This window comes from Paenibacillus shenyangensis, assembly GCF_000346635.1.
Taxonomy (GTDB): Bacteria; Bacillota; Bacilli; order Paenibacillales; family Paenibacillaceae; genus Saccharibacillus; species Saccharibacillus dauci.
Window position 1 is genome coordinate 57,672 of sequence record NZ_AOIG01000027.1, and the last position, 44,564, is coordinate 102,235.

At 44.5% G+C, this 44,564-nt stretch carries 44 protein-coding genes; 34 read left to right on the forward strand and 10 right to left on the reverse strand.

The genetic code is table 11. The features are described 5' to 3' along the window. Positions 1 to 261 precede the first annotated feature (261 nt). The 13 genes from H065_RS0120665 (at position 262) to H065_RS0120725 (ending at position 15,216) form a co-directional block, all read left to right on the forward strand. On the forward strand, positions 262 to 825 hold the full coding sequence (locus H065_RS0120665; RefSeq protein ID WP_017814994.1) for a nitroreductase family protein: 564 nt from the start codon (positions 262 to 264) through the stop codon (positions 823 to 825). Between the two features lie 279 nt (positions 826 to 1,104). Further along, complete coding sequence (locus tag H065_RS28600; RefSeq protein WP_017814995.1) at positions 1,105 to 1,401, forward strand: TIGR04104 family putative zinc finger protein; 297 nt, start codon at positions 1,105 to 1,107, stop codon at positions 1,399 to 1,401. A gap of 194 nt (positions 1,402 to 1,595) precedes the next feature. Continuing rightward, the gene (locus H065_RS0120675) at positions 1,596 to 1,910 is read left to right on the forward strand and encodes a TIGR04104 family putative zinc finger protein (protein ID WP_017814996.1); all 315 of its coding nucleotides are present in this window, start codon (positions 1,596 to 1,598) and stop codon (positions 1,908 to 1,910) included. A gap of 154 nt (positions 1,911 to 2,064) precedes the next feature. Beyond that, a complete protein-coding gene (gene rlmD, locus H065_RS0120680; RefSeq protein WP_017814997.1) occupies positions 2,065 to 3,765 on the forward strand; it encodes a 23S rRNA (uracil(1939)-C(5))-methyltransferase RlmD in 1,701 nt (566 codons plus the stop codon). A gap of 499 nt (positions 3,766 to 4,264) precedes the next feature. Then, a complete protein-coding gene (locus tag H065_RS0120685) occupies positions 4,265 to 4,936 on the forward strand; it encodes a hypothetical protein (protein WP_017814998.1) in 672 nt (223 codons plus the stop codon). Continuing rightward, positions 4,936 to 6,360, forward strand: coding sequence for a contractile injection system protein, VgrG/Pvc8 family (locus H065_RS0120690; protein WP_017814999.1), 1,425 nt, complete (start codon positions 4,936 to 4,938; stop codon positions 6,358 to 6,360). Before H065_RS0120685 ends, H065_RS0120690 begins: the two co-directional genes overlap by 1 nt. Before the next feature lie 32 nt (positions 6,361 to 6,392). After that, a complete protein-coding gene (locus H065_RS27185; RefSeq protein ID WP_081604183.1) occupies positions 6,393 to 7,655 on the forward strand; it encodes a pentapeptide repeat-containing protein in 1,263 nt (420 codons plus the stop codon). Beyond that, positions 7,637 to 8,164, forward strand: coding sequence for a hypothetical protein (locus tag H065_RS0120700; RefSeq protein WP_017815001.1), 528 nt, complete (start codon positions 7,637 to 7,639; stop codon positions 8,162 to 8,164). Before H065_RS27185 ends, H065_RS0120700 begins: the two co-directional genes overlap by 19 nt. A gap of 55 nt (positions 8,165 to 8,219) precedes the next feature. Further along, entirely contained in the window at positions 8,220 to 8,675 is a 456-nt protein-coding gene (locus H065_RS0120705; RefSeq protein ID WP_017815002.1) for a DUF4280 domain-containing protein, read from the forward strand. 58 nt (positions 8,676 to 8,733) lie between these two features. Next, entirely contained in the window at positions 8,734 to 11,496 is a 2,763-nt protein-coding gene (locus H065_RS26505) for a contractile injection system protein, VgrG/Pvc8 family (RefSeq protein WP_017815003.1), read from the forward strand. Between the two features lie 12 nt (positions 11,497 to 11,508). Further along, positions 11,509 to 12,435 carry a WG repeat-containing protein gene (locus H065_RS0120715; RefSeq protein ID WP_017815004.1) on the forward strand — a complete coding sequence of 309 codons (927 nt, stop codon included), beginning with the start codon at positions 11,509 to 11,511 and terminating at the stop codon, positions 12,433 to 12,435. An 18-nt stretch (positions 12,436 to 12,453) separates the two neighbouring features. After that, complete coding sequence (locus tag H065_RS0120720) at positions 12,454 to 13,407, forward strand: suppressor of fused domain protein (RefSeq protein ID WP_017815005.1); 954 nt, start codon at positions 12,454 to 12,456, stop codon at positions 13,405 to 13,407. 291 nt (positions 13,408 to 13,698) lie between these two features. Continuing rightward, positions 13,699 to 15,216, forward strand: a complete 1,518-nt coding sequence (locus H065_RS0120725; protein ID WP_017815006.1) for a DEAD/DEAH box helicase — start codon at positions 13,699 to 13,701, stop codon at positions 15,214 to 15,216. A gap of 291 nt (positions 15,217 to 15,507) precedes the next feature. Here H065_RS0120725 and H065_RS27965 read toward each other — a convergent pair whose 3' ends face one another. Continuing rightward, the gene (locus H065_RS27965) at positions 15,508 to 15,672 is read right to left on the reverse strand and encodes a hypothetical protein (protein WP_193746794.1); all 165 of its coding nucleotides are present in this window, start codon (positions 15,670 to 15,672) and stop codon (positions 15,508 to 15,510) included. Between the two features lie 179 nt (positions 15,673 to 15,851). On the opposite strand from H065_RS27965, the gene H065_RS0120735 reads away from it, so the two are divergent. Continuing rightward, on the forward strand, positions 15,852 to 16,865 hold the full coding sequence (locus H065_RS0120735) for a hypothetical protein (RefSeq protein WP_017815008.1): 1,014 nt from the start codon (positions 15,852 to 15,854) through the stop codon (positions 16,863 to 16,865). A gap of 248 nt (positions 16,866 to 17,113) precedes the next feature. Here H065_RS0120735 and H065_RS0120745 read toward each other — a convergent pair whose 3' ends face one another. The 3 genes from H065_RS0120745 to H065_RS0120755 all read right to left on the reverse strand — a co-directional run bounded on the left by H065_RS0120745 (position 17,114) and on the right by H065_RS0120755 (position 20,095). Next, on the reverse strand, positions 17,114 to 18,037 hold the full coding sequence (locus H065_RS0120745) for a GNAT family N-acetyltransferase (RefSeq protein ID WP_017815010.1): 924 nt from the start codon (positions 18,035 to 18,037) through the stop codon (positions 17,114 to 17,116). Positions 18,038 to 18,064: 27 nt separating this feature from the next. Continuing rightward, positions 18,065 to 18,913, reverse strand: a complete 849-nt coding sequence (locus H065_RS0120750) for a copper amine oxidase N-terminal domain-containing protein (RefSeq protein ID WP_017815011.1) — start codon at positions 18,911 to 18,913, stop codon at positions 18,065 to 18,067. Between the two features lie 243 nt (positions 18,914 to 19,156). After that, the gene (locus tag H065_RS0120755; RefSeq protein ID WP_017815012.1) at positions 19,157 to 20,095 is read right to left on the reverse strand and encodes a helix-turn-helix transcriptional regulator; all 939 of its coding nucleotides are present in this window, start codon (positions 20,093 to 20,095) and stop codon (positions 19,157 to 19,159) included. A gap of 115 nt (positions 20,096 to 20,210) precedes the next feature. Here H065_RS0120755 and H065_RS0120760 point away from each other — a divergent pair, with 115 nt between their 5' ends. The 4 genes from H065_RS0120760 to H065_RS27190 all read left to right on the forward strand — a co-directional run bounded on the left by H065_RS0120760 (position 20,211) and on the right by H065_RS27190 (position 22,733). Continuing rightward, positions 20,211 to 20,654: a VOC family protein gene (locus H065_RS0120760; RefSeq protein WP_026136369.1), complete on the forward strand. Its 444-nt coding sequence runs from the start codon at positions 20,211 to 20,213 to the stop codon at positions 20,652 to 20,654. Positions 20,655 to 20,758: 104 nt separating this feature from the next. After that, positions 20,759 to 20,926, forward strand: a complete 168-nt coding sequence (locus H065_RS27970) for a hypothetical protein (RefSeq protein WP_017815014.1) — start codon at positions 20,759 to 20,761, stop codon at positions 20,924 to 20,926. A gap of 259 nt (positions 20,927 to 21,185) precedes the next feature. Continuing rightward, entirely contained in the window at positions 21,186 to 21,785 is a 600-nt protein-coding gene (locus H065_RS0120770; protein ID WP_017815015.1) for a DUF2087 domain-containing protein, read from the forward strand. Positions 21,786 to 21,992: 207 nt separating this feature from the next. Then, the gene (locus H065_RS27190; protein ID WP_017815016.1) at positions 21,993 to 22,733 is read left to right on the forward strand and encodes a hypothetical protein; all 741 of its coding nucleotides are present in this window, start codon (positions 21,993 to 21,995) and stop codon (positions 22,731 to 22,733) included. A gap of 251 nt (positions 22,734 to 22,984) precedes the next feature. Here H065_RS27190 and H065_RS0120780 read toward each other — a convergent pair whose 3' ends face one another. Continuing rightward, positions 22,985 to 23,500, reverse strand: coding sequence for a pyridoxamine 5'-phosphate oxidase family protein (locus tag H065_RS0120780; RefSeq protein WP_017815017.1), 516 nt, complete (start codon positions 23,498 to 23,500; stop codon positions 22,985 to 22,987). 266 nt (positions 23,501 to 23,766) lie between these two features. Here H065_RS0120780 and H065_RS0120785 point away from each other — a divergent pair, with 266 nt between their 5' ends. Together H065_RS0120785 and H065_RS0120790 are read left to right on the forward strand one after the other, a co-directional pair. After that, positions 23,767 to 25,329 (forward strand): ArnT family glycosyltransferase, encoded by a 1,563-nt coding sequence (locus H065_RS0120785; RefSeq protein ID WP_017815018.1) that lies wholly within the window; start codon positions 23,767 to 23,769, stop codon positions 25,327 to 25,329. Between the two features lie 3 nt (positions 25,330 to 25,332). Then, positions 25,333 to 26,031 carry a hypothetical protein gene (locus tag H065_RS0120790; protein WP_017815019.1) on the forward strand — a complete coding sequence of 233 codons (699 nt, stop codon included), beginning with the start codon at positions 25,333 to 25,335 and terminating at the stop codon, positions 26,029 to 26,031. Positions 26,032 to 26,222: 191 nt separating this feature from the next. Here the strand turns inward: H065_RS0120790 and H065_RS0120795 are convergent, their stop codons facing one another. Continuing rightward, positions 26,223 to 27,212 (reverse strand): DUF4003 family protein, encoded by a 990-nt coding sequence (locus tag H065_RS0120795; protein WP_017815020.1) that lies wholly within the window; start codon positions 27,210 to 27,212, stop codon positions 26,223 to 26,225. 191 nt (positions 27,213 to 27,403) lie between these two features. On the opposite strand from H065_RS0120795, the gene H065_RS0120800 reads away from it, so the two are divergent. The 3 genes from H065_RS0120800 (at position 27,404) to truA (ending at position 30,284) form a co-directional block, all read left to right on the forward strand. After that, positions 27,404 to 27,628 carry a hypothetical protein gene (locus H065_RS0120800; protein WP_017815021.1) on the forward strand — a complete coding sequence of 75 codons (225 nt, stop codon included), beginning with the start codon at positions 27,404 to 27,406 and terminating at the stop codon, positions 27,626 to 27,628. Between the two features lie 445 nt (positions 27,629 to 28,073). Beyond that, a complete protein-coding gene (locus H065_RS0120805) occupies positions 28,074 to 29,435 on the forward strand; it encodes an amino acid permease (RefSeq protein ID WP_017815022.1) in 1,362 nt (453 codons plus the stop codon). A 99-nt stretch (positions 29,436 to 29,534) separates the two neighbouring features. Then, positions 29,535 to 30,284, forward strand: coding sequence for a tRNA pseudouridine(38-40) synthase TruA (gene truA / locus H065_RS0120810; protein WP_017815023.1), 750 nt, complete (start codon positions 29,535 to 29,537; stop codon positions 30,282 to 30,284). Between the two features lie 61 nt (positions 30,285 to 30,345). On the opposite strand, the gene H065_RS0120815 is transcribed toward truA, so the two are convergent. Continuing rightward, entirely contained in the window at positions 30,346 to 31,077 is a 732-nt protein-coding gene (locus H065_RS0120815; RefSeq protein WP_017815024.1) for an aminoglycoside 3'-phosphotransferase, read from the reverse strand. A 71-nt stretch (positions 31,078 to 31,148) separates the two neighbouring features. Between H065_RS0120815 and H065_RS27975 the strand changes: the two genes are divergently transcribed. After that, complete coding sequence (locus H065_RS27975; protein ID WP_017815025.1) at positions 31,149 to 31,295, forward strand: hypothetical protein; 147 nt, start codon at positions 31,149 to 31,151, stop codon at positions 31,293 to 31,295. 5 nt (positions 31,296 to 31,300) lie between these two features. Here H065_RS27975 and H065_RS0120825 read toward each other — a convergent pair whose 3' ends face one another. After that, positions 31,301 to 31,846, reverse strand: a complete 546-nt coding sequence (locus tag H065_RS0120825) for a TetR/AcrR family transcriptional regulator (RefSeq protein ID WP_017815026.1) — start codon at positions 31,844 to 31,846, stop codon at positions 31,301 to 31,303. Positions 31,847 to 32,034: 188 nt separating this feature from the next. On the opposite strand from H065_RS0120825, the gene H065_RS0120830 reads away from it, so the two are divergent. The 3 genes from H065_RS0120830 to H065_RS0120840 all read left to right on the forward strand — a co-directional run bounded on the left by H065_RS0120830 (position 32,035) and on the right by H065_RS0120840 (position 34,640). Then, entirely contained in the window at positions 32,035 to 33,075 is a 1,041-nt protein-coding gene (locus tag H065_RS0120830; protein ID WP_017815027.1) for an NAD(P)-dependent alcohol dehydrogenase, read from the forward strand. A 396-nt stretch (positions 33,076 to 33,471) separates the two neighbouring features. Continuing rightward, positions 33,472 to 33,636, forward strand: coding sequence for a hypothetical protein (locus tag H065_RS27980; RefSeq protein WP_017815028.1), 165 nt, complete (start codon positions 33,472 to 33,474; stop codon positions 33,634 to 33,636). Between the two features lie 176 nt (positions 33,637 to 33,812). Further along, positions 33,813 to 34,640: a hypothetical protein gene (locus H065_RS0120840; RefSeq protein ID WP_017815029.1), complete on the forward strand. Its 828-nt coding sequence runs from the start codon at positions 33,813 to 33,815 to the stop codon at positions 34,638 to 34,640. Between the two features lie 153 nt (positions 34,641 to 34,793). Here the strand turns inward: H065_RS0120840 and H065_RS0120845 are convergent, their stop codons facing one another. After that, positions 34,794 to 35,075: a hypothetical protein gene (locus tag H065_RS0120845; protein ID WP_017815030.1), complete on the reverse strand. Its 282-nt coding sequence runs from the start codon at positions 35,073 to 35,075 to the stop codon at positions 34,794 to 34,796. Positions 35,076 to 35,459: 384 nt separating this feature from the next. Between H065_RS0120845 and H065_RS0120850 the strand changes: the two genes are divergently transcribed. After that, complete coding sequence (locus H065_RS0120850) at positions 35,460 to 36,356, forward strand: SDR family oxidoreductase (protein ID WP_017815031.1); 897 nt, start codon at positions 35,460 to 35,462, stop codon at positions 36,354 to 36,356. Positions 36,357 to 36,501: 145 nt separating this feature from the next. Here the strand turns inward: H065_RS0120850 and H065_RS0120855 are convergent, their stop codons facing one another. After that, positions 36,502 to 37,485 carry a helix-turn-helix transcriptional regulator gene (locus tag H065_RS0120855; RefSeq protein ID WP_017815032.1) on the reverse strand — a complete coding sequence of 328 codons (984 nt, stop codon included), beginning with the start codon at positions 37,483 to 37,485 and terminating at the stop codon, positions 36,502 to 36,504. A 128-nt stretch (positions 37,486 to 37,613) separates the two neighbouring features. Between H065_RS0120855 and H065_RS0120860 the strand changes: the two genes are divergently transcribed. The 6 genes from H065_RS0120860 to H065_RS0120885 all read left to right on the forward strand — a co-directional run bounded on the left by H065_RS0120860 (position 37,614) and on the right by H065_RS0120885 (position 44,481). Continuing rightward, positions 37,614 to 38,516: an SDR family oxidoreductase gene (locus H065_RS0120860; protein ID WP_017815033.1), complete on the forward strand. Its 903-nt coding sequence runs from the start codon at positions 37,614 to 37,616 to the stop codon at positions 38,514 to 38,516. Between the two features lie 26 nt (positions 38,517 to 38,542). Next, the gene (locus tag H065_RS0120865; protein ID WP_017815034.1) at positions 38,543 to 39,082 is read left to right on the forward strand and encodes a histidine phosphatase family protein; all 540 of its coding nucleotides are present in this window, start codon (positions 38,543 to 38,545) and stop codon (positions 39,080 to 39,082) included. 80 nt (positions 39,083 to 39,162) lie between these two features. Beyond that, positions 39,163 to 40,266: an NADH:flavin oxidoreductase gene (locus tag H065_RS0120870; RefSeq protein ID WP_017815035.1), complete on the forward strand. Its 1,104-nt coding sequence runs from the start codon at positions 39,163 to 39,165 to the stop codon at positions 40,264 to 40,266. A 369-nt stretch (positions 40,267 to 40,635) separates the two neighbouring features. Further along, positions 40,636 to 41,442, forward strand: coding sequence for an alpha/beta hydrolase (locus H065_RS0120875; RefSeq protein ID WP_017815036.1), 807 nt, complete (start codon positions 40,636 to 40,638; stop codon positions 41,440 to 41,442). A gap of 154 nt (positions 41,443 to 41,596) precedes the next feature. Further along, positions 41,597 to 43,561 (forward strand): GTP-binding protein, encoded by a 1,965-nt coding sequence (locus H065_RS0120880; RefSeq protein WP_017815037.1) that lies wholly within the window; start codon positions 41,597 to 41,599, stop codon positions 43,559 to 43,561. A gap of 155 nt (positions 43,562 to 43,716) precedes the next feature. Then, positions 43,717 to 44,481, forward strand: a complete 765-nt coding sequence (locus H065_RS0120885) for an SDR family NAD(P)-dependent oxidoreductase (RefSeq protein WP_017815038.1) — start codon at positions 43,717 to 43,719, stop codon at positions 44,479 to 44,481. Positions 44,482 to 44,564: the final 83 nt, after the last annotated feature.

The window sequence follows — 44,564 nt, forward strand, 5'->3', positions numbered from 1 at the left end:
AGCCGCCAACTGGTTAAGTTGGAAGTGGTAGGGGTGAGGGGCCACCCTGTGAGGTTCGAATCCTCATATCACCAATATGCCTTGTACCGTTACATGTGTACACCTTACACATACACTTTACTACCACGTGCTGGTTATCCGGTTGATGAGGGCGGGTCAGGGGATTTGCAGGATTCTGTTAGTTAAAATTAGAGATTTCCCACAGATTAGTGTACAATAAACAAGCAGTCTATTGAGAACGATTATCAGGGAGGAACACTCATGTCTATATCTGAAAGTATCCGCAACCGCCGTTCAGTCGGTAAAGTCAAACCTGATCCTATCGCACGTGAACAGATCGAACAAATTCTGGAAGCAGGCATCTGGGCACCCAATCACCGTCTGACCGAGCCATGGAAGTTCTTTGTGCTTGAAGGGGATGGCCGTTACAAACTGGGCGATGCGCTCGTTAATGTAGCACGTGCTGAAGGAGCAGACGAAGCCAAAGCAGCTTCTGCCCGTGACAAAGTAGAACGTGCTCCGGTAATTATCGCTGTAGCGGTAGAGCCGGTTGATAATTCCAAAGTGATCGAGCTGGAAGAATACGGAGCTGTTTTTGCAGCGATTCAGAACATGCTGCTGGAGATTCACGAGCTAGGACTGGGTGCAGTATGGAGAAGCGGCGAGCCGTGTTACCATGCCGAGATGAACAAAGCATTCGGCTTGAGCGAGAAGGGCAAAATGCTGGGCTTTATCTATCTGGGAGTGCCTGAACGCACCGATCTGACAAGCAAACGTACACCATTCGCCGAGAAAACCGAATGGATCAGTGAATATACCAAATAATCAGATCGTGCATTTCAAGAGCTATAATAATTGCGGTACAGTCTAGTCGCAAATACAGGCATTAATAAACAGTCCTGTACCATGATAACGTCTGCCGAGATCGGCAGACGTTATCATGGTACAGGACTGTTTTTGATTACTTGCTACTATTATTATATGAGATGGGTTACTTTGATTGGTCAATAAGGCCAAAGATAAAGTTCCACAGAAAGATCCAATAAATCCAGGATATATTACATATACATAGAGGAATAAAAAGATATAAAGGAGGTTATTTCCTTGCTGCGTCTACCGGTATGTCCGAAATGTGGTCATTCCTGCTCATGGAAAGAAGCATTTAAAATGACATTTACAGGGTCTAATGCATTCTGCCCCCGTTGTAAAAGCGAAATATACTTTACATGGGCTACAATTATTGTAAATGCAATTCTGGGTTCGACTCTTCCACTGCTTATTATGTTTGGGATGAGCGGGGCAGGACAGCCGCTGGGAAGGATCATATGGTTTGCAGGTGTTTATTTTACTGTCTATCTACTGCTTATGCCTTATATCAGCACGTATAAGCCGGACAAATAACTGTAATCCCAAAATGGAAAAAAACCGGAGCTTCTTACTAGTAATGAAAATAAGGTAATATAAATAAACTCATAAAAAAGACGGAGCTTGGTTCCTTATAGTTTTACACAGCTACATAGTTTTACAGAATGTAGACGTTCTATTTGTTACCCTTCATCCTGCCTAATATTTTACCAACAGGAGATGATCTCAATATGAAACTACCGACTTGCCCTAACTGCCAGCATCGATTCACGTGGAGAGAGGCTTATCATGCTGCAGCCAAGACCAAGCGTTTTACCTATTGTCCGAACTGTCAGACCACCTTATATCCGACAGCCAATTCGCTTACCAAATCAGCGCTTGTCCTTGCCATTTTGCAGCTTGTGCTCATTATCCTTTTACCCAGTATGGATGTATCGATTGGTATAGCCATACTGGTACTGGCGATCTATCTGGTTGTATTTATATTATATTTGCCATTTGGTTACCGGTATAAAGAGTACGAAGATTCGTTGTTCAAACTATAAACTTTAAAACAGCTGAATTCTGGGAATTATGTCTATCCATAGAGGGTGAAATGGAGATAACCTGCATAATTCCCCGAATAATAGTTAACCGGAGCTCTGGTTTGTGGTAAGATGGGACACGACCATAAATCAATGAAACGGAGAAATTCACAACATGACTGAAAAACCGCGTTCCCAGAAGGGGAACTTTTCTTCCCAAAAGCCATCCAGGTCTTCACGCCCGGAGGCACCAAAACATCGTTCGGACCGTCCATCCTCCCCGGCAAACTCTGCCAATACCCGTTCATCCAGACCAAGCTCGCCATCCTTGCCAATCGACAGCAAGCCCAATTCCCGTCAGAACGGCAAACAAGGCGGATTTGGCTCGTCGACTGCATCGCGTACAGGTAGCACATCATCCAGCTTCAAAGGTAATAACAGCTCAAAGCCGCCGTATGTTAAAAAGCAGAATAATGCACCTGTCAAAACGACAAGTCGGGATAATGCAGAAGAATTGCGTAATGGGGACAGCATTATCGTAACGATCAAACGACTCGGAATCAACGGTGAAGGTGTAGGCTATTATCGCCGTAAAGCAGTCTTTGTTGATGGAGCACTGCCTAATGAAGTAGTTAAGGCACAGGTAACCGAGACCCAGCCCAAATTCATCAAAGCAACTATTACCGAGATTGAGAAAAGATCTCCGCAGCGTGTAGAGCCACCATGTCCGGTGTTCCATATTTGCGGCGGCTGCCAGATCCAGCATATCTCCTACGAAGGACAGCTGCAGGCCAAAACAGATATTGTCCATGAAGCTTTCAGCCGCTATGCCGGTCTGGAAAAGGTGAAAATCAAGTCTATGCTCGGTATGGAGCATCCATGGGCTTACCGTAACAAAGCCCAGCCGCAGCTGGGACGCGATCAGGATCAGAATGTAATCGCTGGTCTGTATGAGATTAACAGTCATGATATCGTCGATATTAGTGGCTGTCCGATTCAGCATCCAGCTATTAATAATGCAATCGAGATCGTTAAATCTGCATTGGAAGATTTGCAGATTCCGCTTCACAAGGATAATGGTTCACGGGATGGCGTACGTACAATTGTCGTTCGTTATGGATTCCAATCCAATCATCTGCAGATTACGCTGGTAACGACCAGCCGTCAGCTGCCTCGCCAGGACGAGCTGATTCAGGCACTGCGCCTGTCGGTACCGGATGTAACCAGTATCGCGATTAATGTGAATCCAAAGAAAACGTCGCTTGTCTTTGGTGAGCATACGGTAACCCTGTGGGGGCAGGATACCATGCTTGAATCACTGGGTGATCTGGAATTCGCCCTGTCACCAAGAGCGTTCTTCCAGCTGAATCCACAGCAGACCGTCAAGCTGTATGAATCGGTTCGTGCTGCTGCTGGGCTAACCGGCAAGGAACTGGTAGTCGATGCTTACTGCGGTACCGGTACGATAGGACTGTGGCTCGCACCGTATGCCAGAGAAGTGCGTGGCATCGAGATGATCGCCGAAGCCGTTGATGATGCGAACAAAAATGCTTATCACAACAACCGCGATAATGCCAGCTTCTACGTCGGCAAAGCCGAAGAACTACTGCCGCGCTGGGTGAAAAAGGGTATGAGCCCTGATGTAATCATCGCCGATCCACCGCGTACCGGTCTGGAACAGCAGTTCCTGGAGACAGTGTTGAAGACCAAGCCGAAGCGGTTTGTCTATGTATCGTGTAATCCGTCTACACTGGCCAAAGACTGCAAAGTACTGCTGGATGGTGGATACGAAATTCAGTGGGTACAGCCTATCGATATGTTCCCACAGACGAGCCATGTCGAAGCAGTGACGCTGCTCGTACGTAAAGACGCTTAATTTCAATTCGATAGATCGTGAAATGAAATGCAACACTTATACAAGAAGAAGCTGACCATGGACTATATTATTGAAATAGAAGAAATGGAGCTGCTCTTTTTGTTAAGGATCTTATAAAATAGGTTCTTATCCAGCGTTCTCTTCTTTTAATTTCTAATTATTAAAGATAATAGTATTTAAAATTCTATAAGAATCTATAGATATAAAGTTAAAAGAGAGCCTTTTATATTAAAGGCTCTCTTTTTGTATTTATGAATGTTGTTTTAATCATACTAAAATGTAAGTGCAGATCAATCTAGTTCTAATATAGATGTTACACACATGCAGAAAAGTGCAAATTCAAGCATTGTAAATAGTACCAATTATTCAAAAAAATAGTATTTTATTTTCTAAATAGTGACTTCTTATAGATTTTATGAGGACTTTAAAAAGATATAATTAAGTAACATATGGCTAACTTTAAAGCTAACAAAGTTTTAATTAAAAGGAGAGATTAGAAATGAGTAATATGGATGAAAAGATCATTTCCATGATCCATGCTTCCAGGCAAAAAAAAGAAGGTCTTTCCTATGACTCACCAATCTTAGCAGAGGGAGAAGATCAACATATTGAAAGTGAAAATGAGTCTTTAAAGAAGATAGATATACGCCACTTATTTGTATCGATTGGCGAAGGCAGTGTTCCTTTTCATGAAACAAGTTTGCTTAATCGTCAGATCACTATACATATGCCAAGATTATTTCGTCTTATGACTCCGCAAGAGGCATCGCTTAAATATCCATCTGAGCGTCGTCCCACACTGATTTATACGAATAATAATGCGACTATTAATCTGACATTCAACCATACAAGCAGTCTACTTGATTATGAAGAAATCGAAGAATTTACGCAGGCCATGTCTACGATTTTGCAAGCAAATCAACCCGTTCGCCAGTGGATTGGTCATGGTCTTTATGTAGCAGGGGAGCAACAGTATGGATACTGTGAATTTATTTCTCCTGCGCTGAATACAGATATTTATAATCTAATGTTTTTCGCTTCCTTACAAGGAAAAGCACTTATTGGAGGTTTTAATTGTATAGAGTTTGATCAGACAGACTGGCAACCGATTGCTTGGGCAATCCTGGAATCACTGGTCGTACATGAACATGTGCAAGGAGGCAAAGTTTGATGAGTACAATATCTGCTACTTACAGCAATTTACGAGTACATCCGTATGATTTGGTCAGTCTGGAAGAGTTGACGATCACGAAGGAAATGAATAATCATGCTCGTTTGCGCTTTACAGGAATCATTCCTGAAGAGAAGCAGGAAAGCTATGTGGAAATGACAGAAGCGGATACGGCTATTGAGATCCGTCAGCTGGATGATCAAGGCGGTACCAATACACTATTTCACGGCATTGTCTTACATGTCGGTATTAAGACAGTACGTGGTGTTTACTATCTAGAAGTAGAGGCTGTATCGCATACCTATTTGCTGGATGTAAAAAAGAAAAAACGTTCCTTTCAAAATCATGCTATGACGTATGGAGAGCTACTAAATCAGGTAGCTTCCGATTACGACAAATTTGATGTGATGGATGCAGCGACAGATGGAGCGGCCATTGGCAACTTTACTTTGCAATATCTCGAGACAGACTGGGAGTTCCTTAAACGGATGGCTTCCCGCTTTCATACTTCATTAATGCCGGTAGCTACAGCAACTCATCCCAAATTCTACCTAGGCGTGTTTGAGAGTTCTTCCAAAGGGAAACTGGATAATTATCATTATCAAGTAGAGAAGCGTATGGACGATTATCATTATTATTCTGCTAATGACACTGGTGGTTTTGACGAAAATGATTTTATCGATTACGAAGTAGAGACCGAAACAGTACTTGATCTCGGCAGCATGGTTGAATTTAAGGGACGCCAAATGTATGTCCGCACTGTACATACGCAAATGAAACAGGGTATAGCCTTACATCGCTACTGGCTATGCAGTCGTAAAGGACTACGCCAAAGACAAATATACAATGAAAAAATTATTGGAGCATCGATTCAAGGTAAAGTCATCGGGATTGTGAATGATACAGTCAAAATTCATTTGTATATTGACGAGATACAAGATGTTGGTACAGCACACTGCTTCCCGTATTCTTCGATGTATACAGCAGAAGGCAGTAGCGGATGGTACTGCATGCCAGAGACAGGTGACCATGTACGTATTTATTTTCCAGGAAGCCGCGAAGAGGAAGCTGTCGCGAGCAGCTCGGTCCGTCAGGACAAATCGGAAGGTACTAGCAACAAGGTAAGCGATCCGGACAAAAAAATTCTACGTACTGCAGCCGGGAAAGAGATCATGCTGGCGCCAGATGAAATTGTGATTACAGGTAAGGATGGAGCTGTCTTTATCCGGCTGAATGAAGGCGGAGGAATCGAAATTATCAGCAATCAGCAGATTACGCTGAAAGCCGCTAAAGATATTATGATTAACTCTGACAAGAATGTTACCATCTCGGCTAAAGAAGAAATTAGTCTGGCTTGTAAAGAAAGTAGCATTCTGATGGATGGAAGTACTAAAATTATCGGCAAAAACCTGAATACGAACTGATTCAGGAATATGGTGGACAAGCAAGGAGGCGAATGATGAATCATACAGAAGTCCTCAGTCATTTTAAACAGCATGAGGTAAGCTCCTGGCGTCAGCGCACACTGTTAGAGGTAGATGCTACGTTTCGGCAAGAACGAGAAGAATGGATAGCCGCTTTTTTGAACCATTTTGAGAGATGGTGTTCTCAACTGCTCGAAAAACAGCGACGAGGGGAAAAAGGGGAGATTGGCTATATCAGCTATCATCTTTTGCGGACTCGTTTACAAGAGAAGGAGGCCGTTTATCTGGTTGAAGGAATGGATCATACCTGGTGGTTAGATAAACAGCCATATCAGGGATATTATGCAGTAGATTGGGCCTTTTCTTCCTGGATGAACTGTATACAGGAGCTGCGTTCTGCTGCTCAGTCTTATGGCGGTAAAATACGCGATCCACAGCTTGAAAAAATAGCTCGTAATGAGTGTGAGTATTTTCATCGCTATGTTATCGAATTGATTCGTCTGGCGATGCCAAAAGCAGCAAAACTGGATGCTTACCAACAATTGCAGCGGGAGGAGATCTTTGAAGTACGTGTAGGTGAATATATGGATCATAGTGTCTTAGTCTATAAAGAAGATCGACGTCAGCGCGAATCAGAAGTTGTTCGTGAATGGATTCGTGAGAGACAAGACAATGATTATGCTTATGAAGCTTATGAACGTTTGGATTTGTCTGACGAGCATGTCATAGGATTGGATTTCCGTTACTCGACTTTTCGTAAATGTCATTTCAAGCAGATAGATATGCGACTGAGCATGCTGGTTGGAACACGCTGGGAAGATTGTGTTCTCCATCAGGCGGATTTGTCAGAGAGTCTTCTGCATGGGGCATGCTTTGATGGATCCGATATGAGAGGAGCAAACTTACAAAAAGTTGTAGGTGGTCGATCTCTTGAAGCTTCTACTCATTGGGGAATGCCTTCCTTAGATGCAGTAAGCTTTGCTCATGTTGATTTAAGAAAAGCAAATCTGTCTTACGCAGATCTTCCTCAAGCCAACTTGTCTTCCGCTGATCTAAGCGGGGGGATTTTGCATGAAGTGAATCTAGAGAGGGCGATTCTGTGCGGTGCTAATCTAAGCGATACGCAAATGCAGGGGGTAAACCTTAGATATGCGGACCTACGTGGTGCGGATCTAACCCGTGCAAATTTAGAAGGAGCCGATTTGACCGGAGCACTTGTAGAGCGTGTAGTCTTGCCATCCGTTGAATGGAAGCGGCTGCAGGAAGGAACAAAAAAATGGAATACTTTATATTAAAACAGGATCAGCGACTGATGAATACGGCGCAGCCCCAGCGAGTATCTCAGCTATTACCTCAAGAGTTGTTGCTTCCTGAGCGGCATAATGCTCTAGTTGGGATGAATTTGTATTTTACTGTACAAAAAGGAGGTTTAATGGAGCCTGCCGATTATATTCAGCATCCTCTCCCTCTGATGTCAGACGCTATGAAGAAGCTTCTTACTATTTGGGAGCCAGCTATACGTAGCTATCCCGTTACGCTAAATGATACAGAGCGAATTGAGCATAAGCTATATTGGCTCATGCTACCTCCAAGCGTACACGCACTGACGGAAGAGACGTCCTTTTATCCTGATGGCAGTCTAAAACGGCTTATACTGAATGCTCAACAGCTAGAAGAATACTCAGTTTGTCAGTTGGCAGGTATAAGGGAGCGAATCATTCTCGTCAACCTAGGCCTCGCCGAGAGTATCTTACGCCGAGATTATGACGGGATCTGTCTAGAACGTATCGAAACATCAGTTTAAGTATACAAATATCGATCTATTTGCATATAACCTTAAAGAATAAGGAGGAAATATCATGCAAGTCGAAAGTGCCACGCAAGCTTTGCCATCTGCTCCAGCTGCACAGCAATCCTATGTAGTAGCTGGAGCTATTATTAGCTGCAGTTGTGGAACACAGCTTACTCGGCTGAAAGTACCAGTAAGCCATGGTGTATACATACGAAAGTTACCACAGCTCAATATCAATGATTACCAGCCTGGTGTAAATATTATGAATTTTGGCAATTGTACGAATCAACTTAATCCAGCTGTGAAAAATGGTTCAGTGGATACGAATGGAGTTCAGAAAGCGCCTTGCATTCCAGTAATTACGACTCCCTGGATCAATGGCAAGGAAGATGTACTGGTGGAGAGTCAGCCAGCTATGCTAAATGGTTGTACAAATAACTGCGTATACGCGGGAAGTTTGATCAAAGTAGAAGACGATGGACAGAATCTCGGTGGTGTCTCTGTAGGCGGAGGGGGGAGCTAATGAGAGGTATGTTATTATCGGCCATTGCACTCCTTACCACTAGGAAAGGAGCGGGTAGATGAGCACTATACACACATGGAGTGGTTATGGACAGCTAAATGTAAAAGGACCTTTTGAGCTTCAGCGTCTGCATGAGTTAAAGCTAGAACGCCATGCAGGTGAGCATGCTTATCTGCAGCTGACGGCGATTGTACCCGATCAACATACAGATACTTACGCATCGATGTCTGCTGAAGGTGAATCGATCGAAATTCAAGAAATAGATGAGCATGGTAATTTACAGCGTACCTTATTCCACGGTTTTATTCGGCAGCTTAGTATTGAAACCGTACGAGGAATCTATTACCTTAAACTAGATGCCGTTTCTCATTCGGCTCGGCTCGATCATAAAGTGCAGATTCGTTCTTTTCAAAGAGGGCGTCAGACTTCAGGAGAAGTTATCGAAGCGGTACTAAGCGATTATCCTGGCTCGGACGTTATCGATAATGCGACAGAGAACGATCATCTGGAATCATTGGTTCTTCAGTATCGTGAAACCGACTGGCAATTTATTAAACGCCTAGCCTCTAGAGTAGGAGCCGTTGTTATTCCTGAATCAGCTGCTCGTACACCTAAGCTATGGATTGGTATTCCGGAAGGCGGAATCACATTACTTCCGGAGGATGTAGCCTATACCATGAGCCGAGACTTGCAAAGTTATGCAGCAGTTCAGGCTGCAGGTCACGAGGTTCAATTGAGTGACTTTACCGCGTATGAAATACATACAGAGCAGTGGTTGGCACTCGGCAGCCGGGTGAGCTTCCGTGGTCGGGAACTTGCTGTTCGTTCTGCTGTCACGGTATTACAAGATGGTATTTTGCAGCATGTATATGAGCTACGCCGTGAAGAGGGGATACGCCAGCCTAAATTTTTAAATGAGAAAATTATTGGTGTCTCTCTGGATGGTAAAGTTATCGGTCTTAAAAGTGATCAGGTACGTGTGCATTTAGACGTAGATGATTCACAAGATAAAAGTCTCGCAGTCTGGATTCCATACGAGAGTGCTTATACAGCTGAAGGCAGTAGTGGGCTGTATGTAATGCCTAAAATAGGAGATGCAGTAAAGCTTTATTTTCCAGGTGCCGAAGAGGAAGAAGTCAAAGCACAAGGATCTGTTCGTAAAGGAGCACAACCATCCCCGAAGGTTAGTGACCCAAGCCAGAAATACTGGGGTACGGATTATGGTAAAGAACTAAAGATGGCACCTAATGAATTAAGTTTGACGGCTATTGAAGGTAGTCTCTTCATCTCTCTTGAGGATTCGAATGGAATTACTATTCAAAGTGATACAGATATATTGATGTCTTCTCAAAAAACATTTGAGATTACTTCGGACACAAAGGTAGGTATCCAGGCAGGGGAAGGCATCTATCTTCTTAGTGGCACTAGCAGTGTTATAATGGATGGAGATACGGATATCTTGGGAGAAACCATTTATCTGGATGGTCTAATCAAAGCTCCAGTAAGTATCGAAGACTTAGAACCTCAAGCTGAAGCACCGTACCAAGAGGAAGTACAAGAAGAAGCACCGCCCGAGAAAAAGAGTTTCTGGGAAAAGGCGCTAGACGTGACACAGATCACGCTAGACGTGGTGGGATTAATTCCAGGTGTAGGGGAAGTAGCCGACCTTGCTAATGCAGGTATATCTTTGGCACGAGGAGACTATGTAGGAGCCGCCTTATCTGCAACGGCAGCAATTCCTTTTGCTGGATGGGCAGCTACAGGAGCCAAAGCCACACGGAAAGTGGCAAAAGCAGTCGATGGAGTGGCTGGTGGCTCCAAAGCTGCCAAAGCAGTTAAAACTGCTGCTAAAGTGACGGGAGCTGCTGCGGGTCGAATGGTGAAATCTGCGAGCGAGATTGCTGCGAAGCTAGCAGCGAAAGCAAGCTTTGTACTAGGTAAGGTCACAGTAGGTGCCCGGAAAATAGCCCGACAGCTAGACGTCGATACAATGGCAGCCCAGTTGTTTAAAGCCATGCAGAAAATGAAAGATGGCATGCGAAATATGGAGATTCCAAGGTTACTGCCTGAGCAGGCGATGGCAGGCGGTCCGAGCTTAGGAAGAAAAACATTCGGCGAAGCTTACGATGAGATGAAAGATAAAGCTCAAGTGATGATGTCCAAGGTTTTGCCTCCGCCCAAAAATGGAAAAGGAGGAGGACCAGGGGGGACACATCCGCCAAATCCTAACAATATAACAGAAGCGGAATTTGATCAATTAGCTGCTGTTCTCAAAACTCAAAATCTATCAAGAGTTATGGTCAAAGAACTGAAACAAGGGATGGCTCAAAATAAATTCGCTATTGAAAAAGTAGTAGGTGGAAAAGCGAAGTATAAAATTGATGTACTGGATAGTAAAGGTGTTCCCACTACGTCAGTATGGATCGATGAATTTGGTAAGACAACAAGTATGAGCTGGACAGTAGGGACAAAAGTTAAACGCGGCTCAGGTTACAGCAGAGCAAAAGTGCCTAAAGGAACAGAGCGAGGACATATTAAGTCGGTTAATGAGGGTGCATTAGATAATGCAGTAGAAGACAGTCCATTAAATATTATTCCTCAGATACGTGCTGTTAATGATCCAAGAATGAAAGCTTTTGAAGCATATAGAGTGAATGAATGCCAGGGTAAAAAAGTGGTCACCGATATTCTGGATGATCCAGCAGGCTATGTACGTGTCAGAGTAGATGAAGCAGATATTGATGTAATCTATAATCCATTATCTTCAAAAGCTGAAAATTGGCCTAAGGATTGGTTTACAAGTCCTGGTCCTCATCACTAAGGAGCGAATAATATGGCTAATCATTTTTATCGAATCAAACAAAATAATAAATACGGATTTCTAAATAATGAAGGCGAATTTGTGATTCCCCCTAGTTACTTACAGGCCGCAGACTTTAGTGGGGAACTAGCTGCAGTTACTATGGAAAATGGACATAAAGGATATATTAATAAAGAAAACGATGTTGTTCTTCAAATTAATGCGGATCGACTGGGGGGATTTAACGGAGAGTGGGCCACCTTTATTATATCCAGAAAAACAGGAATTATTAATCGGCAAGGAGAAATAATAGTTCCTCCTATATTTGAACAGATTATTCTTAATGGAAATAAAACCTTTATTGGGCAACAGGATGGAAAAATGTATTTATATGATGAAAAAGCTAATAAAATATTAGACAACGAATTTGATTTCTTAGGAAGATGGAACAATAGAGAAATGGTGGCTGAGAAGAATGGAAAACACGGTTTAATTAATGATAAAGGGGAGGAGATCATTCCTTTTAAGTATGCTTACTGTGGATCATTTGAAGAAGGGTATGCCCAAGTATCTTTAGATAATGATATGTACGGATTCATTGATAAAACAGGTGAATTCATAATCCCTCCAACATATTATCAACTTTTCGATTTCAGTGAAGGACTGGCTGCTTTTCGTCTTAAAACAGCTGGGAAATGGGGATTTATCAACCCAAATAATGAAGTGATTATTAAGCCTAAATTCCAGAGTGTGAGTAATTTTAGCGAAGGCATATCAGCTGTGGAGTTAAAAGACAGTTACGGATATATTGATAAGCAAGGAAAATGGATTGTGAAGAACATTTTCTCGACGGCGGACTCCTTTTCCAATGGACTGGGTCTTGTTACTTACGAAGGGGAATGGGGGTATTTGAATAGAAGTGGTGAATGGGTATATAAGCCCCACAATTTTAATCGATAACCGGAAAGGATGTAATGAATGTTAAATCGTATTGAGATATTAGAACAGATTCTGGAACAGTCTCCTTATTTTGAATTTCTTTGTAGAACGGTTGAAAGTGTAGGCTTTATTTTTGCAGATGGAATCGATTATGTACGTCTGACCGGAAAGCCCCAGCCTCAAACGACAGAGTTGATCCATGCACTTGGTTTGGAGTCATCCGAGATCGGGATTGTAGAGAGTAAGACGCTTCCCTCAGATAGTACGGAAACAGCCGATCTCTGGGTAGAAATGGTTGAAGCAGAGCTTTACCTTCTCTCACAAAATAAAACGCCCGTTTCCAAGCTACGTATGACTACACCCAACCAACAAAAGGCAGTGCCTCAAGTGGAGACACTTATTCAGCGTATTTTTATGCCGCCTCTGGAAGGTACATATCCGTTATCCGATCGTATCGAGTTAATTTATGGTTCTCTCTTTCAATTTCAAGAACCTCAATTCATTTGGCAGAACGATCAGCAAAATTTGTTGGTTTTGAAATACAAACAAGGCTACGCTGGAATGGATATTTTGGTTACTGCAGGTCTAAGTGATCCTGATCGAGGAAGCTCAGATCTAGAATTTGATAGTGGCTCTGCATCAGGTTACGGTTATGAACTTATGATGTTCCTTGCTGGAGAAGAGGAGGCTGTGCTGCAACGTGAATTTATTTCCTGGGTTCAGCATACCGAGCAAACGAAACGCCCCATTTATCAAGGAGATTACTTGGAGTACGCTGGAGATCAGATTCCTGGTATCCCTTCTGGAGGCTTTATCGTAGTACCCGCCATTGATTTTCCGGAAGAGTTCCCGGTGGCTGACGGATTTAGCACCTTTAATACGTTGATTGCTGTAACTCCAGCAGAAATGCAAACAGCCAAAGAGGATGTATTTATTGTAGCCGATGAGTTTTTTGAAAAAGGTTATATTAACTATGCTCCGCTTTCCAGATAAGATAAATGCTCATTGGTATTGTTTCATTATATGACTACATTACAAAAGGGGTTGTGGGATACATAGCAACCCCTTTTAATAGCGTGCAAATACTCAAGTATAGTTTTCGATAAAATTACGAATAAACTCTTTACTTATAACAGGGATAAGACAGTACATAACTGTCATTAAAATAAATGTACGGCTATGAACTGGTAAGATCGCTGGGCAATCAAAAAGAAACTCTCCCCGCTATTGCCCAATCTGTGGTACGCTTATCGAATATCCAAGAACGAAGGAGTTTACTATCTAATGAGCGAAAGCAACACATTGAACGATATACAGAACGGCAGCAGTACCCCCGCATCTACTAATCAACCAAGCTTCAGCGACTATACCCTCAGTGAAGAAATTACCCGTGCCCTGGACACCCTCGGCTATAATCAACCGACGCCTGTACAACAGCAGGTTATTCCACAAGCATTATCCCGCAGCGATATTACCGTCAAATCACAGACCGGCAGCGGTAAAACGGCAGCTTACGGTATTCCATTATGCGAAATGGTGGAATGGGAAGAGAGTCGTCCACAGGCGCTGATCCTGACACCAACACGCGAGCTCGCGGATCAGGTAAAAGAAGATATTATGAATATCGGTCGCTTCAAGCGGATCAAGGCAGCAGCGATCTACGGCAAGCAGCCCTTTGACCGCCAACGGCGTGAACTGACCCAGCGTAACCATGTGATTGTCGGTACACCGGGTCGCGTGATGGATCATATCGAGAAAGATACGATCGATCTGGAACGTATTCAATATCTAGTCATCGATGAAGCAGATGAGATGCTGAGTATGGGATTTATTGAGCAGCTGGAGAAAATTATTCGCGAGCTGCCGACCGAACGGATGACTATGCTGTTCTCTGCTACACTGCCAAAAGATGTAGAAAAGCTCTGTCACCGCTATATGAATCAGCCGGTGGATATCGAGATTGGATCGGCTTCGGACAAGCGCCAGACCCAGATCCAGCATAAATTATATACAGTCAGCGAGAAAGCAAAGCCTTCTTTACTGCAAAAAGTCACGATCACCGAGAATCCGGACAGCTGCATTATTTTCTGCCGTACCCAGGTGAATGTGGATGCAGTAGCCACACAGCTGGAAAGTCTCGGCTATCCAGCGAGCAAAATCCATGGTGGTATGGAACAGGATGACCGCAATCGTGTCATGAATGAATTCCGCGCGGGTCAGTTCCGCTATCTGGTTGCCACCGATGTAGCGGCGAGAGGAATTGATATTGACCGGATTACGCATGTCATCAACTACGATCTGCCGATGGAAAAAGAAAGCTATGTTCATCGTACCGGACGTACAGGCCGTGCGGGTCAGAGTGGTACGGCTATTACCTTTGCAACGCCGTATGAAGATAAATTCCTGAATGCGATCCAGAATTATATTGGATTCGAAATTCCGCGCGCAGAGGAACCTTCTGCATTCGCCGTCTCGGAAGCACGGGATGCCTTTGAACGTAAATTGCATGATCGTCCTGCACCGAAAAAGAGCAAAGGCGAAGAGCTGAATGCCAATATCCTCAAGCTGTATTTTAACGGAGGCAAAAAGAAAAAGCTGCGTGCTGTTGATTTTGTAGGTACCATCGCCCGGATCGAAGGCGTAACTGCCGATGATATCGGAATTATCAGCATTCAGGAGACCGTTACTTATGTAGATATTCTGAATGGAAAAGGCCCGCTTGTAATGAAAGCAATGCAGAATACAACGATCAAAGGCAAACAGCTGAAAGTGCAAAAGCCAGAACGTAAATTATATAGCTGAATTGTACGGATGCAATCAGAGTGAATACAAGTAATACGTATATTTGCAGAAGGCATGGACTATTGTCCATGTCTTTTGAATTATGAAATAAAATGTTTATTTCAGCTATGCAAAGTCATTATAATAAGTGATAGATACATATAAGCCAATAAGTAAATAAATCAAAGAGCTCTGCTACTATAGCAGAACCCTTTAGTTGAAGACGTATTTTCAGCGATTGTGTTGAACACATCTAAACTAATATTTTAACAATAGTAGGAGTTGCGAATAGATAGATGACAACCTATTGAGTTACTGTGCCGGTTGCTCAATCGGTTTCTGGTCTGTCGTCGCTCCCTGCTCGGCAGGCGATTCGCCGGGTGGTGTATTATTCGCAGGGGTGCCGCTGGAGCATGCAACAAGTGCAGCGAGACAAGCAGTAGACAACAGAATTCCCATTGCTCTGAACATTTTCATAAGATCACCTTTTTCTGAATAGGATGTTATATATTGGAGAGACAGCTAAACAGCATACAGTCTATACCTAAAGTTCCGTCAAATAAAATGTACCCTATTCAGAGGAGTATCTAATCATATATAACGATTACCGGATTACTATGTATCCATAGATTCTAACGAAAGCAGGAACCTACTGTATGGGACAAAGAGCTAATTTAGTTATTGTACATAACAACGATTACGAACTGTATTACAATCACTGGTGTGCGAGCTCCATGCCTGAAAAGGTATTCTGGGGCCCTATTCATACCAGGCAGTTTATCGAAAGTCAGGAAAAAGTGAGCAAGACAGAATGGCTGAATGATATCTGGGCAGAAGGTGGAGTCGTCATGGATCTGGATCGACAGTACCTGCTTTTTTACGGTGGTGAAGATATGATGTACGATATTCAGCTTCGCCAGCTATTTATACAATTGATGCATAAGGTATGGACAGGATGGCAAGTAGAATGGGCAGAAGAAGGCATTTTGGATATGGCCAATTATGTGGGTGTTTCGCCGGAATGTGTATTAAGTTCCCGCCAAGACATGGAGCCCCGCCTGCTCGAGCCAATTGCGTCTGGCAATTTTGTGGATGGTGTAGCCAGCATCCAATTTGGCGAGGACGAACTATTACTATTTCCTCTTGGTATAGATTTCAAAGAGTATTTGTATTCCGGTTCTGAGATAATTGAACATATTGATAAAACACAGGGTTACAGCAAGATAATATGGAAGGACTGGGCATACCGAGATGAGATTCCTAGCAGCGGATTCCATGTTGATAAAGTCAGCCGTACTTTGCAATTCTGGCATGCAGAAGCGATTCCCAATATTCTTGCTATTGTGAAAGAGTGTTGGCCAGGCTGGAATATTTCACGATTTGCCAATCACTATGATTCGCAGGTTGCTGCGGCAAAAGACAGACTTGTTATTTTAGAGAGAGACACTGCTACCCTGCTGGAAGAATTAATAAAGAACTTACTGAGGGAACCCAACGATCCGGTTCAACATGCAATTTCTATTGCTGAACTATTGGGTGAGAGCGGAAAAGAAGTTCAGGTGAACCCGGATATCTTCAGTCATGCCGAATATCACTTATCTTTGGAAGAAAAACGCACTATTCTTGCTTATGCTCTTAGAAGCTATAGTGATTGCCAGGACAGCAGTTGATCTCTCGGGATACTGATATGTCAGCGTCATGTTCTGTAGAGATTATTTGTAAACATGGGATCAAGACAATGATATGCAGATTTTGATTCTTGGTGATAAAGTTGTCTATGTAGGCGTGTTTGATGGATTGGATGCATGGCAGGACAATCTGGATGAGTGGGGCAATTATGTCACCGGCTATAGATTGTAGCCATGCATCTGCAATCGTTGGTTAAAGTAGCTATTCCATGTGCTGAGGATTACCATCTTTAACCCAGAACTATTCCGTATCGTACTTCTTCATTCATGATCTGGAAGCCAGCCGACTCGTACAGCGACAGTGCCGAATGATTATCGGTCAGTACAGTCAGGCTGGCTTTTTCGAGTGAATGACTCTGCAGATACTTGAGTCCTTCCACCAGTAAATAGCGGGCAATGCCACGTCTGCGCCATGGTTCACGCACCCAGACATCCTCAATTATTCCTTCGTCTTCTTCCTGCCAGGCCATCAGTCCGCCGATCATGGTCTGATACTCTCTTACCACCATGGCGGTCCACAGAGGTTGCTTTTTATTCTCTGCGAGTTTGTTGCTGCCAATAGGAGCTTCCGGCCAGATCTCGGCATCTATGTTCAGATATTGCTGTTCTTCTGCAGTTGTTGCCATTTGCCAATAATCGAACTGTAATTCTGAAGGCAGTGTCAGCCCGGGGAGAGGCTGGAGCAGATTCCTTTCCATATGAAAGAGGCTTTGCAGATAGGAGTAGCCTTTATCTTTGAAAAAGGAAATATTGGCAGTCTCGGACGAATGATTGCCGATACACAGCATGGTTTCATGAGTCGTTGACAGTGTTTTTTGGAGTTCGATGGCTCTGCTCAGCAGGGGCTGGTAAAGAGCTTCCAATAGGGCTGTATCCACCTCCCGTTCCGGAACCGTTTTGATATTTATATAGATAGTATGTTTGTACTCTTCAGGCTGTTGCGGATGGATCGTACTGGTTACTTCGATTTGGCCTTTGCCAATCATCCGATTATTCTCAAAAGCACAGTATACGTTGTGCCAGTTTGGCGGTTCACCAACCCACCAGAAAACAGCGTTATCTCTGGCTGTTACTGCCTGATATAGATCACCCAGTAAAGGCATGTCCGATTCTTCAAAGCTGCGTATAGTGTACTCGGGTGATATTGATTTCATATGAATACATTTTCCTTTCGAATGAGCTTAGAGAATGGTGTTACTGATAGTTCTCATAAAACCATTTTGATTGGCAGTATATATTAATTTGCGAATCGCTTCATTAGCCGTTTCACTAAACAAATACCATTTATCCTGATTTGCATCATAAATCAGGGATGGTGGATAATCTTTTAGCATTTCTTGCGGAAAATCACCGACCAGAGAATAGGTATCGTAGCGAAGCTGATTGTCTCCCTTGTCGTCGAGGAATTGGTATTCAGAATTTTTGTAGTAGGCACCCAGCGTATCGATCATATATTGCCAGGAATAGTTGGCGGGTTCAGCTACCTCTTTGCCTTTGTATTTCAGCATAATATCATAAATAGCCTGGTTATAAGCATCGCCTTTGATCTGCTGTACGATACCACCCATAGTCATATGATATTCCTGCTGCAGTGCCTTGATTGGAACACCATTAATACGCAGGGAAGGAGAATCAATAGTAACTCTGACCTTATCGTAATTGACCTTACTGCCAAATGCCTCAGAGACAAAACGAAGAGGAACAAATATCAAATTATTTTTTATGTAAGGGCTGGTATCCATTGATATGACTTTCCCATTCTTCTGGGCTACTTTGCTATCTGGTTTCAAAGTGATTGTGCTATTGCGGTTAGTCAGTGTGACTCCATAGGTGGACCATTGTACCGTAGCCGCCAGATTTTCACTGATGGTCCGCAGGGGCACCATGACATGACCATTTTTAACTTCCGGATAGGCTGCGGTTCTGATGTTCACTCCATCAATTTGAATCTGTCTGGCAGCTGCGCAGGTTGTAGAAAAAGAAAGTCCCAGACAAGCCGCGACCAGGATTCCGCTTATTACTTTTTTCATTGTTTGAGCTCCTTTGGTAGGGTTTGAAATAAATATAGAGTAGCACCGCATATTTACCTTTTATTGAGTATCGTATACATCATACTGTGGGTGAAGATAACAAGCGATTGGGCAACTCATTATTAAGACGTAATTTACATAAATTTGTTGCTGTGTATGGATATGTTATTACGAAATAGACGGCGAATGAAGAATAATTGCAATTGTATTCCAAAGCACGACCCATATTCATGAATGTAATGGTCATACCTGGTTGTAATGATCAAGCAAGCGGTGAATCCGGTCACGGATCATTTTCTTCAATGTATCTGGCTGGACAGACTGAATATGCTGACCATAGCGAATAAAATAATCCGTAATAAAATCTTCTTCACCTGGATGGTAAAAACCATGAATCACCGTCTCTTCATCTATCTCCAGATGCATCGACGGATAATGTTCTTTGTCAAAAATATCCCTGGCCTGGGCCGTAATCGTTACTTCAAACGGAACGCTGTGGTCGGATTGCTGTCTGTCACTATATTGCTGCAACAGATCATCCAGCGGCATAGTGGGTAACGAGGAATGCTCCTCTATAGTATGAATACGGTCACAGCGAAATACTTTGTATTGCTGCTGATCCAGATCCATTCCGGCTGCATACCATTGTCCGAACCGTGCTGAGATCCGGACAAATTGGACCGTATAAGTTTTATGCTGCTGGCCTCGTGAATAGCTGATTTGACAGATACTCTCATGCAAAATGCTTTTAAGAATCCGATCGAGATAAGGGCTCGCGTGGGGATGAGGATAACTTTCCAGCTGCAATACTTTTTTCATATTATGAATCTGTTCGATCTGAGTCGGAGACAGGCAATTCTCGAACTTCTCATTCAACCGATTCCCACTAAGATGAAAGGGTGTGGATTGATAGGCTTCCAGTGTCAGCATCGCAAAATACAAGGCATATACCTCGTCCATAGTGAAGATCATCGGGGAGAGCAGCCGATTTTTGAGGATTCCGTATCGTCCATGCCGACCATGTTCGGCGTAAAGAGGCATACCCAGCTGTTCAAGAGAATGGATATCGCGCAGAGCTGTACTTTTGGAAATATGGTAAGTCTTCATCAGATCACTCAGATTGAAAAATTCCCGTCCATTCAGATAGCGAATCATATCATTGAGCCGTTCCGATTTTTTCATAAAATCCTCTCCTTTAAAGGTGTCATTATTTGAACCCTTTTCATAGGATAATGAGTTTGAGAGCAGATATCAATGATCTGTCCGAATATTAAAATGGAGGCGGTACAAGATGAGTATGACACTGGAAATTGCCATTTTCTTGTCCATGAACGGAAAAGCCAAGGAAGCGATCGGCTTTTACAAAAAGCATCTCGGTGCAGAAGAGCTGATGCGGGTCACCTATCAGCAGATGGCGAAGCGTGACAGCTCGATCCAGCTGACAGAGGATAACAAGGATTATATCTCTCATTCCGTACTGCGGATCGGTAGCGCTAAGCTGATGATTGCCGAAGAGACGATGGACCCTCGCGAGAAGTACCATCCAGGCAATCATATCTCGCTGTGTATTCAGAGCGCGGATCTCACAGAGATCCGGCAGTTTTACAGCAATCTGATCAGTGATGAGCGAGTAAGAATTATTTTGCCTTTGTCGGATATTGTATTCAGCGAAGCGTATGGTATTATAGAAGATCCGTTCGGTGTACAGCTGCAGTTGATGTACGATAAGCGGCTTGGATGACGAATAAGAATAAAAGTATATTGTTTGAAAAATGATATGAAGTGGATCGGATGAATAACAAAGGAGAAAATGTAAATTCTGCGCCAATGAAAGGAGAAACAACTGTGATACTCATCATCGCCTGGTTGATTATCGGGCTACTTGCCTACTTTTTCATGTATACATTCATCAAGCTGCTGAATTCCCAAACCGATAATTTTAACACTGCCGGCTGTAGCCTGTTGTTTGCGGCGCTGGTGGTTGCTATCCTCATACTCAACTCCATGTCCTGATCAAGACAAAACACGGATGACCTGTCCGTGTTTTTTGTTTGCATATAAGCGTTAAGCATAGGATCAACAATTATCTCAAAATCTCAAAATCTTATCGACAAACCTGTTCAGCCAGATATACGACCAACTTATGAGAACGCAAACAGAGATTTAAATACTTTATATAAAGTTTGACTATGTGAGCTAATTCGATTATAGTCTAATTTAACAAATATCTAATTAGATGATTGTTAAATTAATTAAGAGAGGAGAATAGAACATGCAGCTGGATAAAGTAGTAGCCTATCATAAAGCGCTTGCCGATCCTACGCGTATCAAAATGCTTATTCTGCTAGCCGAAGGAGAGCTAAACGGTCAGGCGCTAGCAGAAAAATTGCATGTAACACCAGCCACGATTACTCATCATGCTACCAAGTTAAGAGAAGCCAGTCTTATCAACGAGCGCCGGGACAAAAATACGATTTATTTCTCGTTAGACAATTATTTCATCAAAAATAACGCACTCGCAGCAGTCAGGCTCATCTATCGAACTGTAGAAGGAGGACAACCCATTATGGATGACAATCAGAAAAATATGGCAGCTTCTATTATCAGGAACTTTATCGGTAAAGATGGTCGATTGAAAAGTATTCCGGCTCAGCTCAAGAAAAAGCTGATTGTACTGGAACATCTGGTATCGCAGCTGGAACCGGGACGCAAATATGAGGAGAAAGAGATCAATGAATTTATCAAATCTTTTCATGAAGATTTTGCAACGATCCGCCGTGAGTTTATTATGCATCAGTTCATGTCGAGAGAAGATCAGGTATACGAACTGAATCCGCCGGAGATGTGGGCGAGATGGGAGCAGCTGGCATAGACTATGGAGGTAAAGCAAAGCCAAATCTTAAGCAAACAGCGAATGGTATAACTCATTCAAATACAATATACCTGTATCCAAGTTATCATCCTATGCAGGAAAATTTTCTTCTAATATGGAATTCTGTATAGGATACATACAAGCTTGTACAAGCAGCAATTGCAGATAGACATGTAGTATCAATTACAAATGCAGAGGGGAATATATATGAAAAAATTCGTCCAAATCGCCTGTATATCCTCATTGGCAGCAGCCGTATGCCTGACAGGAGCAGGATATGATTCAGGTACAGCAGCAGCGGCTAACTCCTATTTTCATGCGCCTGTCACTGTGAACAAGCAGACGTCGACAGACCGACTGAAGCTGACCGCAGGCCCTGTAACAGTGAACGCTTATACAGGTGCCGCAAAGGATTATCGCGGTAATCCTTATATTAACAAACTGCATATCACTGATGGGAAGATACAATACGATATAGCGCTGCAAGAATCTACTGCATCGCTGGACTCGATATCCGTATCGCCCTCCGGCAAATTTATTGCGATCAAGACCCGGCTGGAAGGAGGCAGCCAGCTTCTGCTGGTGAACCTTAAACAGCAAAAACATATCATTATTAATCATATTGCCGGTCATATGAAGAATGTAGAAAGTATGTATACCTATAGCTGGTCGCCTACCGGAGATCAACTGGCATTTGCCTATGGAGATTCGTCCATGGGGCGGATTGCCATTTATAATGCATCTTCTGGTAAAATAATCGATGTGCCGAGAGAAACCAGTATTATTTCGACCACAGCCGTATTATGGAATTCGCAGGGGACTGTACTGGATCATATAAGCGAATATCCATCGAATCATTTCGGGCTATACCGATATACGATAAACACGAAAAAAGTAAAAATGATAAAGTCATTAACAATAAAGCAAATGCAGGAGCTAAGCTTCTGACAAGTTGAAATTAACAATCGAAGCCGTCTTCATTAAATATCCGGTACTGGATAATAGATACTGAATAACACATACTACTAACAGAACGCAAAGTATAGAATAGAAAACATCAAAAGACCACCAGTTATCCGAATGTGGATATATGGTGGTCTTTGTTTATATGGTTCTGTGTAATTGACTGCTGTCATTGAAGTAACCTGCTGCTATCTATCAAATAAACAGTGGCTAGGCATATTGGTTGGATTAACCGATTAAGACTGATCCGGCGCCTGCGTCAGATCTACTGTCTCGTTCAGACCCGGCTCGGATCTGGGATCGGAGTTTTTGCCGACGGCTTTTTTAAGTAGATGAGTAACCATCTTGGCAGCACTACCGCTTTCCCAGTATTCGGCAGTCTCTGTATGAATCCGGATGAGTACCAGGTTGGGATCGTCATAGGATACATCCAGAATTTTCTCATACATCTTGTTCCACATTTCCTTTTTGCGCTCCAGATCATTAACGAATTCAGCAGTCCCGCTGATCGATACATAGGATTTGCCGGCATAGGCTACATTGACACGCGGATCGGCCAGCAGCTCCGTATATTTGGAAGTATCCTTTTTGGTCAGAAACCACAGATCTCCATCAAATTCGATATCCTGGGTCTTCATTGGGCGGGACACCAGACGTTCTCCAGAAATAGTGGTCAGCATCGCTGTCTCAATATCTTTGATCAGTTCGCGGACCGTTTCGACGGATTCGGCATGAGTAACAGGTTCGGACATGATATTTTCCACCTTTCATCAAGCGGTTAGTCTTCCAGCAGAACTGGAAATAAATAAAGACGGTAATGGTAAGTATTAAACATAGTGCTCTATGGATAAACGGAAGCAGCACTACAGGATGTGTCTGCTTTTAATAATTTATTCATATTCACCATTTATAATACGGACACAGGTTGGATCTGTCAGAAAATATATCCCGTGCGGTATTCATGGCATTGGTATTTCACTTCGTATTTCTCATCACACTACCGCAAAGGAGTTTTTACATGCAGAGAGTTATCCAGAATGCAATTTACGGTATACTCGCCGTGTTTATGGCGCTGTTTATCGGTTCGTCTTTATTTTTGAGAGCGGAATATAATTATGCGGTGTACAGTGACAGGCCTATTCTGCAGCAGCAGCATCTGTTTATTCTGGTACTGCTCGTGTTCGTATTGCTTATTGCCAGTCTGGTATTATACAGATTATGTCTGCAACTGAACCGCTATCGTCCGCAGATTGTTATTCCGGTCATATTGGGAATTTCACTGGCGATCCAGCTGGCTATTATCTTCCTGCTGCCGCGTCTGCCAACCGATGATTCACAAACAGTTGTATCGCTGGCAATGCAGATGCTAAACCAGGAAGATTATTCTACTTTCCAGTCCGGTGGATATCTGTATATGTTTCCTTTTAACTTCTCTACCGTGCTCTATATCAAGGCACTGCTTTGGATGTTCCCGGACAATTATCTGGTTCTGAAAATATTCAACATCCTGTTCACACTGGTCACGACATTCATGATCTATCTGATCTATAAGCAGCTGAATGAACGTTCTATTAATAGAGATTATGGAGTGCTGGTATTTGCCGCCACCTATATTCCGGCGCTATTGATGAGCAACTTTATCTACAACGATATTATTGCGACGACGCTGCTGACGGCTGCTCTATATACAGTTATCCGGTTTGTAAAAACACGGTTGATTCGTTATATCGTACTGGCAGCTATTCTGCTGGCACTTGGTAATTACTTTAGAAGTATCGGAATCATTTTCCTGATTGCTTCTGTCATCTATCTTCTCTTGAACTGGCAACGGATCGGCTGGAGACGATTGCTGATCTCGCTCGGGCTGATGGCAGTGCTGTTCAATGTACCCAGTTGGACACAGAATGCAGCTTTGCAGGCATCAGGTGTAGTCAGTCAACCGACCAGTACCAATTCCGCCCCTGTCTATATGTGGCTGAATATGGGAATGAATCAGAGTACATTCGGATTCTGGGACAATATGCTTAGCTATACTATTTACCAGCGTGAAGCAGGATACAACAAGGCAGCAAGTATTCCACTATTTCAGCAGGCGATTCAGGACAAAGTGACCAGCATGACACTGGGTGAACTGGCAGAACTGTATTACAAAAAGCTGATCTGGACCTGGACCGAAGGGACTTACCAGGTCGAACGCTATGGTATTGGCAATGAACGATCTGCAAGTGGCGGTATGGGATTTGTCATGGGAGGATACAGCTACTCAACCGCAATTACACAGCTATTCGCTGGAGATTCGGTCTATCGAAGCGGTCTGATGTGGATATTGTATGCGATCAACTTCCTGATGTTCATATTTATACTGGTAAGGCTCACAGGAGCGATTCGCAGAAAACGGTATGACGAAGTATCGCTGGTGCTGGTGATTCTCGGATTCATTGGATTCTATCTGCTCTGGGAGATCAAGTCCCGTTATATTTATCCGGTCTATCCGCTGCTTATCATCCTGTCTTATATGGGCTTCAAGGATGTCTATGACCGCCTATCTCGATATATCCCATTTCTCGGAAAGGGTGATTAATTCATGCGAAGTAAAAAATATGTATGGTGCTGGTCGGCAATGCTGTTATCTGGTGCTATGTTATTGGGTGGATGTGATGTAATTACGTCCCAGAATATTACCGCTAATAGCGGGGCTGGTATGAATGGGAATGGAGGCGGAATGGGCATGAATGGCGGCCCAGGCCGAAATGGTGGTTCTATGCGCGGCATGATGAATGCGGATGTAATTGGCAAAGTAATATCTGTTAGCGGAAATACACTCCATATCGAGCTGATGGAGCAAAGTCACAGCGATGGCCAACCTCAAGCCCGTACAGGATCAACCGATACCGATACACCAGCTGTACAAGGTTCGCCTGCTGACCATTCATCTTCTTCTGCTCCAACTACAGGCAGTAATCGTCCATCAGATAGCAGTAACAGTCCCGGTACGGATCATACCGATGCCGGTAATTCTCAGCAGCCACCAGGCAATGAAGGAACAAATCTGAACAGTACCGGCGAGAAGAGAGCGCTCCAAGTCAGCGAAGAGGTACAAATCTCCGAAGGACCCGGTATGATGCCGCAGATCAATGCCGACCCATCGTCTGCATCTACAGCCGATCCTGCCACTGCGGCTAATCGTTCCGAGCTCCAACTGTCCGACCTCCAAGCAGGCGAGACGGTCATGATCTGGTACAAGGATAATACCGAGACGGTAGACCGGATCACAGTCATGTAGCTTGTTTTGTATAGTCTTCGGTATCTGTTCATCTGCCTAGTGAAATGAGATGAACAGGAACAGCAATAGAGTACCCACTCATTAAAAGAATGATTGCATCGCAAAATAAACAGGAACGTCTGATATGAATCAGCGTTCCTGTTTGTTATTTCCATGTATAGTGTATCCTATATGACTGACTGGAACTGCATTTAGCCGGAAGCCGAAGAAGAAGCGGCTGCACCTGCTGTTACAGCAGCAATCATTGCAGTCTGCTGGGCAATAATAATATTCGTAATATTGGTAGTCAGATTCGACGTGAGTACATCCTGACGAGCTTCATCGATATTACGGGAGGCGACCAGTGCCGCCGTATAAAGTAGCCGTTGCTCTTTGTTGAGCGACCAGCGGGTAAATCCTTTTTGTTCATGTAAATAGGCATATACTTCAGCAATATCATCAACCATCACCTTTGGATCCGCGGGTAGTAGCGCCAATACACCAAGAGAAGATAGCGTATACTGCTTGTCCATGCGCAAGTCCCGATCCTTCAGTAATTCTCGCAGCAGCAGAAGGCGATCCAACGTATCGCGGTTCTCACCGCCAAGCACCAATACTTGTGTCAGTGACTGGAGACTATTGCTGTTGCGGAATTCTGGCTTCAGCGATAAATGCAGCTGCTCCATACGCTCGACTCCAACCACCGGATCGATATCCGACAAACCTAGCATCGCAGCGAAAATATAATCATCCCGATTGGTCAAGAACCGGTGATGCTGCTTCATGCCTTCATAAAAGGCCTTCATTCGTTCTATCGTATGTATATGCTGATTCGGCGCAGTATTGGCAGCTATCTCATAAGCGGCAATCACCAGATACTCAGACGCTTTGAATCCGTCTTGTTTGAGCTGTTCATAGACAGATAATGTGCGCTGCAGCTGCGTTTCCTGATCTCCGTGTAGGGAAAGCATAGATGAGATAGCGATCGCAGCCATGTTGCGGAACATCGAGAAGCGGCTGGTATTTTCCTTGAGCATATTATAACTATTACGGATCGCTTCAGCAGGAGCCTCATTGCCTTCAAGTGCATACAACAGAGCAGCCAGTCGGGTAACATTGACATTTTGCCATGGGAATTCTTTTTTGATATTTTGCATATTTGCAGTTAGTAATTCAAGCCTGATCTGATCTTGTGGATTCATGGTTTGCACCCCTTTATGGTAAACTAAAGATAGATTGGAGCCTTGAACTAATTTTACCATACTATGGAGTAGGAAGCTGCCTGCAGGAAAAAGAGGACGAGTGTACCGTAAGACGGAGGCAGCTAGTTCAGGTTATTGAATTAGCAAATGTACGATTACGCAGGACTACTTTATTGAAAAGGAGCTTCCTTATGAAATCCGAAAATAGAGATCAACAGCAACTTGTTCAGACAGAGAGCCATGAAGTGGCATCGTTCAACAGCGTAACGGAACATTACCATACAATTATGGGTGTTCCTCGTCAGCCGGCAGAGATGTCCAGCATACCTGCACCTATACGCTGGTTTGGTTATTTTGGGTTTGGAGGAATTCTGGTAGGAGCGGCTACGATGCTTATTGTTGCTCTTTTTCATTAAAATACAAACAAGAAAACAGGAGATATATTAAAGCGCTTTATCTATATTGTCACAATTTGTTCACAATGTCCGTTTGTCATGGACATTGTGTTTTTGTTTTGCTTTTGAATTATTTTGATGTAAATAAAAAGCTGTTTCTAATACAACGTACATGATGAGAGGAATATATCCACCATATGAGAAACGTAAATAATCCCAAATTACATATAAAATAAATGCATGATTGACAGAATGGGAGAAGGGTCTATTTAGGATGCAAAAAAAGTAATTGTCCACGAAGAGTAGACACTGTTTTCTCCGACAAGGCAAACAATGCTTTCACTTGTGATCCGTCCTATTGAAATTACATAATATGTTACATTACAATGTGGCAATGCGATTCTGTATTACATAAATGTATTTGTAATTCAGGCTGTACTCAAGCACGGTAAAGGGGCGTTTTTCTTTGGAAGCCAAACAATTGAACAGAGGACTAAAAGCAAGACATATTGAATTGATTGCGCTTGGGGGGACGATTGGTGTAGGGCTGTTTATGGGGTCGGCGAGTACGATTCAGTGGGCAGGACCTTCCGTATTGCTGGCTTACTTGCTGGCAGGAATTATTATGTTATTCGTTATGCGGATGATGGGGGAAATGCTGATTATGGAACCGGTCACCGGTTCATTTGCAACCTTTGCCCATAAATATATTAGTCCGTTGGCTGGATTTGTTACGGCTTGGAGCTACTGGTTCCTGTGGATAACAGTCGGAATGGCAGAAGTGACCGCTATCGGTATCTATGTAGGATATTGGTTCCCGGATATTCCGCAGTGGCTGCCGGCTCTGGCAGGCGTAGGCATTATTGCAGCAGCGAATCTGGCGGCGGTCAAGTTCTATGGAGAATTTGAATTCTGGTTTGCGATGATCAAGGTGGTAGCCATTGTATGCATGCTGATTCTGGGCACAGGCATGATATTCTTTGGACTTGGGAATGGCGGCGAGCCGATCGGATTATCGAATCTGTACAGTCACGGCGGCTTCTTTGCTGGTGGGCTCAAGGGATTCCTGTTTGCGCTCTGTATTGTTACGGCAGCTTATCAGGGGATCGAGATGGTGGGCATTACAGCCGGTGAAGCCGAGAATCCCAAAGAAACGCTGCGCAAATCCATTAAAAATATTATCTGGCGAATCCTGATCTTCTATGCAGGCGCTATTTTCATTATTGTAACGATCTATCCATGGAATGAAGTAGGGCAAAATGGCAGTCCGTTTGTACTTACATTTGCCAAAGTTGGTATCGTCGCAGCAGCTGGAATTATTAACTTTGTCGTGCTGACAGCTGCGATGTCTGGCTGCAATAGCGGTATTTATAGTGCAGGACGAATGTTGTATACACTGGCACAGAATGGTCAGGCTCCGAAGTTCTTTGGTAAAGTATCCAAAAGCGGCGTACCACGCAACAGTATTCTGACGACTATTGCACTGCTGCTGATCGGCGTATTATTCAACTATCTATTCCCGGATTCCAAGCTGTTCCTCTATATCTACAGCGCCAGTATTCTGCCGGGCATGATACCATGGTTCGCCATGGCGTTCAGCCAATTCCGCTTCCGCAAGCAGTGGAAAGAGCAGATACAGGATCATCATTTCAAATCGCTCTTTTTCCCGGTGAGCAACTATATCGTGATTATTTTCCTGTCACTGGTACTGGTGGGAATGTGGTTTAACCCGGATACCAACTTGTCGCTGATTGTAGGAGCGGTATTTATCGGTATCGTGATTATAGGATATTATGTATTTGGAATTGGCAAACGACAGATAGGCTGAACAGGCAGCTTGTGGTACATTAGAAGACAGGAGAGCCGCGATACATAAGCTCTGCGTTTCTATTCAGGCATCACAGCCAATTTGCCATAAGGAGCCAATATGAATAACTACAAATTAACTATCCAATACGACGGTGACCGCTACAAGGGATGGCAACGTCTGGGCGATAGTGATCACACTATACAGGGCAAGATCGAGAAAGCCATCTCTGTACTGACCGGAGAAGAGATTGAGATTGTCGGCTCCAGCCGTACAGATGCGGGTGTGCATGCACTTATGCAGGTCGCCAATTTCAAGACTCGTCAGGACCTGACAGAAGAGCGCATTATGAGCTTTTTGAATCATTATCTGCCACCGGATATCAGTATTATCCAGGTAGAGCAGGTCGATGAGCAGTTCCATGCCCGCTTTCATGCGACAGACAAGACCTATCTGTACAAAGTATGGAATCGCGCGTACAGCCATCCATTTATGCGTAAATACAGCATGCATGTCGTCAAGCCGCTGGATATTGAGCGCATGCGCCAGGGAGCCGCTCATTTTATCGGCGAGCATGATTTTACTGCTTATGCGAATGCCAAGTCGAAGAAAAAGGATTCGGTTCGCACGATCCATGCGCTGGATATACAGGAGAAAGACGGCTTTATCGAATTTCGGGTAAGTGGCAATGGGTTCTTGTATAATATGGTTCGCAAAATGGTCGGTACGCTGATTGCAGTAGGACTTGGGGAAAAGAAAGCAGAAGAAATCCCTGGTATCATTCTGTCCAAGGAACGCTTGCAAACTGGCGGAATGGCAGAAGCTGAAGGTTTGTATCTGGAAGAGATTCGTTTCAAACAGCAAAAATAATAGGCAAAAACCGCAGATGCTTATTCTGCGGTTTTTTTGTGGAATGAATCAGCGTGTAATATTACTCTGTCCAGTCCACCAATTTGCTGAAATAATGTACACCATCCATATTCACATCGTCTTTTCCATACGCATCCAGGAATATATCATGATATTGCTCGGTATCCAGATTGTATTGGAGCGTCCATAATCCCCAGTAAATATCATAATTACGATCTCCGATACCACCATAGCCGGTATCGATCAATCCGCGCAAATGGTAGTTCTCCATAATCACATTGGGAAGACAGTAATCTCCATGAATAATCACATTATCGACTGGCACATAGTTGAGTTCTTCCAGTAGAGAAGCGGGGATACCGCTATCTAGTGCTTCCTGCCGGATTTCTGCACTTCTGCCGGGATAGGGACATCCGGTCAGGGGAAGCTCATGCAGCCTGCGCAGATGATAGCCAAATGCAGCAGCCAGCTGCTCGGGATCGTTGATGTGATCAGGATCCACACCGTCTGTACCCTGAACCGCTGCAGTTAATAGATAATCATGAGTATCATCACCTGTATATTCCATTACACGTGGAGCCATCTGATGAGCATGCAGAAATTCATTCATGCGATATTCCCGTTCCAGTGTTCCTTTGGCACTAATTTTGAGGAATAAAGAAGGCGTGCCTTCAATAAAAAGCGTTCTGGCATTCTCGGAAGAACTGCTATCGTAAATAAGAGCGTCGTTCATATAAGATTGCAAGGATATAGGAAGCTGGCTGGCATCGTATGTAATCAGTGTTTTTCTCATTGATATGGATCTCCTTTAAGAAAGTTTTAGGGTGTAAGTAATAAGATCTAATACTATAAAAGGAGTACAATTTGGACAGGGCAAGAGGAAGATTATTCATCGTTATTTTTGGTATACCGCATAAGATACTTGTAGGCATCGTGCCACTCGTTCTGGGTAAAATGACGATGGCAATCCGAAATGCCAAGTTCAGTTCTGCTTCGGAAGCATCGGGATAAAAAGTCTATACAATGCGCTCCAGCAACTCGCCTACTTTGTCAGCCATAATACGAGGGGGATAGGGCATGCCGTTTTTTAGCCACCACTCGACGATCCCTACGTAACCATTAGCGACAAACTGCACAACGATTTCTTCGTTTTGGCCATGGTTTTTACCCATGGTAATATCCACATCATTTCGGAATTCCTCTATATTAAATTGGAGAAACCGGCTGCGGAAATAGATAGCACCTTCACTGGCGAGCATCGTGGAAAAGAATTTGTAGTTGCTTTCAAAATACTCCATGCAATGAATGGTTGATTCGATAAAATCCATATCGGCAGCAGAATCGCAAAAGTTTCCCAGATTTTGAATATGCTCTTCCATGATCTTGTCGAGCAGGTCGAATTTATCCATATAATGCAAATAAATAGTACCCCGGTTCACATTAGCGCGATCGGCAATATCCTGAATACTGATATTGTCGAAGCTTTTTTCGCCCATTAGTTCAATCAGCGCATGTTTGATAGCCGTTTGGCTTTTGGTTATTCTTCGGTCTACTTTGTTCATCCTTATTCACCCGGCCTTTCAAAAGATAATTAACAATTTTGCACAATTTGTTGATTATCCAACAAATTGATTCCATTTAACTATTGTGGATCATGGACTGTTATATATAATTATTAACAGATGTTGATTAATCAATCAATGATGATTATCAGCTGTATAATAAGATAAATGCACAGGAGGTTTTATTCATGGTTACAGCCAAAGTAAGAGCAGTCGATGGGGCAGATCAGCCGTTCCACGCAACGACAATTGAGCGTCGTGATCTGGATACCCAGGACGTATTGATCGAGATTAAATTTGCAGGCATTTGCCATTCCGATATTCATACTGCACGTGGAGAATGGGGTCCTGTTAATTATCCACTCGTTCCGGGACATGAGATTGCCGGTATCGTAACCGCTGTCGGTTCCGAAGTTAGCAAGTACAAAATTGGTGATCGTGTCGGTGTTGGTTGCATGGTCGATTCCTGCCGCGAATGCGCTAATTGCAAAAAAGGCGAAGAGCAATACTGCCATAAAGGCAATGTGCCTACTTACGCTGGTGTGGACAAATACGGCCAACCTACCCAGGGTGGTTATGCTTCCCATATCGTCGTAACCGAAGATTTTGTACTGGGGATCCCGGACAATATTAGTCTGGAACATGCTGCTCCACTGCTATGCGCAGGTATCACTACGTATTCACCACTGCGTACATGGAATGCAGGCCCTGGCAAAAAGGTAGCCGTAGTCGGACTGGGCGGACTCGGTCATATGGCAGTCAAGATTGCTCATGCCATGGGTTCAGAAGTGACGGTATTATCCCAATCCCTGAGCAAAAAAGAAGATGGACTGAAATTCGGTGCTGATCATTATTATGCGACCAGCAATCCAGAGACTTTCCAGAACCTGGCAGGTCAATTTGATCTGATCATCAACACAGTGAGTGCCAAGATTGATCTGGATGCCTATATCTCGCTGCTGGGGCTGGATGGTACGATTGTTAATGTGGGAGCTCCTGCCGAGCCATTGTCGATCAATGTATTCTCACTGATCAGTCAGCGTCGTTCCTTTGCCGGATCGATGATTGGCGGCATTCGGGAAACACAGGAAATGCTGGACTTCTGTGCCGAGCATAATATTGTTCCTGAGATCGAGATTATTTCTGCTGATCAGATCGACGAAGCATATACGCGTGTACTGGCTTCCGATGTACGCTATCGCTTTGTTATTGATACCAGCACACTGTAAAGTTAGGCTAAAGCTTATGTCCTGTATGACAGGGCATGCCATATGCAGTAATTATATAGTACAGAAGCAAGCGGGGCTCCTATCAAGGGAGTCCTGCTTTTTTTATGAGGATTGTTGAGGAAATCTGTTATTAGCCGGAGTCAGCATCTCGTTTTGCAGATGCAATACTTCATAAAAGTATGAGATTCAATAATGGAATTTGCCCTGCCTGATAATTATATATGCATGAAAAGAGCTGAGTTCTCTGATTCATGAATCATCATTATATTTTCGTAAAAATATTTTGGATATACATCATCCCAAAGCGATTCATGAGTAACAAATGGGTGTAATAAATCTCAAATTTGATTTACCAACTAAGCTAAGGCCTCAGGCCCAAAAGGGAGCGAATAAATCATGAATGAAAATCGCAATGTAGATGTGGATAAAAGAGAGGTACGGGTAGAGCGCAGATCCGACTCCGGCATGGTAGCATCGACATTTATCAAATATGCAGCCTATATCATTATTCTTGGTCTGGTGCTGTGGTTCCTGATCAAATATATTTTGCCTATGTTTTGATGGACACTAATGGATAGACCCGTTTTGCTGATTAAAATAAGCGAGCGACCATTACTGTAGGCAATCTATATATTTTGTAATGTAAAAGCCTTTCGGACAGGATACCGGAAGGCTTTTTTGAGTGGTAATAATACACGTGCTACAATAAAGACATTGAAATACAAAGGAGTGTACATATGCATATTTCCGAACAATATATCCGTGCTTTTCCAGAGTATGAAGAGGTCTTTGCAGAAGATATCGAGCGGCATCGGCGGCATTTTTTACCAATTTGTTCGATTAACCTGAAGTGCCTTTTCCCGGAAAAGGATCAGTGGGTTCATTTTGTATCCGTTAAGGAAATCTATGAAGGCACGGTAGGTCAAATGACGTCTGCGTTTCATACGGAATGGACACAGGAAGATTCGATTGCTTTTGATGTAGTAGATGGCAAGTACCGATTTGCGGGAGATTGGAATTACTTCCTGATCGAACAGGAAGAGCAGGTGAATGCCGAGTATGAACAACTTAAAGCAGCTGGTGACAAGCAATATCTCAAGCTAAAAAAAGTAAAAAATCAGATAGATTCTCTGAAAACGGTCTATGCGGAAAATGAGCAGGACTATGAAGCGAGAAAACAATTCTACAAACAGGAGCAAAAAGTTCATCCTTATTCATCCGATGAGCCGATGAAATCGGTGCAGGAAGTAATGGAATCCTGGCAATCCTATCAGGAGAAAGGTTGGGGGATCACTTATCCTGAAATTAACGGATTGCTGGAAGACCTGGATTTGCGTTCCGAACAAATACAGAAGATCTTTCAGGAACATGGTGATTCGGAGGAAGAATACCGTACTTTTGAATCTACTAATCTGCTGTCTGTGCCGCATCGTCCGGATGGCAGCGTGTTTCCGTATATTGGAGCGCTCACCGGTTATTATTTTCAGGCTTATGGATCGGATTGGATGTATCTGTTCTATGATGAATCTCTGCAAACTGCAGTCATCTGTCTGGAATATACCTGATCAATCCACAGGATAAAAAGCAATAATCAAAATACCGGATCCGACCTACCTGAGTATGCAGGCGGTTGGGTCCGGTATTCCTTATAGTTATCGTACTATATTATTAAATCGGCTGGTCTATGTAAACTGCATACTATAAGCTGTAGATACGTTCTAGTTTTGCTCCATTTTCTCAATTTTACGGTAATCGCGCCATATCCGCCCAACGACCAGAAACAAAGGCACCAGTAAAAAAAGCTGTAAAGGTGATTGCCACCAAAAAGCCAGAAAAATCAGACATGCAGCGATAGGAATTCCAACGCCCAGCACGATATTCGAATGCCGGATTCCGCGTTTATCCAATTTGCCAATCAGATAACGTGCGGCAAAAATAGCAATTAGTGCATATACAATAATAACGATAGAGAAAATAACAAAACCAGTGAGCAAGTACATAGGCAGTATCCCCTTTTCATAATAATGAACACAAATGAATGACTGTGAAATGTACGTATTAACGATAAACTTCAACCATTCCTCGATATAAATTATTACGGTAATACGTAACCGGGATTGGCAATAGGTTAATCTCAATATCCAATAAATCCCATATGCTTCTATCGTAACATAAACAAAACAGGAATACATCTTCGCAGACAACATCATTGTATGCGTTCTCACTAAATGCCAAATACACTGACAATCCACATCGTTGTACCAAAATGCACAACGTTCCGTTTAACGAAGTGTCATGACGGTTACATAAAAAGAGTTGAGAGATTTTATAATTGATGCTATTCAAAGTAACTTATTCACACCATTCAGAGGAGGAATTATATCATGGCCGATCAATACACAATGCAGGATCCAACTACACAGTATCCGAAAGCTGGACCGGAGTTTCAACAGCAGCAGCCGGAACCGGGAATTCAGAAAGACATGACTCCTGTTCCTGATTCGGGAGAAAAGAGTTACCGCGGTACAGGTCGTCTGACCGGACGCAAAGCTGTCGTAACGGGGGCAGATAGTGGTATCGGACGTGCAGCAGCTATCGCTTATGCTCGTGAAGGAGCAGATGTTGTATTATCCTATCTGCCAGAAGAAGAAGCTGATGCACAGGAAGTGGTCAAGCTGATTGAAGAAGCAGGACGCAAAGCCGTTACTGTACCGGGAGATCTCAAAGATGAGCAATACTGTGTACAACTCATCGAGACCGCTGTCAAAGAACTTGGCGGTATTGATATTCTGGCAAACGTTGCCGGCAAACAGCAGTTTGTTCCGGAAATCGCTGATCTAACAACAGAACAATTCGATCATACATTTAAAACCAATGTCTATTCCCTATTCTGGCTGTGCAAAGCTGCAATCAAGCATATGAAGCCAGGCAGCAGTATTATTAATACATCTTCGATTCAGGCCTATAATCCTTCACCAATCCTGTTGGATTATGCTACAACCAAGTCTGCAATCAATACATTCAGCAAAGCACTGGCTCAACAGGTTGCCGAAAAAGGCATCCGCGTCAATGTCGTAGCTCCGGGTCCAGTATGGACACCGCTACAAATTGTGGGTGGACAGCCAGAAGAAGCGCTTAAAGACTTTGGTTCCCAGACACCGCTTGGTCGTCCGGGTCAACCGATGGAAATGGCTCCAGCTTACGTATTCCTGGCCAGTCAGGAATCCAGTTATGTAAGTGGCGAGACACTCAATGCCAACGGTGGTACACCAACTCCGTAAGCAGCTAGTATAACAAGTATACGATATTATAATGTCTTCATATCAGAAGCCCTTCCCAATTATCGGGAAGGGCTTTTTGGATACATCTGATTATATTCTGCTCTACTACATAACAAGACATAATTGAGTCTGTACGAAAGCTGCTTTATTCCATAGAACATGAAGAATCCTGATACAGATGAACAATTGCAGCTGCCTGCTTCCTGATACGCTGACGCAGATCTTCGGGAAATAGCACTACTATTTCGTTACTATAGCTCAGCAGCATACAGCAGGCATGCTCCAGCGTAGCAAATTGGATATTCGTCTCACACCAATCCGGTTGATCGGTGCAAGGCTGAATGGTACCCGTTTGAATATATCTTTCCTTTGTCAGCCGGCTCAGGGTTGCAGTTTGTACACGAACCCTAGCATTATAGCGGGGAAGATTATTTTTAAACTGGCGTGTGGATTGCTCCCAGTAATCCGGCAAACTGAAATCGGCTGGAGGGGAGAACCCTGCTTCCTGTATTATCGCTTCTATAATTCTGGATACCCGGTAAGTACGCGGTTCGTGGTATTCATCATCTGTATGAGCGATCATATACCAGACCGAACGTTTGGCTACCAGCCCCAGCGGACACAATAGACGATCCCAAATTTCTTCATCACGTTGATAGCGGATATGCAGCTTTTTCTCGGAAAATACGGCCTCCTGAATAGTTAGAAGCTGTGGTGAAGATTGATCGGCTTCATACCATCCGGCACCATCCATATGAATTTTGGAGCGGATGATTTGAGCTGTCTGTAATGCATTGGAAGGCATAACAGCGAGCAGTTTTTGCAAAGCATCATCGAAATGCTGCTGAATACCCAGATCGGCCAGCAGTTGAGGGTGGGAAGACAGCAGCAGAGAGCCCAGTTCTTCCGGCTTGATGCCTGTTAATGAAGTCCGATAGCCGTCAGTTAATCGCCAGCCACCCTGACTGCCTCGCTCCGCATATATCGGTATACCGGATGCGCTGAGTGCATCCATATCGCGGACGATGGTGCGTACCGACACTTCCAGTTTTTGGGCGAGTTCACGGGTTGTTATTTTACCCTCATTTTGAATCAATAACAGGATGCGCAGCAGTCGATCTGCTCTCATAATTACCCTTCCTTTCAGGATGAGTTTTAATTCTTTATATTTTTAATTTCTTTATTATATAAGACACAAGGTGGCATATATAGCAGGTATGATCAAAATATACCTATCACTGTGGAGGAGGAACAATCATGAATACATTCACAACTAATCTGAGAGGTGAAGTAGCTCTGGTAGCCGGAGCTACACGTGGTGCAGGCCGTGGTATTGCTGTAATGCTGGGTGAAGCAGGCGCTACGGTATACTGTACGGGCCGAAGTATACGTGGTCTGCCTTCCGATCTGAATCGCAGCGAGACGATTGAAGACACCGCTGATATGGTAACTGCTCATGGCGGACATGGAATTGCGATACAGGTGGATCATACCGATGAGCAGCAGGTCCAGAAGCTAATGAAGCGCATCATGGATGAGCAGAATGGTCAGCTGGATATTCTGGTGAATGATATCTGGGGCGGAGAGAAGCTAACAGAGTGGGAGACACCGTTCTGGCAGCATTCCCTCGCTAATGGTCTACTGATACAGGATCGTGTATTGAAGACGCATCTGATTACGAGTCACTATGCAGCTGCCTTGATGACGGCACGAGGCTGCGGTATGATCATCGAAGTAACCGATGGCACTGATTATTCTTATCGTGGCAATCTGTATTACAGTCTAGCGAAGATCGCACCGATTCATATGGCGGCCGCTATGGCAGTGGATCTTCGCCCTTATGGAGTAACAGCTGTATCTGTAACACCGGGATTTCTGCGTTCCGAGGAAATGCTGGAGCATTATGGCGTAACCGAGGCGAATTGGATGGATGCGGTGCAGGGCGGCAAGCAGCATGCCGAACATTTTAGCGAGTCGGAGACGCCGTATTTTGTCGGACGGGCTATCGCTTCACTGGCCGCCGATCCGGAAGCGTCGAACAGGTCTGGACAGGCATTATCGAGCTGGGGATTATCTGATGTATATGGATTTACCGATGTGGACGGCCGCAGACCACACTGGGGGAATTATGCCGCTGCTCATGGATTAGGGCCAGCCTGATGAAATGAAAAAAAGGAGAGTAACCGATGTCTAATATGTATATCATTCGTCATTGTGAAGCACAGGGACAGGCACCGAATGCTGCCCTTACGGAGAAAGGGCGCCGCCAGGCAGAAGCCTTGGCACATCTGGCGGAGATGCAGCAGATCGATATTATTGTAACCAGTCCGTATGAGCGTGCCTATCGTACAATTCAGCCATTGGCTGAGCGGCTTGGTCTGAAGGTAGTAACCGATGAACGATTGATCGAACGTGTACTGTGTGGACAGGATGCACCGCAGTGGCGCGATATGCTTCGACGTACTTATGATGATCCACATCTATGCTATCCGGGTGGCGAATCCACCAGCGCAGCAGCGGCACGTGCGAATCAGGTCGTGAGCGAACTGCTGGAGCAGGGCTATCATGAGCCGGCAATAGTGTCTCACGGTAATCTCATCTCTCTGCTGCTGCGATCCTGGGATGCTACTTATGGATTCGCGGAGTGGGAAGCCATGACCAATCCGGATATTTACAAGGTATCATGGAATACGGATATACCGCTTATTAGAAGGTTGCTGGTTTGATTTACATATATCACTATGCTAAGGTATTGTTGTTACGAAAAATAATCAAGTAATCCATCATATGCAAGGAGGACGTTAACATGAACACAGAATCCTTATTCAAACCTTTTCAAAGTGAGAAGCTGGAATTGAGCAATCGCGTTGTTATGGCACCGATGACACGAGGCTTCTCACCGGGTGGTGTACCTGGACCGGACGTTGCAGAATACTACCGTCTTCGTGCTGCAGGTGGTGTGGGCCTGATTATTACGGAAGGCACAGCAATCAATCATCCATCGGCAGTAAGTGGAGCGAGCATTCCTCTTTTTCATGGTGAAGAAGCACTTGCTGGATGGCAAAAAGTCGTTGAAGCTGTTCATGAAGCAGGCGGCAAAATAGCACCTCAGATCTGGCATGTAGGCATGGCGCGCAAACGGGGAGACGAACCCAATTCCGAGGTAGCACCGGTTGGACCGTCCGGACTTGACCTGTCAGGCAACAAAGTCAATGAACCGCTGACCGAAGAAGAGATTCAGCAGCTCGTTCAGGCTTATGCACAGGCAGTAGCCGATGCCAAACGGATCGGATTTGATGCGGTAGAGCTGCATGGAGCACATGGCTATCTGCTGGATCAATTTCTCTGGGAGCGTACCAACCAGCGAACCGACCGTTACGGCGGCGATCTGGTAGCACGTACTACATTTGCGGCTGAAGTAGTGAAAGCCTGCCGTGAAGCAGTGGGTCCGGATTATCCGATTATTTTCCGCTACTCCCAATGGAAAATGTCCGATTACAAAGCACGCCTCGCCGAAACGCCTGAACAGCTGGAGCAGCTTCTCCAGCCGCTCGTCGATGCAGGCGTAGACATCTTCCATGCATCGACACGCCGATTCTGGCTGCCGGAATTTGAAGGCTCTGAGTTGAATCTGGCAGGCTGGACACGCAAGCTCACTGGCAAACCGGCTATCTCCGTCGGCTCGGTGGGTCTGAAATCCGAATTTGCCAACCGTACGGAACAGGTGGAAGAGGATGACCCGGCGGCGCATATCGATCCGCTGCTGCACAAGCTGGAAGATCAGGAATTTGATCTAATCGCTGTAGGTCGTGCACTGATCGGCGATCCGGCCTGGCCGAACAAAGTTCGTGAGAATCGTACGGACGAGATTGAGATGTTCACTCCAGAAGCACTGCAAAAGCTCGTCTAGATAATAATGAGTAGCTAACAGTCTGCATATAGAATTTATAATATCGCGCCTTTGCCGGCAGTCTCCTGCATCCAGGATCAACTGTCGGCAAAGGCGTTTTTGATAAAAATCGTCTCCGACAAGCTGTGATCATAATCAGGTGAGCAGTAATATTACATACAGTAATAGGAGTATCACACAAGTCCGTAGTAACAACAAAAGGGCGATCCACTGTATCCCTTTTAACTGACTGAACAGGTCGACTGGCATACTCTCTTTGAAGATAATGTTTCGAATAAGCAGGAGAGAGGTAGTGGTAGATGAAGCGTATACAAACGAAATCATAATGTTGTCCACAGCGATCAAGCTGGACTATCAGGAGGTTACATAATGAGCGAACAACAATCCATTGTTACACGATCTACATGGGTCGATCATATCCCCGTATTATGGTCAGAACCGGAAATCAGCCCTTCCCGGCGGCAGCTGATTATCCTGCTGCATCCATTTAATGGTTCCAAAGAAACGATGCAGCCCATGCTGGAAGAATTGGCTGGACTCGGATTTATCGCTGTCAGTCTGGATGCCTGGCAGCATGGTGAACGTAGTCTGAAGGATGAAGAAGATTTATTTGGCAGAGTATTCGGCAATTTCCGGCGTTATATGTGGCCAATTCTGGGACAGACTACCGTAGATACCCTGCGTGTTGTGGATTGGGCCATCCATGAGCTACAGGTCGATCCTTATGTACAAATAGGCGGGTTATCGATGGGTGGCGATATTGCCGTTGCAGCCGCTGGTATTGACAGCCGTATTCACAAGGTAGCGGCAGTCGTTGCCACACCGGACTGGCTGCGTCCCGGTATGGAGGATATCCGTCAGCCCGGTACGCCCGTCCCTGCTGGTGAGCCGGATGCCTATGCGGCTTACTGGTATAACCAGCTGAATCCGCTGACCCATCTGCCTGCCTATAATCACCATCCGGCGATTCATTTTATATGTGGCGAAGAAGACACTCATGTACCGCCGGATGGTGCACTGCGCTTCCAGGCAGAAATGGCGGATATGTATCAGGATCACCGCAATACAGTAGCTGTCACACTGATTCCCAATATGGGACACCGGGAATCAGCCCAATATGATCTCTGGTGGCCGGAATGCCGGGAATGGCTGATCCAGAGTCAGATGCCGGAATAAAAGAGATATATCACAAAATGCCAATGCCGGATTCCTCTAATTAGGAAATCCGGCATTGCTGTGCTGACACGTAGCAAATCTATGCGATAATGGAAAGATCATCTGCTGTCCTCTAGGTCAGCAAGTATAATGAACAGAACCAGGGAGACTATCTATGAATAAGACGATTGGCATGCTGGCGCATGTGGATTCAGGCAAGACGACATTTGCCGAGCAGCTTTTATATCATACCCGTAGCATTCGCAGCCGGGGCAGAGTGGATCATCAGGATACTTTTATGGATAACCACGAGATCGAGCGAACACGCGGAATTACCGTATTTGCCGGTCAGGCTGTGATGCAGTATAGAGAATCAGTATATTATTTGCTGGATACACCGGGACATGCCGATTTCTCGGCCGAGATGGAGCGGGCACTGCGCATGATGGATTATGCGGTGGTACTGATCAGTGCAGTCGAGGGTATTGAAGGGCATACTGAAACTATCTGGCAATTGCTGCAGGAATACCAGATCCCCACTTTCTTTTTTATTAATAAAATGGACCGGATCGGTGCAGATGCAGACAGGGTAATGCAGGAGATTCAAGATCTGCTGACACCGGATGCAGCCGACTTTACCCGATACTGGAATCTTGATCAGCATGAATCGGTGAGTGAGGAACTGCAGACTCTGTTGGCAGAGCGGGATGAAGTGCTGCTGAGTGCCTATCTGGATGGTAAAGTGACCGAAGAACAGTGGGAAGCAGCCATGATCCGCATGATTCGTGAAGGTCAACTGTATCCTTGCATGTATGGTTCAGCTCTGCAGGATGAGGGCATTACACGATTTCTGGAGCAGCTGGATCGGCTAACGATCACAGACTACGATGCCGAGCAGCCATTTGCCGGGCAAGTGTACAAGATTGGTCATGATAGCAGCGGAACGAGAGTTACATATATCAAAGCACTACAAGGCACACTCCGTGTACGAGACAATCTGACCTATGCCTCGAGTCTGTCCAGTCAGATGATGGAAGAGAAGATTACCAGCATACGTATTTATAATGGCGAGAAGTATCAATCGGCAGATTATGCTGTAGCTGGTGAACTGTTCGCTGTAACCGGACTGACCGAAGCAGGTCCTCTGACCGGATTAGGTGATCATACAGGCAATCGTCCATTTCAGCTCATTCCGGCATTGACTTCGCGAGTGAACTATCCGTCTGAACTGCCTATCCGGGACGTACTGCGTATTTTCCGCGAGCTGGAGGCGGAAGATCCATCGCTTGGCGTAACTTGGGAAGAGCAGCTGCAGGAGCTGCATATTCAGGTGATGGGAGCGATCCAACTGGAGATTCTGGAGAAAGTACTGCTGGATCGCTTTCAGGTACAGGTTACTTTTGAACCGCCGGAGATTCTGTACAAGGAAACTATCAGCAATTCGGTAACCGGGTATGGTCATTTTGAACCGCTGCGTCATTATGCTGAAGTCCATCTACAGTTGGAGCCCGGAGCAAGAGGCAGTGGTATTACGTTCCGCAATGCCTGCCATCCGGATCAGCTGGCGGTCGGTTATCAGAATCTGGTCGGCCAGCATGTACTGGAACGTGAACATCATGGTCTTCTGACCGGAGCCGGATTAACGGATACCGTTATTACACTGCTCACCGGCAGGGCGCACAACAAGCATACCAGTGGAGGCGATTTCCGTGAAGCGACGTATCGTGCGATTCGTCAGGGACTGGAGCAGGCCGACAATATCGTGCTGGAACCGTATTACCATTTCAAAATCCGCACCGAGCTGGAGCATATGGGGCGGATTATGTCCGATGTGCAACAGGCGAATGGAACCATCGAATCCCCCGAGATGACGGCAACACACTGTCTTCTGACTGGCAAAGTACCGGTAGCGACCTTTATGAACTACAGCGCGGAACTGGCTTCCTTTACCCATGGCAAAGGAATGATCAGCCTGACCTTCGATGGTTACCATCCATGTCATAATCAGCAGGAAGTGATTGAACGTAAGCAGTATCGCAAGGAAGCCGATCCGCTCTATTCTTCTTCTTCGATTTTTTGTGCCAAGGGGCAGGGGTATTCGGTACCCTGGCAGGAAGCCAAAGATCATATGCATGCTTAACAGGTTCAATAACACGATTTCAAAATTAAGTTTTGAGAAATAAAATTGCTATAAGTGATTAGTGGACTCTGCTGGTGGTAATACAAAGTTAGTATGTATCCAAAAGTCGCAATTCATATCTGACTTTAATATAACCGTCAAAGGAGTGCTTACACATGACAGCCAAACTACAGGGAACAGTCGCACTAATCACAGGAGCAAGCAGCGGAATTGGTGAAGCTACAGCGAAAACACTCGCTGCACAGGGAGCTGCGGTAGCTATCGTGGCACGCCGCAAAGATCGTCTGGAGCAGCTGGCAGCAGAGATTACAGCGAGCGGCGGCAAAGCGCTCGTAATCGAAGCGGATATTACAGATCAAAAACAGGCGGAGCAGGCGGTTACCCGTACAGTCGAGGAGTATGGACGTCTTGATACGGTCATCAACAATGCCGGCGTTATGCTGCTGGGTCCTGCATCGGATGCGCCGCTGGAAGAATGGGAACGCATGGTATCCATTAATGTAAATGGTCTGCTGTATGTATCTCATGCCGCGCTGCCGCATCTGGTAAAAAGCGCCTCGATCTCTGATCGTAAAGTAACGGATCTGATCAATATCAGTTCGGTAGCCGGACGCAAAACGATGGCAGGTGGAGCGGTCTATAATCTGACCAAATTCGGCGTAGCCGCCTTTACCGATGCACTGCGTCAGGAAGTAGCCGGTCAAAGTGTGCGCGTAGCTGCTGTGGAACCGGGGGCAGTAAAGACCGAACTAAGCTCTCATCTGCGGGATGAGGTTCGTGAACAGAGCATGAAGAGTTTCAGTGATATCGAACTGCTGGAAGCTCAGGATATTGCCGAAGCGATCGAATATATTGTGACTCGTCCACGGCATGTGGCTGTCAATGAAGTGCTGATTCGTCCAACCGATCAAGTGATGTAATTGCCCGATTTGCCAAGCAAATAGGTTACCTGTAAATATAGCAAAAAGAGCAGCACCGCATATAAACTGTACCCTTTGTAAAG

Bases quoted from the DNA above. Each gene is read 5' to 3' on its own strand.
- truA (WP_017815023.1), top strand. From the start codon at position 29,535: ATGAATAACTACAAATTAACTATCCAATACGACGGTGACCGCTACAAG.
- H065_RS0120875 (WP_017815036.1), top strand. From the start codon at position 40,636: ATGAGCGAACAACAATCCATTGTTACACGATCTACATGGGTCGATCAT.
- H065_RS0120845 (WP_017815030.1), bottom strand. From the start codon at position 35,075: ATGTACTTGCTCACTGGTTTTGTTATTTTCTCTATCGTTATTATTGTA.
- H065_RS0120750 (WP_017815011.1), bottom strand. From the start codon at position 18,913: ATGAAAAAAGTAATAAGCGGAATCCTGGTCGCGGCTTGTCTGGGACTT.
- H065_RS0120705 (WP_017815002.1), top strand. From the start codon at position 8,220: ATGCAAGTCGAAAGTGCCACGCAAGCTTTGCCATCTGCTCCAGCTGCA.
- H065_RS0120840 (WP_017815029.1), top strand. From the start codon at position 33,813: ATGCATATTTCCGAACAATATATCCGTGCTTTTCCAGAGTATGAAGAG.
- H065_RS0120665 (WP_017814994.1), top strand. From the start codon at position 262: ATGTCTATATCTGAAAGTATCCGCAACCGCCGTTCAGTCGGTAAAGTC.
- H065_RS27980 (WP_017815028.1), top strand. From the start codon at position 33,472: ATGAATGAAAATCGCAATGTAGATGTGGATAAAAGAGAGGTACGGGTA.
- H065_RS0120725 (WP_017815006.1), top strand. From the start codon at position 13,699: ATGAGCGAAAGCAACACATTGAACGATATACAGAACGGCAGCAGTACC.
- H065_RS27190 (WP_017815016.1), top strand. From the start codon at position 21,993: ATGAAAAAATTCGTCCAAATCGCCTGTATATCCTCATTGGCAGCAGCC.
- H065_RS0120785 (WP_017815018.1), top strand. From the start codon at position 23,767: ATGCAGAGAGTTATCCAGAATGCAATTTACGGTATACTCGCCGTGTTT.
- H065_RS0120700 (WP_017815001.1), top strand. From the start codon at position 7,637: ATGGAATACTTTATATTAAAACAGGATCAGCGACTGATGAATACGGCG.
- H065_RS0120855 (WP_017815032.1), bottom strand. From the start codon at position 37,485: ATGAGAGCAGATCGACTGCTGCGCATCCTGTTATTGATTCAAAATGAG.
- H065_RS0120795 (WP_017815020.1), bottom strand. From the start codon at position 27,212: ATGAATCCACAAGATCAGATCAGGCTTGAATTACTAACTGCAAATATG.
- H065_RS0120745 (WP_017815010.1), bottom strand. From the start codon at position 18,037: ATGAAATCAATATCACCCGAGTACACTATACGCAGCTTTGAAGAATCG.
- H065_RS0120870 (WP_017815035.1), top strand. From the start codon at position 39,163: ATGAACACAGAATCCTTATTCAAACCTTTTCAAAGTGAGAAGCTGGAA.
- H065_RS0120780 (WP_017815017.1), bottom strand. From the start codon at position 23,500: ATGTCCGAACCTGTTACTCATGCCGAATCCGTCGAAACGGTCCGCGAA.
- H065_RS0120720 (WP_017815005.1), top strand. From the start codon at position 12,454: ATGTTAAATCGTATTGAGATATTAGAACAGATTCTGGAACAGTCTCCT.
- H065_RS0120865 (WP_017815034.1), top strand. From the start codon at position 38,543: ATGTCTAATATGTATATCATTCGTCATTGTGAAGCACAGGGACAGGCA.
- H065_RS0120880 (WP_017815037.1), top strand. From the start codon at position 41,597: ATGAATAAGACGATTGGCATGCTGGCGCATGTGGATTCAGGCAAGACG.
- H065_RS0120760 (WP_026136369.1), top strand. From the start codon at position 20,211: ATGACACTGGAAATTGCCATTTTCTTGTCCATGAACGGAAAAGCCAAG.
- H065_RS27185 (WP_081604183.1), top strand. From the start codon at position 6,393: ATGATGAATCATACAGAAGTCCTCAGTCATTTTAAACAGCATGAGGTA.
- H065_RS0120830 (WP_017815027.1), top strand. From the start codon at position 32,035: ATGGTTACAGCCAAAGTAAGAGCAGTCGATGGGGCAGATCAGCCGTTC.
- H065_RS0120850 (WP_017815031.1), top strand. From the start codon at position 35,460: ATGGCCGATCAATACACAATGCAGGATCCAACTACACAGTATCCGAAA.
- H065_RS0120815 (WP_017815024.1), bottom strand. From the start codon at position 31,077: ATGAGAAAAACACTGATTACATACGATGCCAGCCAGCTTCCTATATCC.
- H065_RS0120755 (WP_017815012.1), bottom strand. From the start codon at position 20,095: ATGAAAAAATCGGAACGGCTCAATGATATGATTCGCTATCTGAATGGA.
- H065_RS0120675 (WP_017814996.1), top strand. From the start codon at position 1,596: ATGAAACTACCGACTTGCCCTAACTGCCAGCATCGATTCACGTGGAGA.
- H065_RS0120800 (WP_017815021.1), top strand. From the start codon at position 27,404: ATGAAATCCGAAAATAGAGATCAACAGCAACTTGTTCAGACAGAGAGC.
- rlmD (WP_017814997.1), top strand. From the start codon at position 2,065: ATGACTGAAAAACCGCGTTCCCAGAAGGGGAACTTTTCTTCCCAAAAG.
- H065_RS0120770 (WP_017815015.1), top strand. From the start codon at position 21,186: ATGCAGCTGGATAAAGTAGTAGCCTATCATAAAGCGCTTGCCGATCCT.
- H065_RS0120715 (WP_017815004.1), top strand. From the start codon at position 11,509: ATGGCTAATCATTTTTATCGAATCAAACAAAATAATAAATACGGATTT.
- H065_RS0120690 (WP_017814999.1), top strand. From the start codon at position 4,936: ATGAGTACAATATCTGCTACTTACAGCAATTTACGAGTACATCCGTAT.
- H065_RS26505 (WP_017815003.1), top strand. From the start codon at position 8,734: ATGAGCACTATACACACATGGAGTGGTTATGGACAGCTAAATGTAAAA.
- H065_RS0120885 (WP_017815038.1), top strand. From the start codon at position 43,717: ATGACAGCCAAACTACAGGGAACAGTCGCACTAATCACAGGAGCAAGC.
- H065_RS0120790 (WP_017815019.1), top strand. From the start codon at position 25,333: ATGCGAAGTAAAAAATATGTATGGTGCTGGTCGGCAATGCTGTTATCT.
- H065_RS27965 (WP_193746794.1), bottom strand. From the start codon at position 15,672: ATGAAAATGTTCAGAGCAATGGGAATTCTGTTGTCTACTGCTTGTCTC.
- H065_RS0120685 (WP_017814998.1), top strand. From the start codon at position 4,265: ATGAGTAATATGGATGAAAAGATCATTTCCATGATCCATGCTTCCAGG.
- H065_RS0120735 (WP_017815008.1), top strand. From the start codon at position 15,852: ATGGGACAAAGAGCTAATTTAGTTATTGTACATAACAACGATTACGAA.
- H065_RS0120860 (WP_017815033.1), top strand. From the start codon at position 37,614: ATGAATACATTCACAACTAATCTGAGAGGTGAAGTAGCTCTGGTAGCC.
- H065_RS0120825 (WP_017815026.1), bottom strand. From the start codon at position 31,846: ATGAACAAAGTAGACCGAAGAATAACCAAAAGCCAAACGGCTATCAAA.